This is a genomic window from Lacihabitans sp. CCS-44, from assembly GCF_024343735.1.
Classification (GTDB): domain Bacteria; phylum Bacteroidota; class Bacteroidia; order Cytophagales; family Spirosomataceae; genus Leadbetterella.
In genome coordinates, this window is sequence record NZ_RJUE01000001.1 from 288357 (window position 1) to 332317 (window position 43961).

30 protein-coding genes and 1 tRNA gene (1 of these 31 only partly in view) are annotated in these 43961 nt (G+C 37.0%); 17 read left to right on the top strand and 14 right to left on the bottom strand.

Features of this window, described 5'->3' with window-relative positions; genetic code table 11:
- The 8 genes from EGI26_RS01225 to EGI26_RS01260 form a co-directional block, all read right to left on the bottom strand.
- Positions 1–2607, bottom strand: the 5' portion of a protein-coding gene (locus tag EGI26_RS01225) for a hypothetical protein (protein WP_255075801.1). It extends 126 nt beyond the left edge of the window; 2607 of the gene's 2733 nt are visible here — the first part of the coding sequence; it begins with the start codon at positions 2605–2607; its stop codon lies off the left edge, out of view.
- 57 nt (positions 2608–2664) lie between these two features.
- Complete coding sequence (locus EGI26_RS01230) at positions 2665–3159, bottom strand: hypothetical protein (protein WP_255075803.1); 495 nt, start codon at positions 3157–3159, stop codon at positions 2665–2667.
- 60 nt (positions 3160–3219) lie between these two features.
- Complete coding sequence (locus EGI26_RS01235) at positions 3220–3714, bottom strand: hypothetical protein (RefSeq protein WP_255075804.1); 495 nt, start codon at positions 3712–3714, stop codon at positions 3220–3222.
- A gap of 196 nt (positions 3715–3910) precedes the next feature.
- Positions 3911–4402 carry a hypothetical protein gene (locus EGI26_RS01240; RefSeq protein ID WP_255075805.1) on the bottom strand — a complete coding sequence of 164 codons (492 nt, stop codon included), beginning with the start codon at positions 4400–4402 and terminating at the stop codon, positions 3911–3913.
- Positions 4403–4591: 189 nt separating this feature from the next.
- Positions 4592–5095, bottom strand: a complete 504-nt coding sequence (locus EGI26_RS01245) for a hypothetical protein (protein ID WP_255075806.1) — start codon at positions 5093–5095, stop codon at positions 4592–4594.
- Between the two features lie 371 nt (positions 5096–5466).
- The gene (locus EGI26_RS01250) at positions 5467–6261 is read right to left on the bottom strand and encodes a Rossmann-like and DUF2520 domain-containing protein (RefSeq protein ID WP_255075807.1); all 795 of its coding nucleotides are present in this window, start codon (positions 6259–6261) and stop codon (positions 5467–5469) included.
- A 55-nt stretch (positions 6262–6316) separates the two neighbouring features.
- A complete protein-coding gene (locus EGI26_RS01255; RefSeq protein ID WP_255075808.1) occupies positions 6317–7573 on the bottom strand; it encodes a 3-deoxy-D-manno-octulosonic acid transferase in 1257 nt (418 codons plus the stop codon).
- 29 nt (positions 7574–7602) lie between these two features.
- A complete protein-coding gene (locus tag EGI26_RS01260; protein WP_255075810.1) occupies positions 7603–8208 on the bottom strand; it encodes a trimeric intracellular cation channel family protein in 606 nt (201 codons plus the stop codon).
- A gap of 159 nt (positions 8209–8367) precedes the next feature.
- Here EGI26_RS01260 and ileS point away from each other — a divergent pair, with 159 nt between their 5' ends.
- The 9 genes from ileS to EGI26_RS01310 all read left to right on the top strand — a co-directional run bounded on the left by ileS (position 8368) and on the right by EGI26_RS01310 (position 27038).
- A complete protein-coding gene (gene ileS / locus EGI26_RS01265; RefSeq protein ID WP_255075811.1) occupies positions 8368–11790 on the top strand; it encodes an isoleucine--tRNA ligase in 3423 nt (1140 codons plus the stop codon).
- Positions 11791–11919: 129 nt separating this feature from the next.
- A tRNA-Asp gene (locus EGI26_RS01270) sits at positions 11920–11993 on the top strand.
- A 747-nt stretch (positions 11994–12740) separates the two neighbouring features.
- Entirely contained in the window at positions 12741–16919 is a 4179-nt protein-coding gene (locus EGI26_RS01275; protein ID WP_255075812.1) for a hybrid sensor histidine kinase/response regulator, read from the top strand.
- Positions 16920–17907: 988 nt separating this feature from the next.
- A complete protein-coding gene (locus tag EGI26_RS01280; protein ID WP_255075814.1) occupies positions 17908–18978 on the top strand; it encodes an endo-1,4-beta-xylanase in 1071 nt (356 codons plus the stop codon).
- Between the two features lie 4 nt (positions 18979–18982).
- Positions 18983–20398, top strand: a complete 1416-nt coding sequence (locus EGI26_RS01285; protein ID WP_255075815.1) for an MFS transporter — start codon at positions 18983–18985, stop codon at positions 20396–20398.
- 266 nt (positions 20399–20664) lie between these two features.
- A complete protein-coding gene (locus EGI26_RS01290; RefSeq protein ID WP_255075816.1) occupies positions 20665–21699 on the top strand; it encodes a glycoside hydrolase family 43 protein in 1035 nt (344 codons plus the stop codon).
- A gap of 173 nt (positions 21700–21872) precedes the next feature.
- Positions 21873–23006, top strand: coding sequence for an endo-1,4-beta-xylanase (locus tag EGI26_RS01295; RefSeq protein ID WP_255075817.1), 1134 nt, complete (start codon positions 21873–21875; stop codon positions 23004–23006).
- Positions 23007–23010: 4 nt separating this feature from the next.
- Positions 23011–25677: a sialate O-acetylesterase gene (locus tag EGI26_RS01300; protein WP_310587921.1), complete on the top strand. Its 2667-nt coding sequence runs from the start codon at positions 23011–23013 to the stop codon at positions 25675–25677.
- Positions 25674–27038: an acetylxylan esterase gene (locus tag EGI26_RS01310; RefSeq protein ID WP_255075818.1), complete on the top strand. Its 1365-nt coding sequence runs from the start codon at positions 25674–25676 to the stop codon at positions 27036–27038. The genes EGI26_RS01300 and EGI26_RS01310 overlap by 4 nt, the downstream gene beginning before the upstream one ends.
- A gap of 103 nt (positions 27039–27141) precedes the next feature.
- Here the strand turns inward: EGI26_RS01310 and EGI26_RS01315 are convergent, their stop codons facing one another.
- From EGI26_RS01315 to EGI26_RS01340, 6 genes are all read right to left on the bottom strand, one after another.
- A complete protein-coding gene (locus EGI26_RS01315; protein ID WP_255075819.1) occupies positions 27142–28281 on the bottom strand; it encodes a chromate transporter in 1140 nt (379 codons plus the stop codon).
- A gap of 158 nt (positions 28282–28439) precedes the next feature.
- Entirely contained in the window at positions 28440–28829 is a 390-nt protein-coding gene (locus EGI26_RS01320) for an Rrf2 family transcriptional regulator (RefSeq protein WP_255075821.1), read from the bottom strand.
- Between the two features lie 139 nt (positions 28830–28968).
- Entirely contained in the window at positions 28969–31539 is a 2571-nt protein-coding gene (locus tag EGI26_RS01325) for a TonB-dependent receptor (protein ID WP_255075824.1), read from the bottom strand.
- A gap of 417 nt (positions 31540–31956) precedes the next feature.
- Positions 31957–33474 carry a DUF1593 domain-containing protein gene (locus tag EGI26_RS01330; RefSeq protein WP_255075825.1) on the bottom strand — a complete coding sequence of 506 codons (1518 nt, stop codon included), beginning with the start codon at positions 33472–33474 and terminating at the stop codon, positions 31957–31959.
- 31 nt (positions 33475–33505) lie between these two features.
- Positions 33506–35074, bottom strand: a complete 1569-nt coding sequence (locus EGI26_RS01335; RefSeq protein WP_255075826.1) for a DUF1593 domain-containing protein — start codon at positions 35072–35074, stop codon at positions 33506–33508.
- Positions 35075–35153: 79 nt separating this feature from the next.
- On the bottom strand, positions 35154–36338 hold the full coding sequence (locus EGI26_RS01340) for an alpha/beta hydrolase-fold protein (protein WP_255075827.1): 1185 nt from the start codon (positions 36336–36338) through the stop codon (positions 35154–35156).
- 207 nt (positions 36339–36545) lie between these two features.
- On the opposite strand from EGI26_RS01340, the gene EGI26_RS01345 reads away from it, so the two are divergent.
- From EGI26_RS01345 to EGI26_RS01380, 8 genes are all read left to right on the top strand, one after another.
- Complete coding sequence (locus EGI26_RS01345; protein WP_255075829.1) at positions 36546–37322, top strand: DeoR/GlpR family DNA-binding transcription regulator; 777 nt, start codon at positions 36546–36548, stop codon at positions 37320–37322.
- A 64-nt stretch (positions 37323–37386) separates the two neighbouring features.
- A complete protein-coding gene (locus EGI26_RS01350) occupies positions 37387–38694 on the top strand; it encodes an MFS transporter (RefSeq protein ID WP_255075830.1) in 1308 nt (435 codons plus the stop codon).
- Positions 38695–38701: 7 nt separating this feature from the next.
- Positions 38702–39325, top strand: coding sequence for a flavin reductase family protein (locus tag EGI26_RS01355; RefSeq protein ID WP_255075831.1), 624 nt, complete (start codon positions 38702–38704; stop codon positions 39323–39325).
- Between the two features lie 3 nt (positions 39326–39328).
- Entirely contained in the window at positions 39329–40405 is a 1077-nt protein-coding gene (locus EGI26_RS01360; protein ID WP_255075833.1) for a cupin domain-containing protein, read from the top strand.
- Positions 40406–40420: 15 nt separating this feature from the next.
- Positions 40421–41347 carry a fumarylacetoacetate hydrolase family protein gene (locus EGI26_RS01365; RefSeq protein WP_255075834.1) on the top strand — a complete coding sequence of 309 codons (927 nt, stop codon included), beginning with the start codon at positions 40421–40423 and terminating at the stop codon, positions 41345–41347.
- A 57-nt stretch (positions 41348–41404) separates the two neighbouring features.
- Positions 41405–41575, top strand: a complete 171-nt coding sequence (locus EGI26_RS01370; protein WP_255075836.1) for a hypothetical protein — start codon at positions 41405–41407, stop codon at positions 41573–41575.
- A 79-nt stretch (positions 41576–41654) separates the two neighbouring features.
- Entirely contained in the window at positions 41655–42614 is a 960-nt protein-coding gene (locus EGI26_RS01375; protein ID WP_255075838.1) for a TIM barrel protein, read from the top strand.
- 31 nt (positions 42615–42645) lie between these two features.
- Positions 42646–43961: carboxylesterase/lipase family protein (locus EGI26_RS01380; protein WP_255075840.1), on the top strand; the 1316-nt coding region annotated here is incomplete at its 3' end.

Consider the following 43961-nt stretch of genomic DNA (forward strand, 5'->3'; position numbering starts at 1 on the left):
ATTGGTCGGTATCTGAATATTGTAAATGTCTTCACTTAGATTTATATAAAACTCACCCCTTTCATTGGTGGTAGACCTGAACATTTCTCCCTTTCTATTAACTGCAACCACCATAATACCACTCAAACTTTCTCTTACCTCTCTGTTAGAATTTTCTATTTCAAACTTCACCTTGCCTGCCACCATTCTAGTTTGCTTAAATGGTACACCTATTGAAATATTCCTATCTAAAACCAAAGTATCTACGCTACCTTCTTTTACCACCCAACCCTTGAGATTTTGAATCTTGCGATAATCAAGCACATAGTCGTCTCTTTCCATGTTTTTGAGATAAATCATACCTTTTTTGTTGGTTTTAAGAGGCTGGCCATTGACGTTCAAGGTAGCATCGTGAATGGGTTCCTCCCCTTTATCAAACAGGTCATTATTGTTTGCATCCTTAAAAAGAAACACACTAGCAGAATAATATTTCTGTTTAAAAATCAATGGAACATTAATGGTCTTTTTCAATGAAACATTGAGTGAAGGTGCCAACTTCGGTTCTAAAACATTGACATTCGCAAAAATATTCACGCTTGCACTAGCCTTTGGAAACTCAAAATAAATCTCATTACGCAACACAGTTGTAGGCTTTGAAAACACAGAGTTACTGTTATTGGTGATATTTATTCTATCAAAAAAAGTATGACTCTTGTTTTTTAATTCCCAAAAAACAGAAACATTGTGGGTGGTGGGTTCTAAATTTGCCGACACAAAACTAATATAGTCATAGTAAAAATTTGGTCCTAGTGTATAATTTGCATTTATTCCAAATGCTTTATATTTAAGTTGATAAAACCCACTGTAGGAGTCTCTTAATTTGTTATTATCAATTTCTTTTATCTTACTTTTCATATATCCTACTGTGGTAGACTGCACAAACTTTCCTTTATTTATCGTAAAATCTAAAGAGGATTTATAACCATCCATTTTACTCAAAAAGTTGTTTTTCTGGTATTGCTCTAAAAACGCAATCGTAAGTGTTGATCTTATGGAAAGTTTTGAGGCCTCAAACCTCACTCCATGTTCGGCAGTTTTAAAATTTACCTGAAATCCGCCTTCTAAGTTTTCTTCACTGAAAGGATTTCTAGAATTCGACTCGGAAAACAAAGCGAAAGAGGCTGCTTTAGATCCCATTTTTATTTCGTGACTTCCATATTGCACACCTTTCAAAATACCTGAAAATTTACTGCTGTAATATTGAAATATAGACTGAATATGGGCAAATTTAATTTTTGTCTCGAATCTATATCCGCCCATATAACCCAGTTTAAAGCTATCCGCTTCCATCTTTTTTTCGGTGCTATATCCACCAGATAATGTAAATAATCTACTCGAAGAATGTCTTTTTTCGTAATTATGCATACCAAATAAAGTCAACTCTTTCTTGTCAAAATCTTGAATAAAAAGTGCATCACTTGAAAGCGTCCTTTGTTCCTTTTTCCTATTATCCTGTCTGAATCCAATAATATTTGCGTTATTTATTTGGCTTTTGACACCATAAATCTCATATTCCTTTCTGGTGGCTGTTTTGAAGGTCATTTTTGCTCCATATCCATTTATCTGATAATTAAAAAACATATTTTGGCTTCCCAAACTCAAATCAAGTTTTTTGGTTTTATAATTCAATGAATAATAATGGCTATTTATAGAATAATCGGCATTGAATGAATTAGTCCTAGCTCTGAAACTTATTGACTTTTGCTTGTTTATGTTATAATTTCCGTTGATATCAAAAAAAGAATATCCTGAACTCTGCCCAAAGGCATTGATGGCAAAAAACTCAAAATCAACAGGTAATGTACCAAACTTGCTTTTGTTTCCTTGAATAATTGCAGAAGTAAAATATACATTTCCTGTTAGCATATTTGATTCGTTTTTGGCCTTTACAAAAAACGTCACTGTGTTAGAATTCGAGGTCTTCGCTCTAGATGCTACATAAACATTGATTGTAGTGTCTTTGCCTGGCCAAATCATAGCCTGAGTTCCTTCTGAGGCTAAACTTAATTTTAAATCCGTTTTAACACTTATCTCGAAAAGCTCTCGTTTGTTTCCATTGTTTTTTATTCTCAATTGAAATTTTGAAAGGCTATCTTTTTCTTCAATAAACAGATTGGAATTGACGAGATTGGCTGTCCAGTTTGTATTCTGTTTTATTTTCACATAAAAACTCTCGGAAACTTCTTTGCCTGAAATTGGATTTTTTATGAAAACAGTAATGGGGTAGCTCAAGTCACCTAAGGCAGATTTTGAAGCGGCAATTCGAAAAGGAATACTTAAAAATTCACCCCTCTTTACTTCTACACTTGGATTTGGAATGGTAACGAAGTTCCAGCCTGACGGCAATGAAAACCTCACTCCGAGCTTGAGATTTTGAGTAGAAGTGTTATTTATGGTTATTGAATTAAAAGCAAACTGGTTGGCTTTGATAAGAACAGTATCATTCAATACCTGCAACGAAAATTTCTCCATACCCATATTCTTCTGCCCAAACGCTACATTTTTCAATAGTCCAGAGAGCAGAAGGCAAAGCAAAGCAACAGTCGATATTTTTCGAACGGTTAGCATTTTTTGGGGTAAAATTTCTTATTTGTTCTAGAAAAGCGTAAACAGTTATTTAAGATATTAAGGAGCAGTTACAGTAAAGGTTATTCCCAAGGTATAGGTAGCAGGCGTAACATAGCCGGGATTTGCAATATAATCTATCTGAAATGTATTGGCACCAAACCCTCCTCTATCGCCAGTAGCAAGTGCTTGGTCTGTAGTGGAAAGTGCTATGGATGAAGTTCCTCCGTTTTTCCTCACCGAAAGCGTGCTTGAAAGCACATTTCCATCGCCTCCGCTAGTGGTAGCAAAATTTGCTGTATTGGCTTTTACACTTACCGTCCAAGGCTTATTTGACCTCACTCTGAGTCCAGCCGCCGAAAGATTGGTTTTCCCACTTTCAAAATCTGCGGCATTTGCAAATGTAAATCCAAGCACTTGAGTTGTATTGTCAAAATCAAGTTCGAGAATATTATTTATTGATAAAGTTACTGTGTGGGTTTTGGTAGTAAGTTGAGCCATAATATTTTGGCCATTAGCCACCACGAGCACTAGCACAAATAGTATCTTTTTCATTATATAGGAAATTAATGTTTGATCACGGTCAATTATTGATTTTATTAGGAATTCTGATTCTTATGGAGCTGTCACCGTAAAAGTTACACCTAAAGTATAAGAGGCCGGAGAAATATATCCAGGATTAGCAAAATAGTCAATCAAAAACGTATTTGTACCAAATCCACCTTTGGCTCCAGTGGCCAGTGACTGATCGGCAATAGTCAAAGGAATAAATGTAGTGGTTCCATTTTTTCGGATAGAAAGCTTGTTGGCCGACACATTGGCGTCGCCACCAGCAGTAGCTGCAAAGTTTGCTGTATTGGCTTTTACGCTCACGGTCCATGCCTTATTTGATCTTACCCTTAGCCCAGCTGCAGAAGAATTGGTTTTGCCAGTTTCAAAATCATTGGCAGCTGCAAAAGTGAAGGCCAGATTCTGAGTGGTATTATCAAAATCCAACTCTAAGATGTTGTTGATAGTGTAAGTAACAGTATGTGTTTTGGTGGTACCTTGAGCTGATACATTGAATAGAATGGATAGACACACGGCTACCGTTGTAACTAGTTTTTTCATTAAAAAAGCATTTAAAAAAGTCTAATTAAAAGACTTTTTGTTATAGGAAATCTGAACTAACCTAGCCATGAAGCTGGTCTTAATAAGTAGATTTCAATAACTATGCCAAAAAATATTTAATGGTATCAAAAACTTTGCAAGTAATTAAAAAACAATACTTTAATTGAACATAAAAGATAAAATCACAAATAAGTAATCAAGGTGTAGAAAGCGTGTAGGTTATTTCGATAGAATAGGAATCGGGCTTTACATATCCAGGATTTGCAATATAGTCTATCAAAATGGTGTTGGTATCAAAACCACCATTTCTGCCAGAGGCAATCGCCTGCTCAAAAGTTTCCAATGGATAATTCATTGTTGTGCCAGTCTTTCTAACCAACAATGCACTTGATTTAATATCGGTGTCGCCAGTTGACGAAGGTGTAAAGTTCGGAGAATTTGATTTTACATTCAACACCCAATTTTTATTTGAACGAACTTTTAATCCAGCAGCTTGGAAATTGGTTTTTCCATTGTCATAATCTGAAAGGGAATTGAAACTAAAGTCAGTATTGTTAATTGTCTCATCAAATTTTAGCTCTAAAATGGGGTGAGCAACAATTTTGACGTTGTGAGACACAGAACTTTGACTATATACAACAACAGAAAACTGCATAAAAAATGCAGTCACAAACACTATTTTTTTCATTTTTTTCCTGTTTAGCGTTTAAAAACCTACAAAAGCTAGTATTTACTAGCTATTTATAAACTTTTAATTCTTACAAACATAAAAAAAATAATGAAATAAAAAAAATAATGAATTACAAATTATTAAAACACGTTTAAGAGGGCATTATCATGCCCTCTTAAACAATATAGTATAATTATTTTTCCAGTATTATTGAGCTGAAATAGTGAAAGTTACCGGAATGGTATAGTTGTCAGGAGCAATGTAACCCGGATTCATTTTATATCCGAACTGAAAAACATTTCCAGAAACCCCCAAACCACCTTTAGAACCTGTTTTGATCGTGGCAGCTGTAGTCGCCAATGGAACATAGGTAGTACCATCAGTAGTAACAGTAAGCTTATTATTAGCCACTTCTGCATTATTTGCGGCGAGGTCAGCTGTAAAATTTGCTTGTGTAGTGGAAACCTGAACTTTCCAAGCTTTTGTAGAACGAACCTTCAAATTTCCGATTGGGCCTGAATCGATACCATCATCATACTTTGTTGGTGTGTCAAATGTAAATGTGTAGTCACCTGGAGTTTCAAAGGCAATGTCCATAACATTAGCAGCTACAATTTTCACATTGTGAGACGCAGTGGGAGTTGGTGCTTGAGCGTTAGCTGCAAATGCCAACAAAACAAGAGCGATTGATGTCAAAATTGACTTTTTCATAAATAATAATTGTTTAGTTTTTTTGGTTAGATCCACAATGGTTTTTTCCTGACAAATTTTCGGAACCGATTGATTCACTAAATCCTAGTTTTAAAATAATTTAATTAGCAGACGGTAGATTTTCTTAGAATAGTTCTACAATCCACAAATTGAACAACCAAAATTTATGCCATTATGAATAGAAAAAAAGAACTTAACGTGCAGAAGAAAAATTATTAAGCGGCATCAGGCGGACTTTTGAAGTAAAAAACAGAGTAAAAATAAACATAAAACACTCACAATAAAAACATTAACAAAAAATCACTACCTTTTAAAAATTGTGTGATTTAAAATTCTCAGAAATTTTTTTTTGAAAAATTGAATTGAAAAAATCAGGCGTGCCAATCTTTTATACTGCTCGAAATAACATTATAAACTCTGGCTAGGTCTTCATCATCTGCTAAATATGCAATCTGATTCTTGAGGATATTTTCATCTCTTCTTATGGCTGGACCAGTTTGAACATCGGCAGGGTGTCTTGCATCCATAGCTTTCTTAAAAGTCTCAGCTATGAGCGGCTTCAGTAAATTAAAGTCTAGCTCTTCAGCTTCCAATATTTCTTTCGACAAAGCCCAAAGATGATTTGCAAAATTACATGAAAACACAGCTCCAATATGCAGTACAGCCCTTTCTGAAGAATTTAGTAAGTAAATTTCTTTAGAAATCATCTTACCAAGTTCAACTAATTTCGCCTGCGTTTCATCATTTTCCGCCTCAATACAAATGGGAATATCTTCGAAATTTATATTTTTTCCTTTTGTAAATGTCATTATTGGGTAAAAAACACCAGCATTTACTTTCAAATCATGATAGATTTCAAGTGTCTTAACTATTACCTCCATCGGTCTAGAGCCAGAGGTATGCACCAAAATGGCATTTTCGGGCAGTATTATTTTCGAACAAATTTCTTCTATGGAGTCATCGCTAACACAAATAAAAAAAACGTCAGATTCGCTTTCAGAAAAATCTAGTTCGTCTGTGGCCTGTGTGTCGTATAAATCATCAGCCAGAAGAATGGCTTTGCTTATTTCACGACCGTATATTTCGTTTACTTTTATTTCTTGTTTCTCAAAAACTCTGGCCAAGTGCCAAGCCATATTGCCAGTACCGATGATAGAAATGTTCATTAGGGTCATAGTTTAAACCCCCAAAATACACACAAAATCAGAAATACCCAACCTTTCAGATTTTTGCTAAGAATTTTATAATGGTTTCGGTAGCTCCTGATTGAGATTTTACAAAATCTTCGGATGCAGATTTTATACTTTTAAGTCTTTCCGAATCTAAGCCCTCAAAAATTTCTTTGAAAGCTTCCATATCTTTTACAGGAAAAGCCACTTTACAGTCTATCAAACCTTTGGCCTCTTCAAATTTATGATAACGCTTATCCCCAAAAAATATCGGCACCCCAAAAACGGCAGCTTCTAGAATATTATGAAGTCCTTTTCCAAAACTTCCACCCACAAAAGCAAAGTATGCATACTGATACAAGGACGACAGAAGCCCTATGCTATCTATAATTAAAACCTGAGCCTCAGGAAGTATTTTGTCTTTAAAGTCTGAGTATTTGATAGCATTGAGTTCTTTGGCCCAAGTGTTTATTTGTGTTTCATGCAGCTCATGCGGGGCAATAATAAATTTTAATTGCGGATGACTTAATGCAAATGGAATCAGCACTTGCATGTCTTCTGGCCATGCACTTCCAACCACAAAAACTTGAATGTCTTTTACAAAATCAGCTATACCTTCTATCGGCTGAATCTTGGCCAAATTGTCTAAAACCCTATCAAACCTCGTATCTCCAGCTACCGTATAGTCCTGATAGTCAATGGATGCTAACAAATCTGCTGTTGTTTTATTTTGCACAAAAAGATGTTCGAACGAAAACAGAATTTCTCTAAAATAACCGCCCCATGTCTTGAAGAAAGATTGGCTTTCTCTTAAAATCACCGAAATACCGATGAGTTTTGTACCGTTTGAATGAAGTGCTTTTATGATATTGGGCCAGAATTCATACTTTACAAAAACAGCGATTTTAGGATTCACCATTTGTACAAAATGTTTTGCCTTTGACTTGGTATCGATGGGCAAATAACAAATAAAGTCCGCCAAAGGATAGTTTTTGCGTATTTCGTAGCCAGAAGGAGAAAAGAAAGTTAGTAGAATACCGAACTCTGGATTTTGACTTTTAAATGCCTCCAAAACAGGCCTACCCTGCTCAAACTCTCCCAAAGAAGCACAATGAAACCAAATAATTTCCTTGTCTGGATTTTGCTCTCTCCAAGTTTTTATATCTGCTAAAACACTTGGAATTTCTCTTTGTCCCTCCACAAACAATTTTGCCTTTGGACCAAAAAACTGTACAAAATAGCTAAGCTTATCTACTAAAAAGATAAACAAATTATATCCAAAACCTACCAGTGTATCAAAAACTTTCAAGAAGTATGTTGTTTAAGTTTTGTCAAAAATTAACTTTTGATATTCGGCAAAGAAATATTCATTCGGATAGCCAAGAATCTTATCAAGACTATGGCAGAGAACACCAAAATCTCTTTGTAGCTTTTCAAAAAATTGGAATTTTCTAATAAAAAATAAAGAAAACCACCTAATATGCAGGCCGTTGCATAAATTTCTTTTCTAAAAAGCGTCGGTATTTCGTTCAAAATAATATCTCGAATCACACCGCCGAAACAGGCAGTTATGGTTCCTAAAATTATGCAAGAAGGCCAACTGAGCCCAGCTCCTACCCCAACCTCAATGCCCTTAATCGTAAAAAAACCTAAACCGAGGGTATCAAAAAAAACCAAAGTTTTATCGAGTTTGTTGATTCTGTTTTTAAAAATGACAGTTAAAACCGAAACACTGACAATCAAAACCACGATTTTGGTATCCAGAAGCCATTTTACAGGAAATTGCCCCAAAAGTATATCTCTAAGCGTGCCTCCTCCCAATGAAGTCACAAAGGCTATCACCGCCACACCGAAAATATCCAGATTTTTCCGAATACCTGCCAAAGCTCCAGAAGCCGCAAAAGCGATGGTTCCGCCTATGGTTATGAAAGAGAATATTTCCAAAATTTCAGTAATTATTTCGTAAAATTAGAACAGTATTTTGAATAGATAAGGAAGAATGCCATAAATATCCTTTTTTGAACAAGATGCATTCTCTCCTTAAAAGTAATTTTCGTATCTTTGCACCCAATTTTTTAAACAGTAAAGTACAATTTTTAGGTGATGAGATATCCAGAGTACAAGGCGGTTAATTATGCTGAAATAGCGGACGAAATATTAGGTTTTTGGAAAGAAAACGAGATTTTCGAAAAATCTATTGAAGTTAGAGAAGGGCATCCGGCGTTTAATTTTTACGAGGGGCCACCATCTGCCAACGGCACGCCGGGTATTCACCACGTGATGGCCCGTACCATCAAGGATATTTTTTGTAGATATAAAACCCTTAGAGGCTTCCAAGTAAAGCGTAAAGGCGGCTGGGATACCCATGGTTTACCCGTAGAATTGCAAGTTGAGAAAGAACTCGGCATCACCAAAGACGATATTGGCAAGAAAATCTCAGTAGCCGAATACAACCAAAAATGCCGCGAAGCAGTCATGCGTTTTACTGACATTTGGCAAGATATGACCGACAAAATGGGCTACTGGGTGGACATGGAAGACCCTTACATCACTTATAAAAATGATTATATTGAGTCAGTTTGGCATTTGCTTAAGAAACTCTACGACAAAGGTTTATTGTACAAAGGCTATACCATTCAGCCGTATTCGCCAGCTGCTGGCACTGGCTTAAGTTCGCATGAACTGAACCAACCTGGCTGTTACCGAGATGTCAAAGACACCTCTCTTACAGCACAGTTTAAAGTTATTAAAAACTCAAAATCCGAGTTCCTTTTTGAAGCAGCCAACAATGGTGAAGTTTATATTTTAGCTTGGACGACCACACCTTGGACTTTGCCCTCTAACTCGGCTCTGACTATTGGCAAAAATATTGAATACGCATTGGTTAAGACTTTTAATCCTTACACATTTCTGCCAGTAAATGTAGTTTTGGCAAAAGACTTGATAGGTAAATATTTTTCAGAAAAAGGGAAAGACGGTGATTTTGAAGGATTTGAGGATTCAGACAAAAAGACTTTTCCGTGGCAAATATTGACCACATTCAAAGGCTCTGAAATTGATGGCGTAGAATATGAGCAGTTGATGCCTTATGTGCAGCCCAAGAGTTCTGCGTTTAGAGTTATCATTGGTGATTTTGTAACCACTGAAGACGGCACAGGTGTTGTTCATACGGCACCAACTTTCGGTGCAGATGACTTTAGGGTGGCTCAGCAACATGGAATTCCTGCTATCATGGTATTGGATGAAAGTGGAAAAGAAATGCCTCTGGTGGACAGAAAGGGAAGGTTTGTGGCGGAAGTAACTGACTTTGCTCTGGAATATGTAAAAGAAGCATACTACACCGAGCTAGAATTAGAAGCAGAAAAAGTAAAACAGAATAGAGATAAATATCTTTCGGTAGACGAAAGAATAGCAATAAAATTAAAAACCGAAAACAAGGCTTTCAACGTTCAAAAGTTCGATCACCCTTATCCACATTGTTGGAGAACCGACAAACCGGTACTTTACTATCCGCTTGATTCGTGGTTTATAAGAACAACAGCCGCAAAGGAAAAGTTAGTAGAACTCAACAAAACCATCAATTGGCAACCAGAAAGCACCGGAACTGGAAGATTTGGCAATTGGCTGGAAAACTTAGTAGACTGGAATCTTTCTAGATCAAGATATTGGGGAACTCCACTGCCGATTTGGAGAAGTGAAGATGACGAAGAAGTATGCATAGGCTCAGTTAAAGAACTTTTGGATAGTGTGGAAATGGCCATTTCCTCAGGGAAATTATCTGCGGAGCAGTTGGAGAAGAATAAGGCGTTTTTGGCAAACCTAGATACTGATAAATTCGACCTCCACCGCCCGTATGTTGACGAAATATATTTGGTCTCCACCTCTGGCAAAGTAATGGTTCGTGAAGCTGACCTCATTGATGTTTGGTTTGACTCTGGAGCTATGCCTTATGCTCAATGGCATTACCCGTTTGAGCAAAACGACACATTTGGTCAGTCATACCCTGCAGACTTTATCTCCGAAGGAGTTGACCAAACACGTGGTTGGTTTTTTACACTTCATGCTATTGCAGGCTTGCTGTTTGACTCAGTTGCATTCAAAAACGTAGTTTCTACAGGCTTGGTTTTGGACAAAAACGGTAATAAAATGTCGAAAAGGTTGGGCAATGCAGTTGACCCATTTGATACCCTAAAAAAATACGGTGCTGACCCAACACGTTGGTACATGATCACCAATGCCGAACCTTGGGATAATCTCAAATTCAATGCCGATGGTATTCAGGAAGTACAAAGGAAATTTTTTGGCACCTTGACCAACACCTACAATTTCTTTGCACTGTATGCTAATCTGGATAACTACCAAGTTGAACAGTTCGACAGAGTACCAAAAGAAAAACTTTCAGAACTCGACAGGTGGATTATTTCAAAAGTCTTTACACTAGTTAAAGAGGTGGGCGAAGAATTTGACGCCTACAACCCAACCAAAGCCGGTAGATTGATACAAGATTTTGTATGTGATGACTTATCAAACTGGTACGTAAGACTCAATAGACGACGTTTTTGGCAGGGTGAAATGACCGAAGACAAGCGTGCAGCTTACCAAACCTTACAGCACTGTTTGGCCGCAGTAGCACAGTTAATGTCGCCGATAGCACCATTTTATGGCGATTGGCTTTACAAAAACCTTACAGACCAAGTTAGAGAAGAATCTATTGAGAAAAACACACCATTTAAACACCAATCGGTGCATTTTACTGAATGGCATACTTATGACGAATTTTGGGTAGATGCAGAACTTGAAGAAGCCATGACTTTGGCTCAAAATATATGCTCTATGGTACATGCTTTGAGAAAGAAAAGTAGCTTAAAGGTTCGCCAGCCATTGCAAAAAATACTTATTCCAGCCACTTCTGCAAAAGTTAAGGCTCAAATAGAACATATTACTTCAATCATTCTTTCCGAGGTAAATGTAAAGAGTGTGGAGTTTTTGGATGATGAAAGTGGCATATTAAAGAAAAAAGTAAAGGCCAATTTCAAAGCCCTTGGACCAAAGTTTGGCAAAGACATGAAGGCAGTGGCGGACACCATTCAAAACATGAACGCTGAGGAACTTAAATCACTTGAAAAAACTGGCAGCATAAACCTCAACGGATTCGAACTTGCATTGAGCGATGTAGAAATTCTCACGGAAGACATCCCAGGCTGGTTGGTTGCGGTAGAAGGCGGTATAACGGTAGCTTTGGACATCAACCTCAGTGAAGAGCTCAAGCAAGAAGGCATTGCTAGAGATTTTGTCAACAGAATCCAAAACCTTAGAAAAGAAAGCGGTTTTGAGGTAACTGATAAAATAGCAATTCAATTAGAAAACACCAATGAGGAAGTATCGAAAGCAGTGAATAATTTCAAATCCTATATTTCTACAGAAGTGCAAGCCTTAGAATTAGAAATAACAGACCTTGTTTCAGATGCGGTGGAGGTAGAAATGGACGAAATAAAACTAAAAGTAAAAATAGTTGTAAAAAAGTAAAAACCTAAGGGCTTAATTTTAAATAGCTTAGAAAATACTTTAGAAAAATACATAATTTTTTTTCGTAAAGAGTATTGACAATAAAAATTAAGCCCTTATCTTTGCACCACGTTTAAGAGAAACGCAAACGGTTTGGTAGTTCAGCTGGTTAGAATACCTGCCTGTCACGCAGGGGGTCGCGGGTTCGAGTCCCGTCCAGACCGCAAAATGAAAACACAAAAGCCTTATAGTCAACAGATTGTAGGGCTTTTTTTATGCTTTGGTGTAAAATAGGGTGTAACAAATCGCTTTTTCTATCCTTTTTTCTTGACTTTGGGTAGAGATGAATCTTTAGAAAGAAACCCATCTTTGACAAAACATAAAAATCAAAAATTTTGAAACACCGGCTTAGGCTCTTTCTGCTTCATTATTACTGCTTTCAAAATCTTGAATTAACTGAAATATTAAAATTTTCAAATCAACTTTTGCAAGTCTTACCTATATACAGACCCTTGAGATTTTCATAAAACTTTTCTGAGCGATTAAAAATGATTCCCCTAATATTTTTCTTTTTTAAATACTGTATCCGCAATCAGTAATTAAAACAAATCTGCAATCTTCAATTATGCCGTTTTGTTCTAATTGAAACTAGAAAAAAATCCTTATTTTCCAATTTTATATACCAAATTCAATTAATAGCAAATTAAAAATTTGATCCCATAATAGACATTCCAGATATTTTTCAAAAAAAATATCTGCAACAATTCCAATATGATACCGCTTAAAAACTAAACAATCAAGCAACAAGTTAAAAACACCATAAATTGCACATTTTTAGTAAAATGTATTAATTATTCAATTTTTCTGGCACTGTTTTTATACTTAATATCCAACAAGAGCTACCTATATTTTTGCTATTATCCACCAAAAAATAATATTGATTTATTGGAATAATTAAACAATACAAATAAATGAAAGTCTTTATTTCTTTCCTTTTTACTTTCTTGATATTTCCGTTTCAAAGTAATAGTCAAAGTGACTACCTTAAATTTCAAAATTTTGATGTAAAAAAAGGCTTATCACATAGTTTCGTGAAATGCATGTTACAAGACCGACTTGGTTTTATCTGGCTAGGTACAAGAAACGGACTCAATAGATATGACGGGTATAACTTTGAGGTTTTCAAAAACAACAATCAAGACACCAATAGCCTAAGCAATAATCAAATCAACGACATTTTTGAAAGCAAGACAGGGGATTTATGGATTGCTACATTTGGAGGCGGACTCAATAAATATGATCGAAAAAAGAATACATTTATAACCTTCAAAAACAATATAAAAGATAAGAATTCTATTTCTAATAACTTCCTAAATACAGTTTGGGAGGATCATGAGGGAAACATTTGGATAGGTTCTGATGGTAACGGAATTGATTTATACAACCCTAAAAAGAATAAATTTTCACATTATAGCACACATAACATTAAGAACTCAAAAGATGATTATATAGAAACCATTTTTCAAGATAGCAAAAGGAATATTTGGGTTGGTACTGGTCACAATGGCCTATTTAGGTTTGATTTCAAAACAATGACTTTTATTCCCTTTGATTTAAGTAAATACATTGATCTTCAAACGAAAGATATCGGGATTAAATCAATATTTGAAGATAGTCGAGGTCAGCTGTGGATTGGCACCAATGGACATGGCCTAATGGTATATCAAGATAAGACAAACAACCTTAAACACTATCAGTATAAGTTCCATAACTCCGCTGGATTGAGTGCCAATGTTATTTATGCCATAGATGAGGATAGGCAAGGCAATATTTGGATAGGTACTGAGAATGGAGGTCTTTCAATTTTCAACCCACAAAAACAATCCTTTAGAACTTTTATCCATGACGAATTAGATGAGTATAGTCTAAGTAATAATTCGGTCTATTCTATTTTGAGAGATAAAAAAAATAACATGTGGATTGGCACTTTTAACGAAGGCTTTGATCAAGTAAATATAGATGCTGATAATTTTGTTCATTACAGAAGAAAATCTAATACTAATAGTCTAAATAGCAACAAAATACTTACTATTTATGAAGATAAAAACGAAGTAGTTTGGATTGGAACAGATGGTGGTGGACTTAATCAATTCAATCCTAAAAATGGCGTTTTTAAACAATTTTTAAACAAACCTGGAAACGCTTCAACTATAACCGGCAACCATGTACTCAGTGTTTGTGAAATGAAAAATGGTGAGTTTTGGGTAGGGACTTGGGGGGCAGGTATAACCGTCTTCAATTCAAATCGGAAAGTCGTGAGACACTTCAAGCATAATTCTACATTAAATACTAGCTTGAGCAGTAACAATATTTGGAAAATTTTCCAAGATTCTGATAACAATATTTGGATAGGAACTTATGGAGGCGGTCTAAATCTTTACAATCCCAAAGACCATAGCTTTATAAGATATCCCTATGGCCTGAATTCGTTAAAAGGAACCAACAATAGCAAAATACTATCTATCTATGAAGACCATTCGGGGTTTCTTTGGATAGGAACTGACGGAAGCGGATTAAACAAAATGAACAAAAAAAATAAGTCATTTGAGTATTTCCTAAACATTGAAGGTAAAAATAGTATTTGCGATAATACTGTTGGGACAGTGAAAGAAGACAAAGATGGCAATTTGTGGATTGCGACAAAAAAAGGTTTAGATTATCTTGACACTAAAAATATAAAATTTACACATTTCACCGAAGCAAATGGTCTTGTTGGAGACATTGTCCATGGGATTTTGGAAGATAAAAAAGGAGATTTGTGGATAAGTACCAATAAAGGTATTTCAAATTATAATAGGCTATCAAAGTCATTTCGGAATTATTCAGAAGCAGATGGCCTTCAGTTTGGCGAATTTAAAGAACTCGCATCATGTGTAACCAAATCAGGAAGAATATATTTTGGTGGCAACAACGGCATTAATGCATTTTGGCCTGATCAGATCAAATCGGTTCAGTTTGAACCGCCAGTGTACATAACTGGATTCCAGATATTCAATAAAAAAATCTGTGTTGCAAAAAACGATAAAGATACTTCGCCACTGAAAGAGAATATATTACTGACAAATGAAATTGTTTTGTCTTACAAAAACTCTGTATTTTCATTCGACTTTGCCTCTTTAAATTATGTTTCTGACAAAAAGAAGAAGTATAAATATCGAATGGATGGATTTGAGAAAGAATGGCAAGAAGTAGACGACACTCATACCGCAACCTACACTAATCTAGACCCAGGAACCTATACTTTTGAAGTAAAGGGATTAAAAAATGATGGTAATTGGTCGGACAGAATAAAAAAAATTAAAATCAAAATCACCCCTCCATTTTGGAAAACATGGTGGTTTGGAATATTATCAATTCTAGCGATTTCGGGCATTTTGATTACCTTTCACTTAAGACGAACAAAAGCTATTAGAGCCAGAAAGGGGGTCCTAGAAAAGTTGGTTATTGATAGAACAAAAGAACTGGAAATATCTTCGATTCAAGAAAGAAATGCCCGTGTTGAAGCAGAAAAGGCTATGGAAGAAGCCAAACATGCCAACAAAGCCAAAAGTATTTTTTTGGCGACTATGAGCCATGAAATACGAACACCTATGAATGGTGTAATAGGAATGAACAACCTTTTAACCCAAACCAAACTCGACGACGACCAGAAAAGCTATGTGGAGTCTATCGGTATTTCAGCTGAAAATTTACTGACGGTGATTAATGACATCCTTGATTTCTCCAAGATTGAATCAGAAAAACTTGAGTTAGAAGAGCATGATTTCGACCTTCATAACTGTATAGAAGAAGTACTTGATGTTTTTGCAAATAAGGCAGTGGAGAAAGGAATAGACCTTATATATCAAATAGATGAGAAAGTTCCTGCCCATATAATCGGTGACCCCGTAAGGCTTCGGCAAATACTCCTAAATCTTATTAGCAATGCTCTAAAGTTTACCGAAGAAGGTGAAGTATTTGTAAATGTAAAAACCGTAGAAGCAGATGACTCTAAACAATTAAAGCTGTTATTTGAGGTGAAAGATACGGGTATTGGTATACCAAAAGATAAACAAGAGAAATTATTTCAAGCATTTTCGCAAGTTGACTCCTCAATTACCAGAAAGTACGGCGGTACCGGACTAGGCTTGATAATTAGTAAGAAATTGACGGAAATGATGGGAGGTGAAATTGGAATCAAAACCGAGATGGGAGTAGGAAGCACTTTCTTTTTCTCCATACTTACAGAAGCAGGTATAGAATCTGTATCAAAATACCTAACGCTTTCACCAGGCATAATTGAAGGAAAACAAATCTTAGTCGTAGATGATAATAAAACCAATAGGCAGATATTAGAAACTCAATTAAAGATCTGGAAGTTTGAACCCACTATGGCCACTTCAGGCAGAGAGGCTTTGGAATTGATGAATGAAAACAGACACTTTGATATGGTGTTGACGGATTTACAGATGCCAGAAATGGATGGAATAACACTTTCCTCAGAAATAAGAAAACTGAATTCTAAAATTCCAATCATACTTCTGAGTTCATTTGGGAATGTATCCCACAAAGAGCATGGCAATATAATTTCGGCAAGCCTTACCAAGCCTGTTAAGCAACATCAATTGTACAAAGAAATTCTTGGACAATTCAAATCGCCCTTGGCTCTCAATATAGGGCAAGAGAATGTAGAAGAAAAGAGCACTTTTGACATTAACTTCGCTCAAGAGTATCCAGCAAGTATTTTAATTGCCGAAGATAACTTGATTAATCAAATGGTTATTCAGAAAATATTAAAACTACTAGGTTTTCAACCAACAATAGCTTCGAATGGGCTTATTGCTGTCCAGAAGTTTCAGGAAAATATTTACGATATCATATTGATGGATGTTCAAATGCCAGAATTGGATGGCATAGAGGCTACCAAACAAATTAGAGAGTTACAAGGGAGACAGCCAATTATAATAGCTATGACTGCAAATGCAATGCAGGGAGATAGAGAGGAATGTTTGAATGCAGGCATGGATGATTATATCAGTAAACCAATAGTAATGGATGAATTGTATAAAAAACTTAAAATCTGGGCTGGAAGTAAGGAAGAAATTTTTTGAGTATTTATTTAAGGAAAATACGATTTCACAAATAAGAAAGCGAAAGTTTAACAGCCACTTTTTTCTTTCATTATAAAGCTATTCTAAACTTAGCTTTAATTTATGCCTTACTTAAGTAGCTATATGAGGAGTCATTAGTAAAAAAAGGTCAAAAATTTAGTGACGCATCAAAGGTTATGTCTTTTTTATAAGAAGCCATAAGTAATCGGCCTAGAGATTTCGGGATTAATTACTTTTTTTAAGATTATATAGCTTTTTGAGCGATTAGACCATCTTTGTTGTGATTACAAAACCATACAAGTAAACACATCAAGATAAAAAAACGACATTTATCCTATCATCAATTTTATGATTGAAATTTTGAAGGTTCTGTTTGAAATATCCCAAAATAAAATCAGAAGTTAGCCAATTCTTTTGATAAAAAAAGACCATTTTTATTTGATTGTCGTTTGTCATTTTGTAAATGATGAAATTAAAAGCCCATGTATGGATATCTACAATCTAAAACTTCTTTATTTTAAACAATTAAAATACGAAATAGAAAACGAATTTAACAAAACCATAGGTACCACATAACGAGTAAATAAGTAGTTCTTTTAAAAAATTATAGTCTGAATTTAATCGTTCTTTTCAGAGTTTACGCCCCACATAAAATATTTAGCATAGACAAAAAAACTAAGGCATTTTGTATTAACAAGACTTCATCAAACTACATTAATTCTTACAAAAAAACATACAAACTGTAGCTAATGCACTTATTTTTAATTTACTACAAAACTTCACAAAAAAATAGATATAATTAGCTTAAAATAAATTTAATAATAATTTTACTAAAAAATATGATTATTTAAACATTAAGTGTTAATTTGACGTTTATTTGTTCCGTTTAAGAATCTTAACCTATTTATCAATATTAAAATATCAAAAAATGAGATTTCAAAATTTCAAGAATTTGCTTTTTTTAATTTTTAATTTGAGCTTATTGAGTATGCAATCTTTGCTCGCTCAACAAAGACTTAGCTCGCTCAAAGAAGCCTTCAAAAGTGATTTTTTCATTGGCACGGCACTGGGAGCTGAGCATATTTTAGAGAAAAACACAAAGGCCAATGAACTTATAATTCGTGAGTTCAACGCAATTACTCCAGAAAACCACATGAAGTCTGTAAATATCCATCCTGAATGGAACAGATATGACTTCTTTTTGGCTGATAAATTCGTTGAGTTTGGTCAAAAAAACAAGATGTATTTGGCAGGACACACTTTAGTTTGGCATTCTCAGTTGCCCAATTTTGTTCATAAAATAAAATCTGCAGATTCGTTGAAATTGTTCTTGACAGATCATATAAATACTGTGGCTGGCAGATATGCCGGTAAGTTGAACAGTTGGGATGTAGTAAACGAAGCCATTGAAGATGACGGCACTTTCCGTAAGTCTATTTTTTATAATCTGTTGGGCGAAGATTTTATAAAAATGGCCTTTGATTTAGCAGCAAAGGCTGACCCAAAAGCCGAGTTGTATTACAATGATTATAACAATGAACAGCCTGCCAAACGCAAGGCTACCATCGAAATGATTAAAAAGCTTAAAGCTTCTGGTTCAAAAATAGATGGCGTGGGCATACAAGGGCATTGGAGTATCAATAGTTTGAAATTAAAAGATATTGAAGATGCTATTGTAGAATATGCAGCTTTAGGATTGAGAGTATCCTTTACAGAATTGGACCTTACTGTTTTGCCCAATCCATGGGATTTGAAAGGTGCCGATGTCAATCAAAACTTTGAGAATAGCCCGAAAATGAACCCTTATCCAAAAGAATTACCCGATTCTGTTCAAACTACCTTGGCTCAGAAATATGAAGAGCTTTTTAAGATTTTCTTGAAACACCAAGATAAAATTGATAGAATTACTTTTTGGGGAGTGGCTGACAACCATTCTTGGTTAAACGGCTGGCCAGTAAGAGGTCGCACCAATTATCCATTGCTTTTTGACAGGAATTTTGAGCCAAAAAAAGCTTACACCTCTGTAATGAACCTGAAAAATACCAAACCTAATCTATAAAATTATGACACAAGAATCTCAAAAACTCTCGGTATTAGAGAAAGTTGGCTACAGCTTAGGCGACTTGGCAGCCAATTTAGTTTTCCAAACTTTAGTAACATACTTGGCCTATTTTTACACAGATATTTACGGATTGAAAACCGAAGACGCCACCTTGGTGACACTTTTTGTGGGTCTTTTTGCAGCTTTTGTCTTTAATCCCGTCATGGGAGCTATTGCCGATAGAACCAGCACACGTTGGGGCAAATTCCGTCCTTGGATTTTATGGACTGCCGTTCCCTTGGGTGTAACAGCATTATTGGCTTTCAGCACACCAGATTTTGAGTACAGCGGGAAAGTAATTTACGCTGTAATCACCTACAGTTTATTGCTTTTGCTTTATGCAGCCAATAATTTACCCTATTCGGCATTGAGTGGAGTTATAACCGGCGATATGGCTGAACGAAACAGTATGTCGGCTTACAGATTTGTGGCAGTGATGTTTTCACAGTTTTTTGTGCAGGTTTTTATGTACAACCTTATCCTGAAAGCTGGCGATGGGGATAAAGCTGTCGGAATCGAAAAAGTAATGACCATTTTGGCCATTGTGGGTACATTGATGCTTTTGGTAACTTTTTTCACCACCAAAGAACGAATTGTCCCAAAACCAGAGCAAAAGTCTTCGCTAAAAGAAGATTTGGGGGATTTGTTCAAAAACATTCCTTGGATCATCATGTTGGTCACTACCACTTTGGTATTTGTTACTTTGGCCATGAAAGGCGGTTCTTATGTATATTATTTTGAAAATTATGTGGATAAAGTTCAATTGACTACATTTTTGGAGCCTATGAAAAGCTTCCTTCCCGCCTTCGAAAACGACATTTCGATGGGACTTGGCGTGTTTAATGGTGGCGGAATATTAATCGGTTTGATAGGGATAATGCTTTCAAAAAGGTTTGCCGACAAATACGGAAAAAGAAACGTCTTTGGAGCGTCCTTGTTTGTTTCTACTTTATTTATCATTTTCTTTTATTTCTTTCCTCCTCAGTCGGTCGGACTTATGTTTGGTTCACAAATTTTACACATGTTTTTCTACGGGATAAGCACACCCATACTTTGGACCATGATAGCCGATGTGGCGGATTACTCGGAATGGAAAAACAATCGAAGAGCTACCGCAATAATTTTCTCTGCCATGATGGTAGGCCTAAAAGGCGGCTTGAGCATTGGTAGTTCTTTATTAACCATGATTTTAGGTGTATTCAATTACCAACCAAACTTAGAAGTAGCTCAATCGGCGGAAACCATTAACGGAATAAAACTGCTTGTGAGTATTTTCCCAGCTATTCCATTTTTGATTGCTTGTGGATTGTTGTTTTTCTATGAAATAAATAAGAAAATGGAGTTGAAGATAGAATCGGAATTGAAGGAAAGACGGTAATTGTAATTGGTATACTGGTTATTAGTTATTGGGAACTTTGGTTAAGGATATTGGCTCTTTTGTGAAAATAAATAATTTAGGAGCCATAAACCCTCCAACGACCTTGCGATTCTCATTTCAAGTTACATATTGCCTTGTTACCTATATTCCAACAACCAGTATACAAATAACCAATTAACCAGTATCTAATTAACCAATACACCAGTAACCAATACACGAGTAACCAATTAACCAGTAACCAATTAACCAAAACACCAGTAACAAAAATGCCCGAAGATAGTATAGAACATATTGATTTTGAAAATTTGAACAAGCGAGCTATTTCGCAGCCATTGGTCAAAAATATTTATACCGCAGACCCGTCTGCTCATTTTTTCGATGGAAAGATATATATTTATCCATCACACGATGTTGATGCGGGCGAAGCTTTCGACGATTTGGGAAGCCATTTTGCAATGGAAGACTACCATGTAATTTCTATGGATGCTATTGATAGTGAAGCCGTTGACAATGGTGTAGCTTTGCATGTAAATGATGTGCCATGGGCTGACAAGCAAATGTGGGCACCAGATGCCAACGAAAAAGATGGCAAATATTACCTATTCTTTCCTGCAAAAGGCTATGACGGAATTTTCAAAATAGGCGTAGCCGTTGGAAAATCTCCAGTTGGACCTTTTATAGCTCAACCAGAGCCCATCAAAGGCAGTTTTTCTATTGACCCAGCCGTTTTCAAAGACGATGATGGTTCATATTACATGTATTTTGGTGGCATTTGGGGTGGCCAATTGCAACGCTGGAGAGATGGGAAATTTAATGCGGCATCTCCTGAAAGTCCCGTAGCACATTTGCCCGCCGATAATGAACCTGCTTTATGTCCGAAAGTTGCAAAAATGACCGACGATTTGTTAGAGTTTGCTCACGAAGCCAAAGACGTTTTGATTTTAGACGAAAACGGCCATCAACTTCTTAACGGAGACAATGAGCGAAGGTTTTTTGAAGCGGCTTGGATGCACAAATACAACGGAAAGTATTATTTCTCCTATTCTACAGGAGATACGCATTTTATTTGTTATGCCATCGGAGATAATCCTTATGGCCCGTTTACCTATGCAGGAAGAATTCTTGAACCCGTAGTGGGTTGGACTTCGCACCATTCTATTTGTGAAGTTTCGGGCAAATGGTATTTGTTTTATCACGATTCTAGTCTTTCTGAAGGCGTAACCCATTTGAGAAGTGTAAAAGTGGCGGAGATAACTTATGATGCTGAAGGTAAGATAAATACTTTGGTGCCTTACAAATAATAAAATATTAAATTCTAACTCTACAGTTAAATAAATACTATAATTAACCACATAGAAAACATAGAGAAATTCCACATAGGCACATAGATAAAAACTATGTAACTAAGTGAAAAATATAGGTTTATTAGAGCTATGTGAACTATGTGTTTAATAAAATCTTAAATATTTCAAATATGAACTTTAAAGGCATTGTATTACTTGGGTTAATATTTAGCAATTCGGTTTTCGCCCAAACCACCCTCAAAGAAGCTTATAAAGATGCTTTCAAAATGGGCGTAGCTGTTAATGATCAGATAGTTTCTGGTAAAGATAAAGCTTCGCAAGACATTGTGGTGAAGCAGTTTAACACCATTACACTTGAAAACTCGATGAAAGCGGCTCTGATAAATCCGCAACCTGAGGTTTTTAATTATGGGCCAGGCGATGCTTTTATCGATTTTGGAAAGAAAAATAATATGTTCATCATTGGGCATACTTTGGCTTGGCACAATCAAACACCAGATTGGTTTTTTCAAGATGAAAACGGAAAGCCCAAATCAAAGGAAGAAGTTGCTCAACGATTGCACGACCATATAAAAGCCATTGCTGGACATTATGCAGGGAAAGTAAATGCTTGGGATGTAGTAAATGAAGTAATTGACGATGACGGAAATTACCGCCAAACAAAATGGGTAAAAGGCATCGGAAGTGGGGATGAATTTGTAAAATTGGCTTTTAAATATACGGCACAATATGCCCCAAATACCGAATTATACTATAACGATTTCAATGCTTGGCGACCAACAAAACGGGACGGAATTGTGCGTATGGTAAAAATGCTTCAAGCGGCAGGAATCAAAATAGACGGTATCGGAATTCAAGGACATTGGGGATTGAATTACCCAAAAATCGAATACATCGAACAAGCCATTGATGCTTATGCTGCCCTAGGAGTAAAAGTTATGATTACTGAACTCGATGTGGATGTACTCCCACTTACCAAGGAAGGTCAGATTATCGGACAAAGTATGTCAGAAAAGCAATTTCAAAACGAAGAATTTAAAACTTTCTTAGATCCTTATCAAAAAGGTCTTCCTGCTGATATTGAAAAAGCCTTGTCGGCTAGATATGCTGAATTTTTTGAGATTTTTTACAAAAGAAAAGACAAAATTGACCGAGTTACACTTTGGGGTGTACACGATGGCATGAATTGGAAAAACGATTATCCTGTGCCCAATCGTACCAATTACCCACTTCTTTGGGATAGAAACAAACAAGCCAAACCCGCTTTAAATGCTGTTTTACAAGTACCTAAAAAGCTAAAATAAGCCCATGAAATCTCGTTTTTTAATACTACTTGCTTTAAATATAATTGTTTTCTCAGAAGTAAAATCTCAAATCAGATTACCAAAACTGATTTCTGACAACATGGTTTTACAAAGAGATACGCCTATTAAAATTTGGGGTTGGGCAAGCCCGAAAGAGAAAATTAGTTTGATTCAGAGCAAGAAAACGTATAAAACCACCACCTTAGAATCTGGGAAGTGGGAATTGACTTTGCCTCCTCAACCTTCTGGAGCTGGTGTGGAAATTATTTTAAAAGGTAAAAACGAGATAAAAATTAACAATGTGGCCTTTGGAGATGTGTACTTTTGCTCGGGCCAGAGCAATATGGTTCACCAGATGGAGTTGCATCATGTGCTTTATGCCAAAGATATTGCAGAGGCAAATAATGCTAACATTCGCCAGTTTTGGATACCCACAAGCACCAGTTTGAGTGAGCAGAAGGATGACTTCGCAAATGCGAGTTGGAAAATCTGTAATCCTGAAAATGTTCGTCAGTTTTCGGCGGTGGCGTATTTTTTTGCAAAAAATATTTATGAAAAACATCAAGTACCAATTGGCATTATCAATGCCAATGTGGGCGGAACACCGATTGAAGCTTGGACGAGTGAGGATGGTTTAAAAGACTTTTCGAAATTAACAGAAACCATTCAAAAAAATAAAGATACGGCTTACGTAAATTCGTTTTCGAGGATAAAAATACCTCAGATGGTTTCAAAAGACAAAGGTGAATTGGAATCTCCGAAATGGTATGAGTCTAATTATCAGCCAAAAGACTGGAAACCGATAACTGTTCCTGGTTTTTGGGAGGACCAAGGAATAAAGGATTTAGACGGGGTGGTTTGGTACAGAAAAGACATAAATCTGCCCGCTTCCATGTTAAATAAACCCTCAAAAGTATTTTTAGGCAGAATTGTGGATGCGGACGCCATTTATATCAATGAAAAAAAAATTGGTCAAACTGGCTATATGTATCCGCAGAGGCGGTATCCGATTCCGACCGATTTACTTAAGGCCGGCAAAAACACCATTGTAGTAAAAGTGACCAATAATGGCGGAAAAGGCGGCTTTGTGCCAGATAAACCTTATAGTTTGATTGCTGGAAACGACACTTTAGATTTGAGTGGAGCTTGGCAATATAAAGTTGGTGAGGCTTTTTCACCTCCAACTGGATTTTTCCCAAATTTTTCTGGCCAAAATCAGCCGACCGCTTTGTTTAATGCCATGGCTGCTCCAGCTACAAAATATACTATAAAAGGCTTCCTTTGGTATCAAGGCGAAAGCAATGCTGGCCGTCCTCAAGAATATGCCGATTTACAAAAAGCCCAAATCAGAGATTGGAGAAAACAATGGAATCAGGGCGAATTACCGTTTTTATTTGTACAACTGCCCAACTTTATGGATGCCAACTATTTGCCTTCGGAAAGTCAATGGGCAGCACTTAGAGAAGCTCAGCTGAAAGCCTCAACTATGCCCAATACAGCCATGGCTGTAGGAATAGACCTTGGAGAATGGAACGACATTCACCCCGACAATAAAAAAGATGTGGGTGATAGATTGGCATTATTGGCAAGAAAACTCATTTATAAAGAAGAATTGGTTGCTTCAGGTCCTATTTTCAATTCGTCCAAAATCGAGGAAAACAAGATAATACTAAGTTTTGATCATATAGGAAGTGGCCTCATAAGCAAAGATGGTGATGCTTTACGAGAATTTGCGATTGCAGGTGCAGACAAAAAGTTCGTTTGGGCGGATGCCAAAATCGAAGGCAATCAGATAGTTGTTTCAAATCCAAAAATATCAAAACCATTGTATGTCAGATATGCTTGGGCAGATAATCCTGATGTGAACTTTTACAATGCCGAAGGCTTACCAGCATCTCCATTCCGTACGGATGGCAATGATTTAGACCCAACAAAACCTTGGATGGGCAAAAAAACTGCTGTGGTGCTAACTTATGACGACGCCTTAAATGTGCATTTGGACAATGTAATTCCTGCTTTAGATTCTTTGAGTTTGAAAGGAACATTTTACCTAACTTCATCGTCAGATGCTTCTAGAAATCGTATAAATAACTGGAGAAAGGCGGCTACTAATGGTCACGAATTGGGCAACCACACGGTTTATCATCCATGCGATGCGAGTGGACCTGGGATGGCTTGGGTGAAACCTGAGTATGATTTGAGTAAATATTCTATTGCTCAGATTCAGTCAGAAATCAAGATGTGTAATGCCTTTTTGAAAGCCATTGATGGTAAAACCAAACGCACTTTTGCATTCACTTGCGGTCATAAAAAAGTGGCCGAAGGCGAGTTTATTCAATCTCTTTCCGATGAATTTGTTGCTGCAAGGGCTGTAAGACACGAAATGCACAGTTTTGATGAGCAAAAACTGATGGACATTGACTGCTATAGCATGGAAAACAAAACCGGCGAAGAAATGATAGCTCTAGTAAAACAAGCCCAAGAATCTGGCAAATTGTTGGTGTTTTTGTTTCATGGTGTAGGTGGCGAACATGGCCTGAATGTATCCAAAGAAGCTCATAGTCAGTTACTTCATTATCTCAAAGAAAATGAAAAAGACATTTACATCGATACAATGTTGAATGTAGCGGAGCATTTAATAGACATGAAAAAACCAACCAAAAAAAAATGAAAGCATTCAAGATTTTATTTATTTTACTCACTTTCGGGACTTCGGCTATCGCCCAATTTGGCCTTACCCCAGCCCAAAGAGATAGCATCAACAAGCTTACAGAGGCCGACTACAACAATATGTTGGGTCAGTTGTCTATTAACCGTTCTCAAGTCAGACGAGGGCCGTCTGGAAATCCGAAAGATGCAAACGCTGCCAATAGTTCGGAGGAAAAAGTAAACAAATACACTTTGCCCGACCCTTTGGTGCTGAAAAACGGCAAAAAAGTGAAGTCAGTCAATGAATGGAATCAATTACGCAGGCCAGAAATTGTGGCTGATTTTGAAAATGAAATTTATGGAAAACTTCCTGCGAACATACCCAACGTGAAGTGGCAAGTAATTTCTGTAAAAGACACAATGGTGGGCAATCAAGCCATAAAAGAAAAACTTTTAAAAGGGATTGTGGATAATTCCGACCATACAGCCATCAAAGTAGAAATAAACTTACTCATAGCCACTCCAGCAAATAGTAAAGAGTCTGTTCCTGTAGTTTTAGAGTTTGGTTTTATTAAAAATCCATTTAGTCCAGGCCCTGTCAAAGCCATCGGTTTGGGCTCGGCAGGAGAACCCACATGGCAAGAGCAAGTAATTACAAAAGGTTGGGGATACGCCATTATAGAGCCGTCAAGCATTCAGGCAGACAACGGAGCTGGACTTACCAGAGGAATTATTGGATTAGTAAACAAAGGAAATAATCGAAAACCTAATGATTGGGGAGCATTAAGAGCATGGGCTTGGGGTGCCAGTAGAGCCATCGATTATTTCGAAACCGACAAAGACATTGATGCCAAGCGAGTAGCCATTGAGGGTCTTTCTCGTTATGGAAAAGCTGCGGTAGTGGCCATGGCTTTTGAACCAAGAATATCGCTTGGATTCATTGGCTCATCTGGGGCGGGTGGCGTAAAAATACTCAGAAGAGTTTTTGGTGAACAAGTAGAAAATCTTGCTGGATCTGGCGAATATCATTGGTTTTCAGGCAGTTTTATAAAATATACCAGCCTATTTACTCCTGATGATTTGCCTGTAGATGCTCATCAATTGGTGGCTTTGTGTGCTCCTAGACCGATATTTATCAGTGCGGGCTCTCCGCAGGTAGAAGGCAACTGGATCGATGCCAAAGGCATGTTTATTGGTGCGGCTCAAGCAGGTTCTGTTTATCGTTTATTTGGTAAAACAGATTTGGGAACTACCGAATTTCCTCCATTGGGCACTCCACTTATAGATGGTGAAATAGCTTACCGACAACATGCTGGTGGCCATAGCACCGGCCCCAATTGGAGTACTTGGATAGCCTGGGCAAGTAAATATTGGGGTAATTAAAATTTGATTTTTAGAGTTTATTAGGTTTGCTTTTTTTATGGAAATAATCCTTTTAGTGGCGATAATACTTCGTTTTTTTGATAAAACGATTGTTCAGAATGACCTATATGTGGAAAAATCTTAAAAAATAACCAACCAAGGCTGCTCCAATAATAATAACTGGCTCTTGAAGCTTTTTGTATTTCCACAATAAAAACATCGTTAAAAGAGCTATGATAATTGTATTGATATCCAGCAGTGACCTTTTTGCAAGAATAATTACAGCTCCAGAAATGGCACCAACGGCAGCCGCTGTAATGCCACTCACAAAACTCTTTATTCTGGGCAAATTTCCGTATTTCTTAAAATAAGGGGCGGGCAAAATAGTTAATAAGTAGCAGGGCAAAAAAGTAGCCAAGGCAGCAACTACTGCTCCTTTAAAGCCCAAAACCAAATAACCTATAAAGGCAACCGTGATAACCACAGGCCCAGGGGTAATCATAGCCACCGCAACGGCATCCATAAATTGTTTTTCGTTTAACCAATGATAATCCTTTACCACACCCGAATACAAAAATGGTACAATGGCCAGCCCACTCCCAAAAACGAAAGCTCCTGCTTTGGCAAAAAATAGTGCAATCTTAACTAAAGTATCTGTTTCGGAGGTACTAGCACCCAAAAGGCCTAAACCCAAAGGGACAATTGTATTAATTTTGGTGAATTTTGGAGGGTTTTTATAAATCATATAAGCTATGCCTCCTATTAAAAACAACCAGACGCTCTCAGATTCTGTGTAAATCGTAAACAAGGCGGTTAGTCCAAATATCATCCAAAGAAAATAGTCTTTTCCGATAGATTTTGTCACTAGTTTGTATGAACTCATGGCGATAATACCTATTACAGCGGCACTTATCCCATAAAATACGGCTTGTATCCATGACAAACCTCCATATAAAGTATAAATGTATCCCAGTGCAACCACCATAATAAATGATGGTAAAACAAAAGCTAAACCCACCAATGTAGCACCCAAAACTCGATAATTCACATACCCCAAATAAATGGCCAACTGTGCAGCTAAAGGCCCTGGAGCTAGCTGTGCTAAAGCCAAACCTTCTTTATAATCTTGCTCTGAAATCCATAATCTATCCTCTACCAAGTCGCGATGCATATAAGATATCAAGGCAGCAGGGCCACCAAAGCCTACTGTTCCGAGCTTTAAAAAGTAAAGTATTAAATCTTTTAAGGAGTAAATGGGCGACATATTACAAATTTTAGAGTTTTATTGATTTATCTTGGTCTAATAAATGACTGAAGTTTTCATTTTTGATATTTTCGAGAGTCCCTTTTTAGCAAAATATAAGTTTCTAATAATCAACCTTTCATAAAGGATTTTCATAAAATTATAATTAATTCATCTAATCAGGTAAAATCCAGAACTTTGAGATTCTGAAGGGTTTTTAAATAATTGGATAACAGTACATGATTCAATGCTTTAAATCTACATTCCACCTTGCTTATACAATCACATCTATCACCGCATCTCGGAGTCAACTGAACCTTGCACTCTGTAAAGTCTAAAATTTCCAAAATGGCAATATCTTCTAGACGTTTTAGAAGTTTGTAACCACCCAACTTACCCTGAAAGCTCTCGACAAATCCTTTTTTTTTAAGTTCGAGCATGATGTTCTCTAAAAACTTTTTAGGAATCTGTGTACATTTTACAATCTCCGAAACACTAATCAGCTTCTCTTTTTTATGGAGAAAAACCAATGCTTTGATAGTATAAATAGTCTTTTTTGTGAATTCCATAAATAATTTTGTTTTCGTGGGTGGGTTCGAACCACCAAACCGGGTTTATGAAACCCCGCCAACCCCGATGATTGTCACGAAAGTTTAAAAAAGGGAGTAGACCAAAATTCTAACTCTCTACTCCCAAAATAACTCATAATTAATTTAATGTATATCTCAATGTAACACCGTAGGTACGTGGGTCACCCAAAATACCACCGATTTGGCCAGCACTTCCTGGAGCCACCAAAAGCTGTTCGTAGTAGTCCTTGTTACCTAAGTTTCTGCCCCAAACGAATAGTGAAATACCATTGGAAGCTCTAAAACCCACTCTGCCGTTTAGCAAGGCATAGCCTTCAATATCTAAGAATTGTGATGGTGAAGGGCTTGAAGAAAATGTAGAACGATAATACACATCCAAGCCACCGAAGTAGTTACCTTTTAAGCCAAACAAGCTACCTTTTCCTGTGATTTCGGTACCCAATGATCCAGCGTATTTTGAAATTCCGGGTAAAACACCTCCAGAAATATCTTTGAAAGCGGTAGTTCCACCAACTTCCTCGATGGGAACAGGTGCATTGGTGAATTTCACATATTTACCATCGGTATAAGCAAAAGCTCCATTAAATGTAAAGTGGTTGTTTACTCTAATACTTCCATCAACTTCAAAACCAATTACTCTAACTTCTTCTGCATTGGCCAAATACCCTCTGTTTACACCGGGTTCAGGAGTTTGTACTTGCGTTTGATAGTCTTTAATGTTGGTGTTGTGAAAAACTACGTTTAAAACCGAACTTGCAGATGGTTTGGTTTTTACGCCTAACTCAAAATGTCTAACGGCTTCAGGTTTTACTGTTGCCAATTCTGTCAATACCATGCCATTGGCTGTTGGTAATCCTCCCACATTAACACCGATAGGCTTATAACTCAAGGAGTAAGTTCCAAAAGTATTTACATTCTGATTGAGTTTGTATTGTAAAGTCAATTGGCCAGAAAAATTATCTTCAGAAGCGTCTATGTCAAAAGTTTGATTGCTATAAACTCCATTTTTCAAAGCCAATAATGCTGCATCTGTGGTTTGTAAACCACCATAAGTTGCCCGGCTGTAGTTGGCTTTTTTGGCATCTTTGTTATATCTAATTCCTGGTAAAACATGCAATTTTTCAGTTATCGACCAATCTGCCTGAGCAAATAAAGCTACGCTTGATGATTGAATTCCGTAGGTTGTTTTGATTCCAAAATTGTCAAACAAGCCCGGAGTTTTCCATAATGGACTGGTAGAACTTTGTGCGAAACGCCATTGGGCTGTACCTGCTTCTTCTGTGTGAACTGGATATGTTCTTAAATCCTGCCACAAACCAAACGCACCTATTACGCCACTTATTTTATCATTTACCTTACCAGAATATCTAAACTCTTGTGAGTACTGGTCATGTGCTGATGTTCCCGATGAGATCGAAAATGAGTTTAAGCCCGTGTAATCACGGTCGTTTAATGGATCCCATTTCCAATATCTCCAAGCGGTAGTTGAGGTTAGTGTACCACCACCTATTTTGAAGTCGGCATTTAGTGATAATCCACCCAATTGATTACCCGCCCTCGACGGCGTATCCAAATCTAATATTCTTTCAAATGCACTTTTGTATGGAAGAGTATATCCCAAATCACCGATAATGGCATTGAACTGACGATAGGCTGCACGTTTGGTAGTAACTACCTTTGCAACAGGCCAACCGTAACCCACTGGATTTTGGTCGGTAACGTCGGCTATAAAAGTAAAATTGATTTTATCTGTAGGCTTAAATAGTAATTGTCCTCTTATCCCGAGGTTATTGATATCATTGATGTTGGTTTGTGTACGTGTGTTGTACAATAAGCCATCTCTTTGTGTACCCGTAAATGAAACTCTTGCGGCGAGTTTCTTACTTAAAGGACCAGATACTGAAGCTTTTGCTTGAACATATCCTTTATTGCCATAGCTCAACTCAAAACTAGCCGATGGGTCAAAAGTCGGCGTGCGAGAAGTTACGTTAAAAGCACCTGCAGTAGTATTTTTTCCAAACAAAGTACCTTGTGGTCCACGTAGCACCTCTACTTGGTCGATGTCTATAAAATCAAGGGCGGTGGCCGCTGGTCTAGCATAATATACACCGTCTACATAATACCCAACACCTGGGTCGATACCATCGTTGGTAAGTCCATAAGTAGAACCTAATCCTCTGATATTCAATGTAGTATTTCTGGCGTTTGAAGCATAAAACTGAACTGTAGGCACCAATTCTTTCAGACGATTTACGTTAAATGCTCCTTGGTCTTCAACGGTTACTCCACGAATCACCGAAATTGGAATAGGAATATCTTGAACCGCCTCTTGCCTACGTCTTGAAGTTACTACCACATCAGCAAGGTTTTTGGTATCTAGTTCTATTCTGATTTCAACTTTACTTTCGTTGATTACAACTTCTTTTTTTATATAACCAATGAAAGATACAATAAGCGTAAAAGGCAATTTTTGTCCTGTTATAAGTGCAAACTCACCGTTGGCATCTGTTGAGGCAACTTTGGTGGTTCCTTTGATAGATACTGTAGCTCCAATGATTCTCTCGTTGGTTTTGGCGTCTAATATTATCCCTGAAACGGTGGCGTTGATGATGGGCTTGTCTTGGGCAGAAATAAATAGGGGAAATAAAAATGCTCCTATTAGAAGACTAGATTTTAAAAGTTTTTTCATTAATTTGAAATTGTTTAATTGAAAATAAGAAAACTGACCTCTTAGGAGGCAGCTCATTTAGCGATGATTTTATTTTTGTTAAGCATCCACCAGTCTGGTTGCAGCCAGGCTGGTTTTTTATTTTAAAGACAACATCGTTGATTCATTCTGGTTATTTTTTTCACAAATGTATATTAATCTATATAGTCTATAAAATTAGTAGAGTAATAAATTTATAATCTTCTTTATTTTATCATATTATTTTTACTAAAAATTATATTTTTAACCAAAAAAAGCACCTTTAGAGGTATCTAAAGGTGCTTTTGACTATGAAAAAAGAATTGAGATTTAGGTTTTTTAGCTAAAAATCAACCCCAAAACACTTGTATATTTTGAAAGAATAATTTCAACACAAGAAAAATAACAAGTTATAGGTGCTTACCTCACACTCAAAACTACTCTTTGATAGCGAGCCAGACTTGGTACTCCATCATCTTTTCCTTCTACAATGACATGAATTGTATCACCAGTTTTGGCTGATTTCGGGATTTCTATGCTTGCATTTGTATTGTTTATTGAGGTGATTATTACTTTTTCTTTAAAAGTACCCACTTCTTCATATTGCCAAAAAGTAAGGGCTACTTTGTTTTTATCTGGGTCAAGCGTAGTGGCTGTTAGCGTGATTTTCTGCCCTGCTTTTACCATTTTTTTATTTCCTCCTTTCACTGAAATCATTGGTGCATGATTGGCACCCTTAAAATCCTTTATACACCAATCAGCACGAGCTGCAAAATCCTCTTGAATGGCCGGAATCCAGCGTGTTTGGGCAAAGGCTTTGTCCATCTGTTTTGTAAAAGGATTATAATCTGAAGCTGCGTCTCCGTCTTCCCAACGGCTTGGTGTAACTGCCGATTGCACCAAACGACCGCCCCAACCGCCAACTTGTGGATTTTCTAGATTATTCAAACCAACATCAACCAAATGTAAAAATGCAGGAGAATCGCCTTCTGAAATGAAATCGTATTGCCCAAAACTGCCCCACTGGTTCTTTTTTGCCTTTTCCATGCTGCTATAAATATCGTCAATTTCGCCCAATGGCGGATTACCATCGCCATAGCTGTAATACATTTTTAAAAGTGGCCCATGGTTATTGATGATATCGCCCATAAATTTTCCTTCTAAATAAGGGTGAAGTTCAGCAGGCACTGACCTTTTCCAAAAATAAGCAAAACTCCAAAACTGATTGGAATTATAATAAACCTTGATGTCTTTCCAGTTCGGTTCTATGTATTTCTTGTAGGTAGCGTCTTGGTCAAGTATGGCATAAATGATGGCTTTCTCACAAACTTTTTTGTATATCTTGTCCCATTCTGGCGTGTTTTTGTACTGATCTTCAATAGATTTCAAAGCCCGAGCAATGGTATTGGTACCACCCCAAACTTGCAAATAGAGCGGAGATCTATCATCGTCAAGCAGTTTAGCTTTTATAAAATCTGAACCCTCAGTATCTTTTACCATTTCGCCTTCAAAATCAATATTTCCGATGCGAATTCTGTCTCTGAGGTATTTATGTGTAGGAAAATCCTTTGAATGTGTTACCAAATTTGGATACACCTTTCCGTAAGCATCCACCAAATCATAAATCCATTGCTCTCCTGGCCAGCGGAGTTCGGTTCGTTCACCGTAAAGTTTTTTGGTCATTTCCATTTCGGAGGTAAACTTTGTGCCTTTACCATCTCCTTTGTAATGCCATTGCGAACTACTGACAATTAAGCCTTCCACTTTATATTCATTTGAATATAATAACATTCGAATGAACGAGTCCACATCATCTAATTCTCCATCAGTAGTAATTATCGTACGTGGTTTATTCGACTTTGAATTACTTTTTTGAGCTTGACAAAGATTCACTGCCACAGACAAAATAAAGCCAATTATTAGAAACCCTTTTTTCATTTTTATCATTTATTTTAAATACTTTCTAAATTTATCTACTTCTTATCTCTAAAACAATCCTTTGATATTGAGTAAGTGTCGGCGAGCCAGTGTCAGTTGCCTCCAAAACTATATGTATTGTTTGCCCAGCTATAGCATCTTTTGGCACTAAAACTTCAGCTTGTAGAGTTTCATAATTTAGTATTTCTACCCTGTTTGTATATGTTCCTGCAGGCATTTGAATCCATTTCACAGAAACTTTTTGATTATCGGGATCCGAGACTTTTCCATTTAGTTTTATCTTTTGCCCAACATTTACCATAATTTTTGTTGGTCCTAGGAAGCTAACTTTAGGTTCGTGGTTGGCATCTGCAAATTTAGATGTAACCGACCATTTCATTCGTGCAGCAAAACTATTTTGTGCTTTTGCGAAAAAATCAGGAAAAGGCAAGACCTCAGCTTTTGTCTGTTCATTTCTTGAACCCATTTGTGCGGCCATTTGCTCAGCTGTAGTTTCTGCAGCAAAAGCGTTTGACTCTAATGCAATGGATCTTGTTCTCCCTCCCCAGCCACCAAAATCACCTTTTTCAAAAGCAAAAAGTCCGTTGTCTAGCATATTCATAAAAGTGGCGTTGTCACCTTCTCCTAGCCACGAACCTTTTTCCTGAGGTGGCATCCATACAAAATAACCCATCTTTTTAAGTTCGTCAATAGTATAACCTGTCATTCCGAAATAATCAACTTTATCCCCTTTGACCATTTGTTTGCCATCACCCCAAACTCTGTACAAGCTACCTAATGCTCCTTTGGAGATTATATTTTCAATCATCCAGGCAGGCGTTAGCAAAGGTTTGTTGGTTTCATTTGCCCTTAATTGGGCTCCGTAGCCATAGTTTGGGCTATCCCTAAACTGTCGGTATTCAATTTCAGGCCAATTTGGTCGAATATAAGAGCCAAAAGTATCATCCTGGTCACCCGAAGGTAAAAGCACCACTTTTCTTGAAATTTTACTTTTTATATTTTCCCATTCAGTAGTAAATTCATACTGCTCTCTTATCGATTTCAATGCTCTGGCAATAGTACTCGCACCGCCCCAAGCTGCAATATATAATTTACCTGGTTTATTATCCATTATTGTAGATTTTATAAGCTCAGAGCCAGGAGTATCCTTCGAAAAATCTCCATCAAAATCTATATTTCCATATTTGATCCTAGACTTCAAATATTCAGGAGTTGGGAAGTTTTTATTATGAATTTTCAAATTGACATACGATTTAGCATATGCATCTACAATGTCATGAATAAAACGTTCATCTTTTGCCCACCTCCATGATTCACAAGGGCATTCGTTCATTCCAAACCTGTCATATTCCCTACCTGGCACATGCCATAGCGTACCTTTCCCGTCGCCTTTCCAATGAAACTGACTGCTAGCATACACCAAACCTTCTATTTGATAGTCAGTACTATACATCAGAAATCTAATCATAGAGTTGTTATCATCCAGCTCAGGATCGGCAGTGATAATGATACGAGGTTTGGTTTCGTCTTGTGCTTTTGCACTATGAATGGCAAAAAGTGATATACCAGTAGCCAATATTGTTTTAAAAATCTTAAACATCTTCGAAAAATTTATTTCTGTAATTGAGCGATTGAGTATGCATGTTATCTCAATTCTTTCATTTATCGTTAAATTATAATTATTTAAAACACATTGGAGCAAATTCTGTAAGATACAACCTCCAAGAGTTCCAATCATGATTACCTATATTCTCGCGGTAGATGTATTTAAAACCGATTTCGTCATACAGTTTTCTTAATTCTATGCCACTTTTATACAAAAAATCATCGGTTCCCATGCCAATCCAATACACTTTAGGGTTATTTTTCTGCAGTTCTTTCAGCTGAGCTATATGCTTCTCTTTGTTGTAAGATCCATCATTTCGAGCTGAAGAAAACAGCCCCATACTCATGACTCCTATGTATTTAAACATTGAAGGATTGCTATTGGTAATATTTTGGGTTTGAAATCCACCCATTGAAAACCCAGTAAGTGCTCGGTGATTGGCATCAGCTATTACACGATAATTTCCTTCAATATAGGGAATTATATCTTTTACCAAACTTTTTTCAAACAAGCCTGCTGCCATGGCACCTATGCCTGTATTGTCTTTTTTGTTTTCAAATGCCGTTCTGTCTAAAACCGCTCCTACATTGTTTACATCACCATTTGTAATAACCACAATCATGGGTTCGGCTTTTCCAGAAGCAATTAGATTATCTATAATATAATTTGCCCTTCCTCTACTTACCCAAACTTCCTCATCACCACCTCCACCATGCAATAAATACATGACAGGGTATTTCTTTCCGCTTTTGTCATATCCAGGTGGGGTATAAATGAACATTCGTCGTTGACTTGTACCGATTGTCGGTGAATCGTACCAAACAGCCTTCAGGTCCCCGTGAGGTACTGACTTTACATCAATTAAATCTCCCAAACCGCCCGGCACCATCAACCTACTTTGAATATATCCACCGTCACGAGTGGCATTTTTATTTAAAGGATCTAGCAATGGAATACCGTCAATAACGATATCGTATTCATACATATCAGAGGGCAAAGGCCCTACTTTAACTTCCCAAACTGAGTCCTTTTTTGCCATTGCGTCTGGCTTAAATCTCCTGTTCCAAGTGCCCACCACTTTTACATCTGCAGCATTTGACGCTTTTACTCTAAAAATGACCGAATTGTCAGATAAAACTTCAGGTGAAATTATGCTATTGGGGCGACGTTGGGCATCAGAAATAAAAGGAATTACAAATATAAAAAATACAAAAAAACTTTTTTTTATACTTTTCGATACTAAAATTTCGATTTTCATATTTTTAATTTTAAATGTTTAATTCTAAGAAAAAATTTTAATATTTTTATACTGCGAATGTAAAAGCAAAAAAACAATAAACAAATAATTTCTTTTATTTTCTTTTTGTTTCGTTTATTTTCTTTTTAAATTTGTCGACGAAATAGTGAAAAGTATATTTTTTGTAGAAAAAAATCACGGCTTATCTTTTTATTAATCATACAGAAAATGCTTCCAAATCAAAGGAGAGAAAGAATTATAGAATTACTAAAAGAGGATGGCTCAGCAAAGGTGGCCGACCTTGCCCGGTTGTTCAAGGTAACAGAAGTAACTATAAGGCAAGATCTGGAAAAGCTTGAATCGGAGGATTTAATTATAAAGGAGCATGGTGGAGCCACACTTAAAAATGTTGAAGATCAAGTAAAGAGTTTTTCTCTGGCACATCAAGAAAACTTGGACAAAAAAGAAATTATTGCCCAAAAGTGTATTGAGTTTATTGAAGATGGCGATACCATAATTTTAGATTCTGGCAGTACAACCACTGAAATTGCGAAGAAAATAAAAATTTCTGGGATAAAAAACTTAACAGTAATCACCAATGCATTAAATATAGCTTTACTGTTAGGAACGGGCTTAGACATAGACGTAATCATGACAGGAGGAGAATTTAAACCCCCTACCCTCTCTTTGACAGGCCAAAAAGCAGCAGATTTTTTCAAGGGATTAAATGTGCAAAAATTATTTTTAGCAACAGCAGGGATTTCTCTAAAATCAGGGCTTACCTATCCGAGCATAAGTGATATTGTGGTTAAAAAAGCTATGATTGATGCGGCAGAAGTAACCTACCTAGTAGCAGATAGTACAAAAATAGGTAAAAGTGCCCTTGCCAGCTTGGGAGCTCTGAGCTTGATAGATTATATTATTACTGACTCGGGAATTGAAGAAAAACATATATCTGTCTTTAAAGACAATGAAATCGAAATAATTATTGCAAAGAACTTGTGACAAACCAAGCCCTTATGAGATTATGTCTCATAGCATTTAGCAGGCCTATTTTTAAATTAACACTATGCAAAAAATAAATATTCAACCTGTTTTGGATAATGCCAAATTTAATAGTTTTCATAGAGCAATATTATTTTGGACTGGCTTTATCATTATTTTTGATGGTTATGACTTGGTGATCTATGGCACAGTTTTGCCGCTATTGATGAAAACTTGGAATTTGACTCCAGTAGAAGCTGGCAGCTTAGCAAGCTATGCTCTATTTGGAATGATGTTTGGAGCATTTATATTTGGAACAATTGGCAACCGACTAGGTTCTAAAAATGCTATTATCACTTGTATTTTATTATTTAGTGGCTTCACTGTACTTTGTGCATTTGCCCAGTCTCCCAGCATGTTTGGTGCTTTTAGATTTGTAGCAGGTATAGGAATTGGAGGAGTAATGCCAAACGCCGTTTCATTAATGGCCGAATATGCTCCAAAAAATATCCGTAACACACTAATAACCATTATGTTTAGCGGAATAGCTACAGGAGGTATCTTATCTGTTTTAGTTGGTATGTTTTTGATTCCAATTTTCGGATGGCAATCGGTATTTGTATTTGGATTAATTCCTATTTTACTATTGCCTTTTATCTATAGGACTCTCCCTGAATCCATGAATTTCCTCATACAAAAAGGACGAACGAGTGAAGCCAAAGCAATTCTGAGTAAGGTGGAGCCATCTTTTAAGTCTGAAAGTAATATTATTCTAGAAACCTCCAGTGCTCTATATAATCAGGCTGGTATAAGTGACTTATTCAAAAACAATCGCCTATGGAGTACACTGATGTTTTGGATAGCTTTTTTTGCTTGTCTCCTAGTAATATATGGTATAAACTCATGGCTACCCAAACTCATTATGGGAAAGCCTGAATACCGAGACGATCTCAGTTTGGGGCTTACTTTTTTGTTGGTTTATAATATCGGAGCGGTTTTCGGAGCCATCATAGGAGGGCGTCTGGGTGATAAATACGATTTACGAAAAACGGTGGTCTTGTTTTTCGTTACGGCAGCTGTAGCGATCTTTTTGCTTGGGTTTACAACGTCTTATATCTTGTATATCTTGATGTTTGTTGCTGGTGCTACCACTTCTGGAAACCAGATAGTTATGAATACTTTGGTAGCACAGTACTATCCTGCATTATTGCGTTCTACTGGTTTTGGGTGGGCATCGGGCATTGGCCGAATCGGAGCAATTATCGGCCCTACATTGGTTGGCTATCTTGTGAGTTTAAAATTGCCCTTTGAGCAAAACTTCTTTGCTTTTGCTGTTGCGGCTGGCGTGGCCGCAATAGCCATTTTTTTTGTCGATTTCAAAAATGAAAAATAGATAATCTATGAAAATCCTTCCAGGTGATCATGATATACAAGATGTGTACAAAATATTAACAGCAGCTGTTACACCTCGCCCAATCGGCTGGATATCAAGTGTTAATAACAAAGGAGAGCGAAATTTAGCTCCATTTTCTTTTTTTAATGTGGTAGGTTATGACCCGCCCCATGTAATTTTTGCACCTATCGCTCCGAATGGCATAAAAAAAGATACTACGACAAATGTCCTTGAAACCGGTGAATTTGTAGTAAATATGGTAACAGAGAACTTAGCAGAGCAAATGAATAAAACCTCTGCCCGTTTGGCACCTGATGAAGACGAATTTGCCTTCGCTGGCCTTACAGCACAAGATTCTATACTCGTAAAACCACCAAGAGTAAAAGAAAGCCCAATAAGCTTTGAGTGCAAATTAGTGCATCACTATTCCTTTAAGGATAAGCAAAACGGATCCACAATTTTAATAGGGCAAGTCGTAATGATTCATGTTGCTGATGAAATTCTTTTGCCAGATTTTAAGATAAATACAGAATTATATAAGTCAATTGGGAAAATGGAAGGTGGCTTATATTGTAGAACTAGTGACCAGTTTTTTATAAATAGAGAGGTGCCAGTCTCCAAACCAAATTAAGCAATGAAAGACGATAGAATAGAACAGCTGCTTCAAAATTTCAATGAGGCCAATTTGCAACCACTTTGGACATTGGAAAGTGATATAATGCCTCATAAACCCAACCCCAAATCAATTCCTTTCCTATGGAAATGGGAAAAGCTTTATGAATTAGCTGAAGAAGCTGGTGAACTAATAACACTAGAAAGAGGTGGAGATAGACGTGCAATAGCATTGGCAAATCCAGGCTTAGGAGGCATGCCTTTTGCAACAGAAACCCTTTGGATGGCTGTGCAATGGCTCAATGGCAAAGAAGTGGCTCCTGCACATAGGCACACACCACAAGCCATCAGATTTATTGTTGATGGAGCAGGAAGTTATAGCACAGTTGAAGGCGACAAGGTATACTTAGAAAGAGGAGACCTTGTATTAAACCCTCCTCTTCTTTGGCATGACCACGGTAGCGAATCTGAAGAAAGAGCAATATGGATAGATGGATTGGACATTCCCCTGACAAAATATTTGAATGCCAACTTCTTCGAACCAATGCATAAAGACACTCAAGAGGTTAATACCATTAAGAATTACAGCATATTAAAATATGGTTCGGGTACGCTAAAACCAGCATGGGAACGAGAAAAGCCAGTTTATCCCCCAATGAGTACTTTCAAATGGGTAAAAACGGAACAGGCCTTATTGGATTTAGCAAAAAGCGGTGCGGCTTGTCCTCATGATGATATTGCCATGGAGTATATCAACCCCCTCACTGGTAATCCAGTGATGAAAACGTTTAGTTGTTGGATACAAATGCTCCGCCCAAATGTACACACACAAGCTCACCGTGAAGTATGTAGCACAGTCTATTTTGTGTTTGAAGGTAGTGGCTACTCTGTCATCGACGGCATTAGGTTTGATTGGAAACAAGGCGATTTGTTTGTTGTACCCAATTGGAAATTGCACGAACACATAAATACTTCAAACGAAAGAGCTATTTTATTCAGTATTAATGATAGACCGACTATGGAACTTCTCGACAAGTACAGAGCCGAAAAGTATGAAGAAAACGGAGGGCATCAGATAGTGACTAGTGTTTTTGAATAATATAAATTGACAGATATGAAATTAGTAACATATAGAAGTAATCCGGAATCTGAAGCAAGATTGGGAATAATTAAAAATGACCCAACAAATGGCGACCTCATTATTGACATGCAAAGACTAGGTCAAGTATGTCAAATTGCACTACCAAGTACAATGTTGGAATTTATAGATCTAGGAACGGTGGCCATTGAAGTAGTTGAAAATATACTCAAAGACTTGGACAGAAAATTATTGCTCGGTACAAGTTTACCTATTTCAAACGCCAAAATACTTGCACCAATTCCTGTTCCGCGTAAAAACCTAATTTGCATAGGTTTAAATTATACAGAACACTTAGAAGAATCTTCAAGGGCTCATAAAAAACCCGTCGAACTACCTACTAAATGTATTCTTTTCACCAAACCGCCTACATGTGTAATTGGCAATGGAGATGCCATTGAACATAATGAAAATATCACTAAACAGCTTGACTGGGAAGGAGAACTCGGGGTAATTATAGGAAAAAAAGGAAAAAATGTACCGAAAGAAAACGCACTACAATATGTTTTTGGCTATACCATAATCAATGACATAAGTGCTAGAGATTGCCACCGCAATGCTCAGTGGACAGTCAATAAAGGACAAGATACCTTTGCTCCTATGGGACCAATTGTTGTAACAGCTAATGAGCTAACAGACCCTCATAATCTTAATCTGAGAACAACTGTAAATGGGATTGAGAAGCAAAACTCCAATACAAAATATATGTTATTTAATATCAATGCTCAGATTGCCGATATCAGTGAGGTAATGACTCTAGAAGCAGGAGATATTATCGCTACAGGTACGCCTTCAGGGGTTGGTTTAGGTCGAGAGCCGCAAGAATGGATGTGGGCTGGTGATGTAGTAGAAGTAACCGTGGAAGGTATTGGTACACTTCGTAACCCAATTGTGAGAGTATAAACTATTATTTTCAAAATTTAAATAAGTATTTTTTTCCAAATCTTTCGAAAAAAAACAATGCTTCCAAACCAACGCAGAGATAAGATTTTAGACCTTTTAAAAGAAGATGGCTCAGCAAAAGTTGGAAGCCGAAGATCTGATTATAAAAGAGCATGGCGGGGCCACTTTACAAAATCAAGCCTTGGTGCAGCATTAAGTTTGATAGATTTCATCATCACTGACTCTTGAATTGAAGAAAAATATACCACAATATTTAAGGAAAATGAAATTGATATAATTATTGCTTAATTTTTTATCGTTTTAAAATATGACAACTAGACGGAATTTTTTGAAGAAAACAGGTTTAGCAACAGCGGCCCTAGCGACCCCATTTCAAAACCTTTTTGCCGAAATGAAGCTGCAAAACAAAATGGGTATCCAGTTATTTTCTTTACCTAAAATGCTTTCGGAGGACTTTGAAAAAGGCATAAAAATGCTTTCGGCAATGGGTTATAAAGAACTCGAACTTTATGGGCCGTTTTCTTTCAGCACCGAAGCAGCTAAAAAGCGTTGGGCCGCTGTAACTCCACAGCTGGGTTTTAGTGGTAGCGGATATTTTGGGAAAGATATTAAAGATGTTAAAAAGCTGCTTTCGGATAATGGACTTTCTACGCCAGCCATGCATACTGACATGGATACTTTGCTAAATGGCATGGACAAATTGGGCGAAGCGGCTCATGTATTAGGGCAAAAATATGTCACACTTCCTTCCATTCCTGACGAACTCCGTAAAAATCTGGACGATTACAAACGTGTGGCGGAGACCTTCAATAAAATAGGAGAAAATGCCAAGAAAAATGGAATAAAGTTTGGCTATCACAACCACGGTTATGGCATCAAACCAATGAATGAGCAGATACCTCTCCAAATTATTCTTGAAAACACTGACCCAAATCTTGTTTTCTTTGAGCTTGATATTTTTTGGACGGCCTCTGGCGGTGCTGACCCAATTGAGTATCTCACCAAATATCCAAATCGATACAAAATGCTCCATTTGAAAGACATGAAAGAGAAAAAGGAGTTTTCAGGAGATGGCGGTAACGCCTCACAATGGATACCACTTTTTGGCAACATGACTACAGCAGGTGATGGTATTTTGGACCTAAAAGGAATTATTAAAAAGGCAAAAGAAATAGGCGTTGAGCACTACTTTGTAGAGCAAGACATGGTGGCTAGTCCAGAAATAGCACTTAAACGCAGTTTAGATTTTTTAAAACCTAAAATTTAATTAATCATCTTTAAATCAAATTTCGAAAACTATGAAATTCAAATTAGCCTTTATTTTACTTGGACTTACCACTTCCATATTTGGTCAAAACCTCATAATTAATACAGCTAGCGGGAAGGTTGAAGGCACTGCAAATGAAGACAAGACGATTGCGATTTTCAAAGGAATTCCGTTTGCAGCTCCACCTGTTGGAAATTTACGTTGGAAAGCTCCACAACCTGTAAAATCTTGGGAAGGAATAAAAAACTGTACGGCTTTCAGTGCAAGTCCAATGCAAGCACCTCCTGCTCCATTTTTTTGTTGGTCTGAGGAATTCATCATTCCAAAAGAACCCATTTCAGAAGATTGCCTTTACCTCAATGTGTGGTCTGGAGCAAAATCAAACAAAGAAAAACGGCCTGTTTTGGTATACATATATGGTGGTGGGTTCCGAAGTGGTGGTGCGGCTTGTGCCATTTATGATGGTGAAGCTATGGCAAAAAAAGGCGTTGTCTTGGTAAGTATCAACTACCGTGTAGGAGTTTTCGGCTTCTTGGCTCACCCCGAACTCTCGGCAGAATCGGGCAAAAATTCTTCTGGAAATTATGCTTTGATGGACATGATAGCGGCCTTGAAATGGGTTCAGAAAAACATTGAAGCCTTCGGCGGCGATGCCGACAATGTTACCATAGCAGGGCAATCTGCTGGTGCTTTTGGAGTGAATTATTTGGTAGCCACTCCTCACACAAAAGGGCTAATTCACCGAGCTATTGCCGAAAGCGGTGGTAGTTTTGTTCAAAATCCACTTCGCCCAAATGTAAATATGAAAGCGGCGGAAGAATTGGGAATAAAATATGCTAAAACACTAAACTGCAATAATTTAGCAGAATTAAGAGCAAAATCAGCAGAAGAAATTCAAAAATCGCAAGGTGGGCTTTCGTCGCCAATTGTTGATGGTTATATAATGCCCGAAGGCATTTTTGAGATTTTCGCAAAAGGCAAACAAAACGACATACCGACTATTGTGGGCTGGAACGAAGATGATCGAATTGGTAGCCCAGCAGCAAAAGCCGAGGTTTTTAAAGAACAAATGACAAAACGTTTTGGTGGCTCTGTAGCCGACTTCCTCAAAGTCTACCCCGCTGAAACAGATGAGCAAGCCGCAAAATCGCAAATAGCATTGGGTCGTGACGAAACCTTTGGTATTCAAGATTATATATGGGCAAAAATGCAAACCCAAACGGGAAAATCCAAAGCCTTTGTTTATAATTTTAATCGTAAACTTCCTGCCTATACGCCTGAAACCGAATTTGGTGCATTTCATACTGGCGAAGTGCCCTATGCTTATAACAATTTGCATACCGTAAA

Bases quoted from the DNA above. Each gene is read 5' to 3' on its own strand.
- EGI26_RS01230 (WP_255075803.1), bottom strand. From the start codon at position 3,159: ATGAAAAAGATACTATTTGTGCTAGTGCTCGTGGTGGCTAATGGCCAA.
- EGI26_RS01235 (WP_255075804.1), bottom strand. From the start codon at position 3,714: ATGAAAAAACTAGTTACAACGGTAGCCGTGTGTCTATCCATTCTATTC.
- EGI26_RS01240 (WP_255075805.1), bottom strand. From the start codon at position 4,402: ATGAAAAAAATAGTGTTTGTGACTGCATTTTTTATGCAGTTTTCTGTT.
- EGI26_RS01245 (WP_255075806.1), bottom strand. From the start codon at position 5,095: ATGAAAAAGTCAATTTTGACATCAATCGCTCTTGTTTTGTTGGCATTT.
- EGI26_RS01250 (WP_255075807.1), bottom strand. From the start codon at position 6,261: ATGAACATTTCTATCATCGGTACTGGCAATATGGCTTGGCACTTGGCC.
- ileS (WP_255075811.1), top strand. From the start codon at position 8,368: ATGAGATATCCAGAGTACAAGGCGGTTAATTATGCTGAAATAGCGGAC.
- EGI26_RS01275 (WP_255075812.1), top strand. From the start codon at position 12,741: ATGAAAGTCTTTATTTCTTTCCTTTTTACTTTCTTGATATTTCCGTTT.
- EGI26_RS01280 (WP_255075814.1), top strand. From the start codon at position 17,908: ATGCAATCTTTGCTCGCTCAACAAAGACTTAGCTCGCTCAAAGAAGCC.
- EGI26_RS01285 (WP_255075815.1), top strand. From the start codon at position 18,983: ATGACACAAGAATCTCAAAAACTCTCGGTATTAGAGAAAGTTGGCTAC.
- EGI26_RS01290 (WP_255075816.1), top strand. From the start codon at position 20,665: ATGCCCGAAGATAGTATAGAACATATTGATTTTGAAAATTTGAACAAG.
- EGI26_RS01295 (WP_255075817.1), top strand. From the start codon at position 21,873: ATGAACTTTAAAGGCATTGTATTACTTGGGTTAATATTTAGCAATTCG.
- EGI26_RS01300 (WP_310587921.1), top strand. From the start codon at position 23,011: ATGAAATCTCGTTTTTTAATACTACTTGCTTTAAATATAATTGTTTTC.
- EGI26_RS01310 (WP_255075818.1), top strand. From the start codon at position 25,674: ATGAAAGCATTCAAGATTTTATTTATTTTACTCACTTTCGGGACTTCG.
- EGI26_RS01315 (WP_255075819.1), bottom strand. From the start codon at position 28,281: ATGTCGCCCATTTACTCCTTAAAAGATTTAATACTTTACTTTTTAAAG.
- EGI26_RS01320 (WP_255075821.1), bottom strand. From the start codon at position 28,829: ATGGAATTCACAAAAAAGACTATTTATACTATCAAAGCATTGGTTTTT.
- EGI26_RS01325 (WP_255075824.1), bottom strand. From the start codon at position 31,539: ATGAAAAAACTTTTAAAATCTAGTCTTCTAATAGGAGCATTTTTATTT.
- EGI26_RS01330 (WP_255075825.1), bottom strand. From the start codon at position 33,474: ATGAAAAAAGGGTTTCTAATAATTGGCTTTATTTTGTCTGTGGCAGTG.
- EGI26_RS01335 (WP_255075826.1), bottom strand. From the start codon at position 35,074: ATGTTTAAGATTTTTAAAACAATATTGGCTACTGGTATATCACTTTTT.
- EGI26_RS01340 (WP_255075827.1), bottom strand. From the start codon at position 36,338: ATGAAAATCGAAATTTTAGTATCGAAAAGTATAAAAAAAAGTTTTTTT.
- EGI26_RS01345 (WP_255075829.1), top strand. From the start codon at position 36,546: ATGCTTCCAAATCAAAGGAGAGAAAGAATTATAGAATTACTAAAAGAG.
- EGI26_RS01350 (WP_255075830.1), top strand. From the start codon at position 37,387: ATGCAAAAAATAAATATTCAACCTGTTTTGGATAATGCCAAATTTAAT.
- EGI26_RS01355 (WP_255075831.1), top strand. From the start codon at position 38,702: ATGAAAATCCTTCCAGGTGATCATGATATACAAGATGTGTACAAAATA.
- EGI26_RS01360 (WP_255075833.1), top strand. From the start codon at position 39,329: ATGAAAGACGATAGAATAGAACAGCTGCTTCAAAATTTCAATGAGGCC.
- EGI26_RS01365 (WP_255075834.1), top strand. From the start codon at position 40,421: ATGAAATTAGTAACATATAGAAGTAATCCGGAATCTGAAGCAAGATTG.
- EGI26_RS01370 (WP_255075836.1), top strand. From the start codon at position 41,405: ATGCTTCCAAACCAACGCAGAGATAAGATTTTAGACCTTTTAAAAGAA.
- EGI26_RS01375 (WP_255075838.1), top strand. From the start codon at position 41,655: ATGACAACTAGACGGAATTTTTTGAAGAAAACAGGTTTAGCAACAGCG.